This is a genomic window from Nocardia sp. NPDC004340 (assembly GCF_053602575.1).
The window spans coordinates 1-55,071 of sequence record NZ_JBSGDW010000017.1; the positions used below are offsets into that span (position 1 = coordinate 1).

Consider the following 55,071-nt stretch of genomic DNA (forward strand, 5'->3'; position numbering starts at 1 on the left):
GTGAACATGCGGACCCTGGGCATGCACCGTGGCCTGCCCGTCGAGGTCGTGCTCACCATGAGCCTCACCGACCTGGAGAACGGCACCGGCGTCGCGACCACCGCCTCCGGGACTCAGATCTCCATCAACGAAGCCTTGAAGATGGCCGAAGGGACCCGACCGGTGATCGCGGTCCTCGACGGGGACGGGATGCCGTTGTTCCTGCGTCGCTCCCGCCGCACCGCCAACCGCGCCCAACGATTGGCTCTTCTCGCCCGCGACAGGGGATGTACTCGACCGGGTTGTGAACAACCCGCCAACATGTGCGCCGCCCACCACGTCACCGACTGGGCCAAGGGCGGGCCGACCGACATCAACAACCTGACATTGGTGTGCGACCACTGCCACGCGCTGGTCAACGACAGCCCCGATGGCTGGAAAACCGTTGTGATGGGTAAAGACTCGCCCCACCCCGGCCGGACAGGGTGGATTGCACCGAAGAGTGTTGATCCCACCGGCACCCCACGCGTCAACGACCGCCATCACGTGGGGCAGGCGATCGCCGCCGCCATCGATTCCAGCTGCCGAACGTGGCGCTCACGGGCAGCATGACACCCGGCTGCTCGTCTCCTGCCGGCGTGCGCAGAACAACGGGGAGTGTGGTCACCTCACCTGCCCTGCCGGACCTGGGCTGACGCCGGGCCGGGATCCGCTTCCCGCCGATCCCAGCCCACAGACTGCACGCATCACCTACCAGAGACCAACCGCTCCGGCGTCTTGTGCTCTCGGCTCTTCTTCTTTTGTCTTTTCTTCTCTTCTCCAGGCGTCTTTTATCTTTGGTCTTTGGTCTTTGGTCTCGTCTTGATCCCGACTACAGCAGGGCGCGCGCTCGATACGTCTCGACGGCCTGACGGGTTTCCTCGTTCACCAGGTCGGCGTTGATGTGAGCTCCAGCCAAGGCGCCAGCGGCGGCGGATGCGCCGACCTGGGCGGAGAGGTCGGAGACGTTGCCGGCGGCCCAGACGCCGGGGACATCGGTGCGACCGGTGGGGTCGGCGGGGATGTATTCGCCTGCGCCGGAAGGGTGTACGGCGGGAGTCAGCCCGAGGTCGGAGAGGAAGGCGGCTCGGGCCAGCATGCGGGTGGGGGCGACCAGGACCTCGCGGGGGACGATGGCGCCGTCCGAGAGACGGACACCCGTGATGCGGTCGTCGGTGATTTCAACGGCGGCCAGTTCGCCGGGGACGACGCGGATCCCCCTGGCGGCTAGTTGTTCCAACTCCTCCTCGGTGGGCGGTGTATTGGTGTGGGCGAAGTAGACGATGTCGTCGCTCCACTGGCGGAACAGCAGCGCGAGGTGAATCGCCATGGGGCCCAAGCCCAGGACGCCGATCGGGCGGTCGCGGACCTCCCAGCCGTGGCAGTAGGGGCAGTGGATGACGTCGCGGCCCCAGCGCTCGCGCAGACCGGGGATCAGCGGGAGATCGTCGACCAGGCCCGAGGTCACCAGGACGCGACGGGCGCGGGTGGTGCGGGCACCTGCCAGAGTGACGACGAAATCGTCACCGTCCCTGGTGATTCCGGACACCTCGCCGTCGATCACCTGACCGCCGTAGTCGCGGACCTCGGTGCGGCCGCGGGTCAGTAGTTCGGCGGGCGGGACGCCCTCGCGGGCGAACAGGCCGTGCGCCCGGTCGGCGGGGGCGTTGCGCGGGGCGCCCGCATCGATCACCGCCACCGTGCGGCGGGCCCGGGCGAGCATGAGGGCTCCGTTCAGGCCCGCGGGTCCCCCGCCTACCACCACCACGTCGTAGCTGTCGTTCAGCTGATCGGTCATTGATGACCACCTCCTGCCTACGACCATGCGGACCGCGCGGGCATATCGGCAACCTTCTTTGCCGATGTGGCAAACTGGAGGCATGACCGAGGATATCGACGCAGCCCTGGAAGGGGTGGGCCTACGACTCCGTGAGCTGCGTAAACAACGGGAAACCACACTGGCCGAGCTGTCCACCGAGACGGGGATCTCGGTCAGCACACTGTCACGGCTGGAATCCGGGGCGCGGCGCCCCACCCTGGAGCAGCTGCTGCCCTTGGCGCGCGCCCACGGCGTCACCCTCGACGAGCTGGTGAACGCGCCCGACACCGGGGATCCGCGGGTCCACATGCGGCCGATCACGCGCGGCGGGATGCAGATGCTGCCGTTGACCCGGCGGGCGGGCGGGATTCAAGCATTCAAGATCATCATGGATCCGAGATCCGGTCGCGCCGAACCGAATCCGCAGACCCACGAGGGCTACGAGTGGCTCTACGTCCTCAACGGCCGGTTGCGGATGATCCTCGGCGCGCACGACCTCGTGTTGGAGCCGGGCGAGGCCGCCGAATTCGACACCCGCGAACCCCACTGGTTCGGCGCGGCCGACGATCGGCCGGTCGAATTCCTCAGCCTGTTCGGCAAACAGGGCGAACGCGCCCACTTCCGCGCCCGCCCCCGCAAGGACTGATCAGGCCCCGCAGGAACCGATCAGGCCGGGTAGCGCGGACCGATCAGCGCCAGCGCGGTTTCCACCGCCACCGGAATGATCTCGGTGATGTCGCGCCCGTCCTCCACCGTGGAGGCGATGAGCTCGCGGAACCCGCCGTAGAGGATGGTCGCCATCCGATGCGTCGGCGGATGCAGGCCGGCGCCCTGGAATTCCGTTGTGCCGGTCAGGGTTTGGATCAGCGTGATGAACGCGTTCGCGGCGTCGCGCTGCAGGTCCCGGGCTCGCTCCCCCAGCGCCGGGATGTCGCGGATCCAGGCCAGCGTGATGGGGGTGTCCTCGCGCGAGGCCCCGATCCACGCCTCGATCGCCTGATGGATCTGGGTGTCCCACGGCGCGGACACGTCCACGGCGGCGTAGATCTGCGCGATGGTGTCATTGTTGCGTTCGGTCAGCAGCGCCACGAAGCAGTCCTGCTTGTCGTCGAAATGCTCGTAGAAGGTGCGTCGCGAGGTCTTGGCCAGGCGCACGATGTCGGCGACCGTGGTGTCGCGGTAGCCGCGCTCGCGGATCGCGTCGGCCATGGCATCGAGCAGCCGACGCCGGAAGCCGGACTCGGCGGCGGTGTCGGCGCTGGTGGCGGAGTCGGCGCGGGTCACGAGCATCAGCGTAGTTTGCCCGGATCTCGGTGGGCGCCGCGACGGCCGGTGTGTTCGCCGCGGCGCTGGTCACCGAGGTCAGGCGGTCACCGGTTCCGGCCCGCGATCGACGCTCGCGGCGCGCACCGAACGGCGGCCGAAGCGGATGGTGCCGTCCTCGATTCGCCCGTGCCGCAAGGTGATCACGTCCTGCGCGTAGTTCATGCCCAGCCGCCACGGCGGGCGCGATCCGGCCTTGGGGAAGCGGTCCATCGACCGCAGCACGTAGCCGGCCTGGAAGTCGAGCAGCGGCGTGGTGGTCACCGCAGGGTCCGGCCAGGGCGTGGCTTGGCTGTAGCCGTGCTCGTCGAGGTGCCGCAGCAGCCGGCAGACGAATTCGGCGACCAGGTCGGCCTTGAGCGTCCAGGAGGCGTTGGTGTAGCCGATGGTGAAGGCGAAATTCGGGACGCCGCTGAGCATCATGCCCTTGTAGGCCATGGTGTCGGAGGCGGCGATCTCACGGCCGTCGACGGTGAGCGCGATGCCGCCCAATGCCAGCAGATCCAGTCCGGTCGCGGTCACCACGATGTCGGCGGGCAGTTCGGTCCCGGATTCGAGCCGAATGCCGTCCGCGGTGAACCGTTCGATGCGGTCGGTGGCCACCGAGGCTCGTCCGGCGCTGATCGCCCGGAACAGATCCCCGTCCGGAACCAGGCACAGCCGCTGATCCCACGGGTTGTAGCTGGGATTGAAATGGGTGTCGACGTCGTAGCCGTCGGGCAGCTGTTTGATGGTGAGGTTGCGGAAGAACTTGCGCATCATGGCGGGTCGCCGCTGGCTGAGCTGGTAGATGACGGTGCCTATGGCCACGTTCTTCCAGCGGGTGACGGCGTAGGCGCGCCGCTCCCCCAGCCATTGCCGCAGCTTGGTGGCGACGGCGTCGACGCTCGGCGCGGACATGATGTAGGTGGGTGAGCGCTGCAGCATCGTGACGTGCGCGGCGGTCTCGGCCATGGCGGGCACCAGCGTCACCGCGGTCGCGCCGCTGCCGATCACCACGACCCGCTTTCCGGCGTAGTCGAGTTCGGCGGGCCAGTGCTGCGGATGCACGACCTGTCCTCCGAACTCGTCCAGACCGGCGAACTCCGGGACATAGCCCTCGTCGTAGCGGTAGTACCCGCTGCACAGGTAGAGGAAGTCGCAGGTGATGGTCGAGGCCCTGCCGCCGTGCTCGTATCCGACGGTCCAGCGCGCTTCCTCCGAGTCCCACGAGGCCCCGGTCACGCTGTGCCCGTACCGGATTCGCCGGTCGATGCCCGCGTCGGCGGCGGTATCCCGAATGTAGGACAGGATAGCGGGCCCGTCCGCGATGGCCTCGGCGGCCACCCACGGCCGGAACCGGTACCCGAGGGTGTGCATGTCGGAGTCCGACCGCACCCCCGGATACCGGAACAGATCCCAGGTCCCGCCCATGGCCTCGCGGGCCTCGAGAATGGCGTAGCCGCGGTCCGGGAACGCGTCCTGCAGATGATGCGCCGCCCCGATACCCGACAGTCCGGCGCCGACGATCAGCACGTCCACGTGTTCGGTCATCGTCCTGCTCCCTTCGCGGCCCGGGTCCGCACCAGGCCCATCACGACCGACAGCACGTCGAAGTAGTGCGTCGGGGTCACCCGGGTGAGGGTGTCGAACAGATACGCGTCGGGTCCGACGAGGATGCGCGCCTTGCCGCGTTCGACTCCGCGGCAGATGATCTCGGCCGCTTTCTCCGGGCTGGTCATGGTCATGGCCTCGAATTCGGCGGCCATCTGCTCGTGGCTGCGGCCCCTGCCCTCGGGGTCCTGCCGGACGCGTCCGTTGCGGGCGATATTGGTGCGGATGCCGCCGGGGTGCACGGTCACCGCCGAGACGCCGGTCCCCCGCAGTTCCTGCCGCAGCGCGTCGGTGAATCCGCGCACCGCGAATTTCGCCGCGCAGTAGGCGCTCTGGTACGGCATGCCCGCCAGCCCGAACACGCTGGAGGTGTTGACGATCGCGCCGCTGCCCTGTTCGACCAGGATCGGCAGGAAGGCTCGCGTCCCGTTCACGACGCCGTCGAAGTTGATCTGCCGCAGCCATTCGTCGTCCGCGGGCACGGTGTCGAGCACCGAGGAGGACACGGCCACACCGGCATTGTTGAAGACCGCGGCCAGGGGTGCGGTCAGCCACGCCCGCACTTCCTCGGCGAACGCGAGCTGGTCGGCGGCGTCGCGCACGTCCAGTACCCGGGTCAGCACCGGCCCGTTCAGTCCGGCCGCGGTCTGCTTCAATCCGTCGGCGTCGATATCGGCGATGGCCACCGGCGACCCACGGCGGGACAGCAGTTGAGCCAGCCCCCGCCCGATTCCCGAGGCCGCGCCGGTGATCATGACCGGGTGGCCGGACAGCGGCCTAGAGGTTCGGGGCATCGGAACTCCTGGATTCGGCGGTGCGGATGTGGGTGTCGATGAGGTCGGCGAAGGTGGGCCAGAGCGCGACCGGCAGATCGTGGCCCATGCCCGGCACCGTGTGCAGGCGCGCGCCCGCGATCGCGGCGGCGGTCACCGCGCCGCCGGTGGGGTTCACCATCTGGTCGCGGTCGCCGTGCACCACCAGCGTCGGCGCGGTGATGGTCCGCACCTCGCGAGTCCGGTCCCCGGACTTGAGGATTCCGGCGAGCTGCCGCCCCACGCCCGCCGCCGGGCGCGGATCGCGATCCCAGGTGAGGCCCGCCGTGGCCCGGATCCGCGGCTCGTCGAGGGGATATCCGGCCGACCCGATGTGCCGATACATGCGCACCGCGCCCTCGACGTGCTCCTCCCGGGTGCGAGCGGGCTTGGCGAACATGCGAATCCAGGTGGACGGCGCGGGCCGCCCGACCCGCGGCGCGCCCGTGGTGGAGAAGATCGACGTCAGCGAGGACACCCGCTCGGGATAGCGGGCGGCCACGGTCTGGGCGATCATCCCGCCCATGGACATGCCGACCAGATGCGCCGACCGCCAGCCGAGGATGTCGAGCAGTCCGGCGGTGTCGGCGGCCATGTCCCCGAGATCGTATTGCTGTGCGTCCCAGCGCTTGCGGGCCATGGCGAGACCGCCCGGCGGCCGGAACCCGGCGTGGGTGGAGGCGCCGACATCGCGATTGTCGAACCGCACCACGTCGTAGCCACGGACCACCAGCTGCGCGACCAGACCGTCGTGCCATTCGTGCTTCTGCTGTCCGAGCCCGGCGATGAGCAGCAGCGGCACACCCGCGCCCTGCCGCTCGTAGGTCAGGGTGATGCCGCGCCCGACCTCGGCGACCCGCTCGCTCACGCGGTCACCTGCTCGCCGCGCGCGTCCCGGGAGTCGGCGGATTCGTTTGCGACAGTCCTGGATTCGACCGATACCGCGCCGGATTCCACGTCCGTGGTCGACCGCGGCGTCCTGCGGTACACGACCGCGCGCCCCTTCTTCGCGGGAGCCAGCGCGACCCCGCGGAAGTGGGTGCGCTCGTCGGGCGCGTCGGTGGGCGCGAGGGTGAAGTCGCGCAACAGCACCCGCAGCACCACGTTCATCTCCATGGTCGCGAACGCCGCCCCGATGCACCGGCGCGCGCCGCCGCCGAACGGGATCCAGTTGAACGTCCCCGGCCGCGCGTCGAGGAACCGGTCCGGGTCGAAATCGCGTGGGTTGGCGAACAATTCCGGGTTGTCGTGCATGAGCCGGATGCTGACCAGGACGTGCTGGCCACGCGGCAGCGTCCAGCGGCCCAGCTTGAAATCGTCCACCCGCACCTTGCGGGCGGTGGCGTCGATGACCGGGCGCACCCGCTGGACCTCGAGCAGCGCCGCCTCGCGCAGCGCGGAGCCGCCCGCGTCGGTCTCCTCGACCAGGCGCGCCAGGATGTGCGGGTGCCGGCGCAGGCGTTCGACGGTCCAGGCCAGCGAGGTGGCGGTGGTCTCGTGGCCCGCGGTGAGCAGGGTGAGCAGCTCGTCGGCGATCTCGCTCTGCGTCATGGCCGAGCCGTCGTCGTAGCGGGCCTGCAGCAGCATGGCCAGCACGTCGTCGCGGTCGGCCAGGTGCGGGTCGGCGGCGGCGCGGCGGATGAGCCGTCCCACGATCTCGTCGTAGCTCGCGCGGTGGGTCTGGAACCGCGCCCACGGCCCGAAGCGCCCGAACAAGCCCTGCGGCACCGGCAGTGCCGCCAGCGCGGAGGCGACCAGCACCAGTTTCGGGATCACCTCGCGCAGTTGCTCGAATTCGGCTCCCTCCGCACCGAATACGGCGCGCAGGATCACATTGAGCGTGATGCGCATCATCGAATCCATGGTCGCGAATTCGCGCCCCGAGGGCCAGGTGGCCATCTCGCGGACGGCCTCCTCCTCGATCAGCGATTCGTAGACCGCCAGTCGCCGCCCGTGGAAGGGCGGGGTGAGCAGTTTGCGCTCCTTGCGATGCTCCTCACCGCGCCGCGCGAACAGCGAACCGGGGCCCAGGAATTGGCCGAGGTTGATATCGAGATTGTCGACCAGATCGGTGTGAGTGGTGAACAGCGCCTTCACCTCGGCGGGGTCGGACAGCACGACGGTGGGCCCGAAGCGCGGCATCGACACCACGAACGCCGACCCGTAGCGCTGATGCAGCCGCCGCCAGGCCCGGGTGCGCCCGGCCAGGATCTCGATGCCCTGCACGAAGCCCGGCGTCGTCGGTCCGTCGGGCAGTGTCACTGTGGTCATGCGCCATCTCCCAGCGTGGTACCTCTGCGTACCAGCGCGACGGTACGCCCGTGTACCACGGTGTGGCAAGGGTCACTTTCGCGACGTCAGGGGCGATGGGGTGGCGTTTCCGCTTACTGGCCGGTGCCGACGAGCAGCGCGACGATGGCCTGGACGAATCCCTCGATGCGTTCACGGGGGTATACATCCGGTTCGCTGACCGCCATCCGGCCCAGCATCTCGGCGATGGTCAGCAGCGAATCGGTGAGCAGGCCGGAATCGATTCCGGCCCAGCGGGAATCGGTGATCAGGCCCATGCGGACCAGGGCCTCGGCCTGGTCGAAGATGCCCGCGCGGGAGCTGCGGATGGCCTCGCGGTATTCGTCGGGGGCATTGCCGGGGCCCGAGAGCAGCAGTCGCCAGCGGGTCGGATTGTCCAGGGCCACATCGACGAACGCGCGGACCGAGGCGGAGGCCGCGACCACCGGATCCGCGCCGAGCAGGTCGGTGGGCAGGGTGTCGGCGACCTGTTCGAGGGCACGTTCGCGTTCGCGTTCCAGCAGGGCGGCGACGAGCTCGGCGCGAGTCTTGAAGACGGTGTACAGCACGGGTTTTCCCACGCCGGCCTCGGCGGCGACGGCCTCCATGCTGAGCTCGTGGAGTTCGGCCTTCTCCAGGACCGCGAAGGCGGCGTCGAGCAATTGCGCGCGGCGTTCCCCGGGTGGCAGCCGGGGCGCGTAGCGCCGCCGCGGGCGGTCCGCCGTCATGCCCTCATCCCCTGCCTCCACCTTCATCGGCCCCATTCTGTCATCCCGGATCGCGAGGTCACGCGCCCGTCCAGGGTAAAGCTACGCAACCGTTGTATTCATTCCCGGCAATTGCTACGGTGGCGTTGTATTCCATGGGATCGAACCTGTAGAGGAGCCCCCAGTGACCTTCGATCCGACCACCCTCCGCCGCGACGACTACGGCTTCTTCGGCCCGGATTCCCCGAGCTGGAAGGTGTGGACCTCCCCCACCGCCGTCATCGGATTCCAGCGCGCGGTCACCCTCGAGCACTTCGATCCGTTCCTGACCGCGGCCGTCGCCGACACCGGCAAGATCTACTCCGAGCCGCGCGACCGCCTCGACGCCACTTTCGCGTACTTCCTGATCGTGGCCATCGGCGATTCCCGCACCGCCATCCAGGCCTCGGAGCATCTGATGACGGTGCACGCCAAGAACACCGGCATCGAGCCGATCAGCGGTCAGCGCTACAGCGCCAACTCCCCCGAGACCCAGCTGTGGATCCACATCACCGGCTGGCAGTCGGTGCTCAAGGCCTACGAGATGTTCGGGCCCGGACTGACTCCCGAGGAGGAGGCCCAGTACTGGCGGGAGTGCCGCGTCGCCGCCGAGCTGCAGACCTGCAAGCCCGAGGACGTGCCGATCACCCGCGAGGGCGTGCGCCAGTACTACGCCGATGTCCGTGCGCGCCTGTGCACTTCGGAGGCCGCACAGGACGGGATGCGGCAGCTGCTGTTCACCTCGCCCAAGAACGGCGCGGGCTGGACCTATGCGCTCGGCGCGCGGCTGCTGTCGTTCGCTTCGATCGCGACCCTGCCGAAGTGGCAGCGCAAGCTGGGCCAGTTCGACCGGCCCGGGTTCGTGGATCTGATGGTGCGCCCGGCGGGCCGGATCCTGGTGTGGCTGTTCAGCCTTTTCAACAAGAAGGGCCTGATCATGGCCGCGCCGATCATCGCGCCGATGGCCGGGCAGATCCTCGAACAGCACATCAAGGGTGACCTGCCCGCGCGGCTGGAGACGGTGACCCCGGCCGATGCCCGCCGCCTCTACGGGACGCGCGGGCATCGGACCGTCACCGCCGCAAGCTGATCCGAGTCAGATCAGCGGTGTGAAGTCGCGGCTGGCCAGGTACTCCGGCCGCGGACCCGGCGCGGAGTACGGATCGCGCAGGGTGTTCTCGACGCTGTTGAACACCAGGAACAGATTCGAGCGCGGGAACGGCGTGATGTTGCCCGAGGACCCGTGCATCAGGTTCGAGTCGAACAGCAGCGCCGAGCCCGCCGGACCGGTGAACTGGGTGACGCCGTGCTTGCCCGCCAGATCGGTGAGCGCCTCCTGGGAGGGCACGCCGATCTGCTGCTCCCGCAACGACACCCGGTGATGGTCGGTGGGCGTCTCGCCCTGACACGGCACGAACGTGCGGTGCGAGCCGGGCATGACCATCAGGCTGCCGTTGAACGGGTAGTTGTCGGTCAGGGCGATCGACAGGCTCACCGCGCGCGGGGCGGGCATGCCGTCCTCGGCGTGCCAGGTCTCGAAGTCGGAGTGCCAGTAGAACCCGGCGCCGGTGAACCCGGGCATGTAGTTCACCCGGGCCTGGTGCAGGTAGACATCCGAGCCGAGGATCTGGCGGGCCAGACCCGCGATCCGGTCCTGGCGCACCAGTTCCCCGATCATCGGGCTGAACCGGTGCACGTCGAAGACCGAGCGCACCCGATGCGAGGCCCGCTCGATGATCACACGCTCGTCGAGCAGCAATTCGGGATCGCTGGTCAGGTGCTGCATCTCGGTCGCCACCGCTCGCACCTCGTCCGGGTCGAGCAGCATGTCCAGCACGGCGTAGCCGTTGTCGTCGAACTCGGCCAGGCCGTGGGAGTCGATCGGGCCCCAGACCGTCGGGTCGTCACGCTCGATGGGCGGCGTCCCGGCGACCGTGCGGGTGCGGTAGCGGTCGATCAATCCGTAGTCGGACAGGGTCATGCGAATCTCCTAGTCGACGGCGACCAGCGGGTAGACACCGTTCTCGTCGTGGACCTCCTGCCCGGTCACCGGCGGATTGAACACGCACAGCATGCGCATCCGGCTGCGGGCGAACAGGCGGTGGCGTTCGTGGCCGTCGAGCAGATACATGGAGCCGGGGCCCAGCTCGTAGGTGACGCCGTGGTCGAGATCGACCAGGGTGCCGTCGCCCTCGACCAGCCAGACGGCCTCGACATGATTCTGGTAGTGGAACTCGTGGACGGACTCGGCGTCGATGGTGGTCTCGTGGAACGAGAAACCGACCCGGTCGCCGCCCAGCACGATCCGCTTGCTGCGCCAGCCCGGACCCGCGACATCGCGGTCGGTGCCGGTGATCTCGGCGGTGGTGCGCACGATCATGTCAGCGACCCCGTCCGCTGCCGAGGGCGTCCAGCGAGGAGGCCAGCAGTTCCAGGCCGTGATCGAGCTCGTACTCGGAAATGGTCAGCGGCGGAAGCAGTTTCACCACCTCGTCCTCGGGACCGGAGGTCTCGACCAGCAGTCCGCGCTGGAAGGCGGCGGCGCATACCTTCTCCGCCTGCGAGGCGTCGTCGAAGACCAGGCCGTGCACCAGGCCGCGCCCGCGGGCGCTCACGCCGTCGAAGGCGGCGGCCATGCCGGTCAGGGCGCGCTCGATGCGGGCGCCCTTGGCCCGGGTGGCCGACTCCAGGCCGTCGTCGGACCAGTAGTGCTCGATGGCGGTGCGGGCGGTCACGAAGGCCGGGTTGTTGCCGCGGAAGGTGCCGTTGTGCTCGCCCGGCTTCCACTGGTCCAGTTCGGGTTTGAACAACACCAGCGCCATCGGCAGGCCGTAGCCGCCGATCGACTTGGACAGGGTGACGATATCCGGTGTGATGCCGGCGTTCTCGAAGGAGAAGAACGGGCCGGTGCGGCCGCAACCCATCTGCACGTCGTCCACGATCAGCAGAATCTCTCGCGCGGAGCACAATCCGGCCAGCTTGCGCAGCCATTCCACGCTGGCGATATTGACCCCGCCCTCACCCTGCACGGTCTCGACGATGACCGCGGCCGGGCTGTCCAGGCCGGAGGAGGCGTCGTCGAGGACGCGCTCCATCCATTCGAAGGAGTCGCCCTCGGTGCCGGACAGGTAGCCGTCGAAGGGCATCGAGGTGGCGTGCTGCAACGGCACGCCCGCGCCCGCCCGCTTGGCGGCATTGCCGGTGACCGACAGCGCGCCCAGCGTCATGCCGTGGAAAGCGTTGGTGAAGTTGAGGATCTCGGTGCGGCCGGTCACCTTGCGGGCCAGTTTGAGCGCCGCCTCCACCGCGTTCGCGCCGGTGGGTCCGGGGAACTGCACCTTGTAGTCGAGGCCGCGCGGCCGCAGGATGCGTTCGCGCAGCGATTCCAGCAGTTCGCGTTTGGCGACGGTGGACATGTCCAGGCCGTGGGTCAGGCCGTCGCCCGCGATGTAGTCCAGCAGCGACTGCTTGAGCACCGGGTTGTTGTGGCCGTAGTTGAGCGCGCCCGCGCCGGCGAAGAAGTCCAGGTATTCGCGGCCGGTCTCGTCGCGCAGCCAGGCTCCCGAGGCGGTGTCGAACACCGTCGGCCAGGAGCGGCAGTAGCCGCGCACATTCGATTCCAGATCCGCGAACACGGACAGGTCGGGGGTGGTGGTGATCATCGCGGTTCCTCCTGAGTGGTCACCGGTGCGATGCGGTAGAGATCCTCCGGCTGATGCCCGCCGGGGAATTGATCCGCCGAGAACAAGGTCGTGCGGGTCAGAGCCGCGCCCCGGCGGCGGGCCAGGGCGGCGAACATGGCCACCGACGCCGGATTGTCCGGCGAGATGGTGGTTTCGAGCTGGGTGATGCCGTGCGCGGTGGTGCGTTCCAGCAGTGCGTCGAGCATGTCCACGCCCAGTCCGTGCCCGCGGTGTGGCTGGTCCACGGCCACCTGCCAGACGAACAGGACATTGGGCCACGACGGCCGGGTGTAACCGATGACGAAACCGGCTACCTCACCGTCGATCTCGGCGACCATCGACGTGGCCGGGAAATCGCGGCACCACAGCAGATAGGCGTAGCTGGAGTTGGTGTCGAGTACCCGGGAGTTCTCGGCGATCTGCCACATGTGCGCGCCGTCGGCGAGCTCGGGTTCCCGGATCTGGATGGTTTGCTGGGATATCGCGTCAAATTTGCTGATTGGGATCTGCATGACCATCCCAGCCTGACCAAGCAACGTTGAGGTCTTCCATGCGAACTCATTGCGATCTCATGACGATCCGATGACTCCGCCCGGGACTCGGGCCTCAGCGGGGCATGTCGAGGCGGTAACCGAGCCCGCGCACCGTCACCACGATGCGGGGATCGGAGGGGTCGGCCTCGATCTTCGTGCGCAAGCGGCGCACATGGACGTCGACGAGTCGTTCGTCGCCGAAGAAGCCTTCGTCCCAGGCTCTTTCGAGCAGCAGGGTGCGGGTGAGCACACGCCCCGGATTCGCGGCCAGCTCGCACAGCAGCCGGAATTCGGTGATGGTCAACGGAATCTGCTCCTCGCCCCGGCGCACCGCGCCACCCTCGGGCGAAAGCACCAGCGGCGCAGCGTCGTCGGGGTCGAGCACGATCTCGGTGAGCGCTTCGGTGACCGATTCGTCGGGCAGCCCGCCCAGGTGCGGGCGCCGCCGCAGCGCCCGCATGCGCGCGCTGATCTCCTTGATCTCGAACGGCTTGGTGACGAAGTCGTCGGCCCCCGCTTCCAGGGCGGCGACTACGTCGTGGGTGTCGTTGCTGGCGCTGACCACCATGATCGGCACCTCGTGCGCGCGGCGGACCTCACGAATACAGGTGAAGGCGTCCATTTCACCGGACAAGAGGTCCACGACCATCACGTCCGGCGCGCCGTTCACACGCAGCTGTTCCAGCGCGGCCTCACCCGCGCCCGCCTCGGCGACCTCGTATCCTTCCTCTTCCATCGCCGCCCGCAAGGAGCCGCGGACCCCGTAGTCGTCCCCCACGATCATCAGGCTCGCACCCATGTTTCAATTCCTTTTCGCGTTCGACAAAGTCGAATACCCGAACCTTAGTTGCCCGAAACATGCTGGCTTTTGCGGTGTGCACGCGATAACTGGCGCGCATTGATGGAATTGCCACACGTCAAACGTGCTTTTCGCACGACTCCGGAGGGCGCCGCGGCTATTCACCCGGTCCGGTAACCCGCAGGTCGCATGTGCGACATTGTGAGAACAGGCACAAGGTGTTTCGAATGCGAAATCGCGGTTTTCGGGTGTTATTCCCGGACGGCGATATCGATGACCGGCCCGCGTGCCGGATCCAGCCAGCGCATGAGCCGGTCCAGGTCGGCGGCGGGAACCGCGACGCAGCCCGCGGTCGGGTGGCCGTCGCCGACGTGCAGGAAATAGGCCGATCCGGCCCCCGCGACCACGGGAGCGCGGTTGTAGTCGATGACGACGGCGTGATCGTAGGCCGGGCCCGCGCTGCCGAGATCCTCACCGGCGGATTCGTCGAACGGGCAACTGCCCGGCGCGCAACTGTAATGCGTGTTGTAGTACCGCGACGCGGTGTCCGACACCCACCAGTCCGAGGTCGTCACCCGCCGGTACGGCAGCCGGGTGCCATTGTCGGCTGCGATGCCGAAAGCCTCTGTCAGTGACCAGATTCCGGCGGGTGAACGGGTCGCCGATTCGCTGGCGGGGCCGATGCCCTGTGCGCCGACATCGGCGCGCAACGGTCCGACCGCCCGAACCCACTGCGCCCCAACCCGATCCCACGCACTGAGGGTGGCGGTGGTCGCGTCGGCCGACTCGGAGGTCACGGTGATGACCTGCCCGGCCGGGCCGCTGTAATCGGGTCGATCATCGGTCTCGGCGTGCCGTTGGCCGCAGCCGACCGTCACGGTCAGCAGGGCCGCGGTGACCGCGGCCGTGCTGAGCAGGCGTCGACGGGAGGCGGCCATCAGGACAGGCGGTGCTCTTCGATATCGGTCGACAGCGTGTTGCCGTTCAGCTCCAGATACAGGTGCCGGTCGGTGATCGAGAGCGTGAGCGCGTTGCGGCGCTGCAGGAACGGGGTCGCGTCCTCGATGAAGGTGGGGTCGAACGAGTAGACGCGGATCTCCGAAGCGTGGTGAATCCGCTTGGCCGGGAGCTGGGCGAGCACCTTGACCGGATCCCGGTGGGTGTAGATGACCACGCGATCGGCCAGTTTGCTGCCCCGGTGGATCCGGGCGGCCTCGGGCGCGCCCACATCGATCCAGGCGGTCATGCGGGTGGTGAGATCACGGATCATCACCGGCGGCTCATCGGTCGAGGAGACCCCGCCGACACTGAACGCGATGCCCTCCTCGTATTCGAGGCAGTAGGCCAGTACCCGGGTCAGCATATATTCGGCCGTCTCCGAAGGATGCTGGGCGACCCGCAGGTCCAACTCCTCGTACACCCCCCGATCGATATCGGACAGTTGCACGGCGAAGGTGTGGAGAGTCGCGTTCAGGGCCATAGTGCTTGCAGCTTAGAACACCCCTGGTTCAGGGCTCGTCGGCGAACCGGCCCGTCGCCAGCGCGGCGTCGCGCAGCCGCGCCGGGAAGCCCGGGCCCAGCCGGGCGGAGATGTCCTCGTGGCGCAGCGGTTCCCGGCAATGCGCGCACACCACCTCGGCGTGGGTGTCGTGGTCGCAGGCGGTGTGGTGGAGCAGGACCGGCTCCCCGGATTCGGGGGCCAGATAGCGGTCGCCCCAGGCCATCATGGCCGCGATCACCGGGAAGAAGTCGCGGCCCTGGGTGGTGAGCCGGTATTCGTGGCGCACCGGGCGGTCCTGGTAGGGGACCTTGTCGAGCAGGCCCGCCTCCACCAGCCGGGTCAGCCGCTGGGTGAGGACATTGCGGCTGAGCCCGAGGGTGGACTCGAAATCGTCGAAACGCTTGGCGCCGTAGAAAGCTTCGCGCAGGATCAGCGGCGTCCACCAGTCGCCCAGCAGGTCGACGGTGCGGGCGACGGTGCACGGCCAGTTCGCGAAACTCGTACGTTTCATGTGGTCACGGTATCCAGGCGGGCGGGAACGTACTTGTGCCAGGGGGTGCCGACCCATTCGTCGCGATCCTCGACCGAGGTCAGTTCGTTGGGCGCGGTCCCGGTGGTGACCGGGGTGCCGTCGGCGTCGGCGACCGAGAGGCCGAAACCGTTGGGCAGCGACAGGTGGCCCGAGCGCATCCGGTCGGTGGGTTCGACGGGCACGCGCGCAGTGCCGCGGCGGGTGGTGACCTGCACCAGGTCCCCGGCGGCGAGCCCGAGCCGTTCGGCGTCGCCGGTGCTGAGGCGCAGGGTTCCGGCCGCATCGCGCTTGCGCCAAGCCGGGTCCCGGAAGATGGTGTTGGCGGTGAAGGCCCGCCGCTCGCCGGCGGAGAGGACGAACGGCCAGGCCGCGGCGTCGTCGGCGTCGGGCTCGGGCAGGGTGGCGACCACGTCCAGCAGTTCGGGCACCTCCAGGCGGATCACCTTGTCGCGCACCCGGTTCCAGGTCTCCTCGTAGTCGTCCTCGGAGATCACGATGCCGTGCTTGCCCGTCAGGATCGCCTCGAACAGCCGCTCCCCGGCTTCCAGTCCGGTGCCGTACCCGGCGCGTTCGACGCTGGCCGGGAACTTGCGGACCATGTTGTAGGCGGCCGCCCAGAGCAGCGCCGCCGACGCCGCGCCGTCGGGCAGGGTCTCCCCCAGCGTCCGGTACAGCAGCACGGGAGCCAGTTTCGAGCGCGCCGGATCGCCCAGAATGCCCAGGAAGGCCATGGCGAACGCCTCGCGGCCCTGGGCCAGTGCGGCCCGCAGCGGCGCGTAGTCGGCCTCGCCCAGCACGCCCGCGGCCTCGACCAGGCGGGCGTGGATCTCGGGTTCGGGCAGAACGCCCTCGGGGGCGGGCAGCACCGGGTGGCGCAGGTGGAAGATATTGCGCGGGAAGTCGAAGTTGAAGAAGGTGGCCTCGAACTTCTCGAACTGGGTGGGCGCGGGCAGCACGTAGTCGGCCTCGCGGGCGGTCTCGGTCATGGCGACGTCGATGACGACCACCAGTTCCAGCGCCCGCAGCGCCTCGCGCATCCGGGCCGAATCGGCCAGGGAGTGCGCGGGATTGGCGCTCTCGATGAACATGGCCCGGTAGCGCGCGGGGTGGTCGGTGAGGATCTCCTCGCTGATCACATTGCACGGCACCAGCCCGCTCACGATCGGCGCGCCCGCCACCGGGCTCTTCGGGCCCTCGCCGGCCGGGTGGCCGCGGTCGTGGCCGAGATTGCTCAGGCCGGTGAAAGCGTATTGGGTGCCGGGCTTTCCGACATTGCCGGTGAGCAGCCACACCAGCTTCTCGACATAGCTGACCACGGTCGAGTATCGGTTCATCTGCACGCCGAGGTCTTCGAGCGCCGCCACCGACTCGGCCGCGGCCAGCCGGTGCGTCGCGGCGGTCACCAGGTCCGGATCGACATCGGCGATGGCGCAGTACTTCTCGATCGGCACCGCCCGCAGCACCTCGAGGACGGCGTCGAGGCCGGTGGTGTGGGCGGCCAGCCACTCCTCGTCGAGGAGATCGTCGCGCACCAGGATCGCGGCCATGGCCGTGAGCAGGTAGACGTCGGTGCCGGGCTTGAGCTGCAGGTGGAAGTCGGCCAGTTCCGCGGTCTCGGTGCGGACCGGGTCCAGCACGATCATGGACCGGGCGGAATCCTTGGCGATCTCCTTGAGCACCGTGCGCGCCCGGGGGAAGCCGTGCGACTGATAGGGATTCTTGCCGATGAAGAACGCCACCTCGGCGTGCTCGACATCGGCGCGCATCGGGTAGCCCGTCATGCGCGCGCCCACCCAGAAGTCGCCGGTCTTCTCCTGCGCCAGCGCGCTGGAGCGGTACTTCATGCCGTAGGCGGCCATGGTCGCCGGGGCGTACGCGCCGCCCAGGTGATTGCCCTGACCGCCGCCGCCGTAGTAGAAGATCGACTCCCCGCCGAAGTGGTGGCCGATCTCGAGCAGCCGGGCGGAGATCTCGGAAATCACTGTGTCCCAATCGATTTCCTCGAAGCTGCCGTCGGCGCGACGGCGCAGCGGCGAGGTCAGACGGCCGGTGCGCCCGTTCTGGTAGCGGTCCAGCTGCAGGGCCTTGTTGCAGGTGTAGCCCTCCGAGGCGGGATGCAGCTTGTCACCGCGGATCTTCTCGAAGGACCGGCCGTCCGGGCCGAGCAGCACCTGGATGCCGCAGTTGCACTCGCACAGGATGCAGGCCGTGGGCCGCCACTCCGTCATGTGAGCAGCGTAACTCGAGTCAGTTCACTAGCGCTACTAACTCAGAGATCCTTGACCACGATCCCGAACGCGTGCGCGAACACCGGGGCCAGCTCGAGCAGCTGATGGTTGGTGACCAGCGCCCCGGACAGCGATTCGACACCGCTGGAGACGCCGATCGACCGGGCCTGGCGCAGATCCACCTGCTTCAGCTTCGCGTTGCGCAGCGACAGCCCGGAGATCTCCGAGCCCGGGAAGCTCACCGAGGTCGCCTTGGCCTCGCTGATGTCCACATCGCGCAGCACGCAGTCCACGAACGAGACGTCAGTGAGCGTCGCGCCGCGCAGATTCACCGAATCGAACTTGCAGTTGTGGAAGCTCACCCGGCGCAGCACCGAACCGAACGCCTCCACCCCCGACAGCGCGGCCATCACGAATTCCGCGTCCATCCAATTGGTTTCGGACAGATCGGTGCGGATCCAGCGGGTGCTGTTGAGCCAGACGTCGTTGAAGCGCGAATACCGGAAGAAGCCGCCGTTCACCGTGGTGGCCGAGATGGCGCACTCGGTGAAGGTGACCCCGCGCAGCTGCGGGTCGTCCAGGGACAGGCCGTCGAAATGCGCGCAGTCGTACGCGCCTTCGTCGCGCAGCGCGTCCTGCGGCTCCAGGAAACGGGCGAAGGGCAGGTCGGCCAGCTCACGCGGCATTATCGGGCTCCTTGCTGATGACGATGACGAGCTCGGATCGGCGAACACGCCCGACTGTATGCCCGTCAGCGCGGCGCGGATTCGCCGGAGGTCAGTGCGGCGAGCAGATCGCGCAGGGTATAGCGCTGCTCCGGGGTAAGGGCGGCGAACATCTCCTCGGCGGCGTCGCGCCGGGCCGCGAACATGCGGTCGAGCGCGTCGCGACCGGCCGCGGTCAAGGTCACCAGGGTGGCGCGGCGATTGGCCGGATCCGCTTCGCGGGCAACCAGACCCGCGGCGACCAGCGCGTCGACCACGGTGGTGGCCGAGCGCGGCACGATGCCCAGGTGCTCGGCGAGCGCGGACATGCGCAGCGGTTCGTCCGCGTGCTCGGCGGCGCGGCCGATGATGCGCAGCGCGCGGGCCTGGGCGGGGGTCAGGCCGAGCGGGGACAGCCGCGCGGACTGGGTGCGGTGCAGGCGTTTGGTCGCGCGCAGGAACAGTTCGGCGAGGTCGTCCTCGCGGGGTTCCCCGGCGGCGCGCGGCTGGTCCGCGGGCGTGCTCGACATGATTCAGAGCATAACTCATTGTCCTCGGAACAATAATGAGTCAGACTCAGTTACAGCGTGTGACTCCCTGCGAAAGGAGGCGCTATGGCTTCGAAAGACACACAGACTCCGGAAACGGAACTTCGCCGGATCGTCCGGCTCTTCCAGCCCTATCGGGGACGTCTGGCCCTGGTCGCGGCCCTGGTCGGCCTGGCCTCGCTGGCCGGTCTGGCCTCCCCGTTCCTGCTGCGCGGCATCATCGACGACGCCCTGCCCGGCGGCCGCACCGGCCTGCTCACCCTGCTGGCCGCGGGCATGATCGCCGTGGCCGCGCTGAACAGCGTGTTCGGCGTGCTGCAGACCTACATCTCCACCGGCGTCGGCCAGGACGTCATGCACGATCTGCGCTCGGCGGTCTACGCGCGGCTGCAATCCATGCCGCTGTCGTTCTTCACCGCCACCCGCACCGGCGAGGTGCAGTCGCGCATCGCCAACGACATCGGCGGCATGCAGTCCACCGTCACCTCGACACTCACCTCCCTGGTCTCCAACTTCACCTCCGTCGTCGCCGCGGTCATCGCCATGTTCGCGCTCGACTGGCGGCTCACCCTCGTCTCGCTGGCCATGCTGCCGCTGTTCGTGTGGATCAGCCGCCGGGTCGGCTCCGAGCGCCGGCGCATCACCGGGGAGAAGCAGCGCAAGCTGGCGGGCATGTCGGCGATCGTGGAGGAATCGCTGTCGGTGAGCGGAATCCTGTTGGCGCGCACCATGGGCCGCTCCCCCGCCCTGGTCGAGGACTTCACCCGGGAATCGCGGGGACTGGTGGATCTCGAGATCCGCGCGAGCATGGCCGGGCGGTGGCGGCAGTCCACCATCTCCATCGTGATGGCGGCCATGCCCGCGGTGGTCTATTGGGCGGCGGGCATGACCGTGGCCTCGGGGCATCCGCTGGTGTCGATCGGCACCCTGGTCGCGTTCACGACGCTGCAGAGCGGTTTGCTGCGGCCGTCGGTGATGCTGCTGTCGACCGGCGTGGACATCCAGAGCTCGCTGGCGCTGTTCGGGCGGATCTTCGAATACCTGGATCTGCGACCCGAGATCGAGGAGCCCGAGCGCCCCACCCCGCTGCCCGAGCGGGTGACCGGTGCGGTGCGGTTCGACCGGGTCGGCTTCGGCTACGACGCGGACCGGGACGTGCTCAGCGACATCGACATCGACGTGCCCGCCGGGACCAGCCTGGCCATCGTCGGCGAAACCGGTTCGGGCAAGACGACTCTCGGCTATCTGGTGGCGCGGCTCTACGACGTGACCGCCGGACGGGTCATCGTCGACGGGGTCGACGTGCGGGATCTGTCGTTCGCCGACCTGTCCGCGGCGGTGGGCGTGGTGTCGCAGGAGACCTATCTGTTCCACTCCTCGGTCGCCGACAACCTGCGCTTCGCCAAACCCGATGCCAGCGAGGAGGAACTGCACGCCGCGGCGCGCGCGGCGCAGATCCACGACCACATCATGAGCCTGCCCGACGGCTACGACACCCTGGTCGGCGAGCGCGGCTACCGGTTCTCCGGCGGCGAGAAGCAGCGGCTGGCGGTGGCGCGGGCGATCCTGCGCAATCCGCCGATCATGGTGCTCGACGAGGCGACCAGCGCACTGGACACCCGCACCGAGCGGGAGGTGCAGGCGGCCATCGACACGCTGTCGGCGAATCGGACCACCATCACGATCGCGCACCGATTGTCGACCATCCGCGACGCCGATCAGATCGTGGTCCTCGACCGCGGCCGAGTGGTGGAGCGCGGGACGCACCGGGAACTGGTCGAGCGCAATGGGTTCTACGCGGAGCTGCTGGCCCGCGACACCTTCGACGACGTGGTCGGGGCGTTGGACGTCTGACCTGGACGGATCGCACCGATCACGGCGACCAATCGGTATTCTGGGTCCGGCCGACCGCAGCGGCCGGCCCACACCGACCGTTATCGGGAGGATCCGGATGCCCACGACAGACAAGGTTTGGCCGCAAGGAACTCCGTGTTGGGTCGACTGCTCGGTCGACGATCCCGCCGCCGCGCGGGACTTCTACTCCCAGCTGCTCGGCTGGGAAGTCCTCGACAGCCCGCCCGAGGCCGGCGGCTATCTGATGGCCATGCTCGACGGCAAACCCGCCGCGGGCATCGGACCCAAGATGGGTCCCGACCCCATGCCCTCGGTGTGGACCACCTATTTCGCCGCCGACAGCGCCGACGCGATCGCGGGCGCGGTGACCAAGGCCGGCGGCGCGGTCTTCATGCCGCCCTTCGACGTCATGGACGTCGGGCGCATGTTCATCGCCGGCGACACCGCGGGCGCGGTGTTCGGCGTCTGGGAAGCCAAGGCGCACACCGGCGCCGGAATCTTCAACGAGCCGGGCGCGTACTGCTGGAACGACCTGCACACCAACGGCTACAAGCCGTCCCAGGACTTCTACAACGCGGTGTTCGGCTGGTCGTACGACGAGATCGGCAACGACCAGATGCCCTACGCAACCTTCGCCGGTCCGGACGGACGGCCGATGGGCGGCATGGCCGACAGCACCGGGCAGCCCGGCGGCGGCCCCAACTACTGGCTGACCTGGTTCCAGGTCGCAGGCGCGGACGCCGCGCTGGACAAGGCGACCTCACTCGGCGCGACCGTGCTCATGGGCGCCTCGGACAGCCCCTTCGGACGCATGGGCATCGTGGCGGGCCCGCAGGGTGAGGTGTTCGGCCTCATCGACACCACCGTCACCAGCGGCTGATATCCGGAGCCGACGAAGGCCGAGTGGCGCTGCGCCACTCGGCCTTTCGCTTTCTCGGGGGTCGTCAGGCGAACAGTCGGGCCACGAAGGGCACGCTGTCGGCCAGCGAGGCCAGCATCGCGCCGCTGTGGTCCTTGCCCGGGTAGACGTGCACCTCGGGGAAGGTGCCCGCCAGCGCCATGTCGGCGACCAGCTTGGCGGTCAGCGGCGCGGGGACGTCGGTGTCATTGGTGCCCTGACCGATGAACAGCGGCCGGTCGTAGCCGGTCAGCGGCACATCCATGACCGAGCGCGCGGTGGGCACGAAATCGCCCTGGGCCAGCGGGCGCGACAGCAGCTGCCCCAGCGTCAGCCCGTCGGCGCGTTCGGCCAGCGGCGTGAAGCACAGCGTCTTGGCGTCCTCGACCAGGTCCTTGCCCTCCGGGCTGAGGTAGCTGTCCAGGTCGAAGTCCGGGCGGGCCGCCTTCAGGCCGTCGAGGACGTAGGTGGCGTAGGCGGTGATGTGCGGGGACCCGACGGCGGTGCCCGGGCCGATCAGCGTGGCGGCGTCGACGATATTGGAGGCCGGGCCGGTGGCGACCGCGCCGCGGTAATCCAGTTCGGGCGCATAGCGAGTCGCGAGCGAGGCGGTGAACACCGCGGCCCCGCCGCCCTGCGACTGACCGATCGCGACCCACTTCGAGGCCAGCGACCGGTCCACCGCGCGGGCGGCGCGCACCATGTCGATGGCGGCGTGCGCCTCGGCGCGGCCGTCTAGGTAGGCGTGCACGCCGGGGGTGCCGAGCCCGATGTAGTCGGTGGCGACGACGGCGTAGCCCTGGCGCAGCCAGGTGGCCAGGAAGCCGTTGTCGCGCTCGGAGCGACCGGTCACCGACGGCGCGCAGTCGTCGCCGATGCCGACCGTGCCGTGCTCCCACGACAGCACCGGCCAGCCGCCGGGCGGCGGGGTGCCGGCCGGAGTGAACACGACGCCGGTGGACAGCGCGGGCTGATCGGCCGAATCGCGGGTCCAGTAGGTGAGTTTGCGGGCCGATCCGGTGCCGTCGAGCCACAGGTGTTGCGGCAGCGCGTCATCGCCGACGACCGCGCCCGGGGTCGCGCCCTCGGCCCGCGCGGGCGGGTCGGCCAGGGCGGCGGCGGTGAGCGGGCCGGTGGCCAGCATCGCCGCCGAGACCAGGGTCATCACGGTGCGTCGCGTCATCGAGGAGTCCTCTCGTACTCATCTCGCTCGGGTGTCGCAGAGCGACATTCCGGTCAGACTATGTGATCGGCCCCGCGCCGCGGCCGTTCACGTGCCGCGGGTCAGCGCAGCGCCGCGCCCAGCGCGCGCATCAGCTCGCCGACGCGACCCGGGCCCGAGGGCGGCGGCGTCAGGACGGCGGGAGCAGGCCGCGCAGGCGCAGGTCGGCGGCGTACTTGTCGATGAGCCCTCTGGTCAGGTGCGGGATGTCTCCGGTCGGGCCGAGTTTCGCGTGCTGGACCGCGGCCTGGAAGCGCTTGGCCGGGAGGGCCGCGCCGGGGATCGGGGGCGCGGGGCGGCGGTAGGCGTGCAGCAGCGGGAGCACCGAGTAGGAGCGTTGTTTCTCCGGTAGCGCGCGCAGGGCGGTCTCGAAGCGGGTGAACCAGTCGCGGTACGAGTCGATGCGGTCGATGGGATGGCCGGATTCGATGAGCCAGTCCACGAATTCGTCGAGGGAGATCCCGTCGTCGTGCGGGTTGAGCACGTCGAAGCTGTCGAAACCCTCGGTGACGCGGGCGCCGAGGGCGGTGATGGCGGCGGCGGTGAAATCGGCGGGCAGACCGTCGTAGTGGGCGCGCTGCCGTTCGCCGCGAGCGTCCAAGGCGTAGAACGACTTCGGAGCCAGGCCGGTGGCGAGCACGCTGAGCAGCAGGCGGGTGAACATGTCGGGCAGGTTCAGCTGACCGGCGAAGGTGGTGTGCGCCAGGATCATGTCGGAGCGGAACACCGCCACCGGCAGCCCGCACAGATCGTGGGCCTCGCGCAGCAGGACCTCACCGGCCCACTTGCTGTTGCCGTAGCCGTTGGCGTAGCCGTCGTCGAGGGAACGCACGGGGCTGATATCGCGGATGTCGCCGTCCTCGGTGAAGACCGCGGGATCGATCTGGGCGGCCACGGCGACCGTGGACAGATAGGTCACCGGCTTGCGGACCGTGGTCAGGGCCAGCCGGATCACCTCGGCGGTGCCGACCACGTTCGGCGCGAAGAGCTGGTCGTAGGGCAGCACGTGATTGACCAGGGCGGCGGGGTGCACGATCAGGTCGACGGTGGCGGCCAGGTCCTGCCATTCCTGGTGGTCCAGGCCGAAATACGGGTCGGCGATATCACCGGCGAGCACACGCAGGCGGCGCGCGGCGAGCTCGCGGTAGCGCGCGAGCAGCGCCGGATCGCCGCTGTCGAAGACCTCGTCGAGCCGCGCTCGCGCGGACTCGGCGTCGCGGCCGCGGATCACGCAGATCAGGGTGCCGTCCGAATCGTCCAGGCGCTCCAGCCATTCCAGACACAGGAACCGGCCCAGGTAGCCGTTGGCGCCGGTGAGCAGCACCGTGCGCGGCGGCTGCGGGGCGAGCGGCAGATCGGGGGCGGCGGCGAGGGTCGGCGCGTCGAGGAACTTGTCGAGGGTGAGGTCGGCGGCCCGGATCTCGTTGCCGCCGTGCACCGTCGCCGCGGTCGGGCGGATGTCACCGGCGCGCGCGGCCTCGATGTACGCGGCCAGCCCGGTGAAGTCGTTGGCGGGACTCACGATGACGCCGACCGGCACCTCGATGCCGAAGATCTCCCGCAGCAGCGTCGAATACGACAGCGCCGAGAGCGAATCCCCGCCCAGATCGGTGAAGTGCTCGTCCGCCGCGGGCTCAGCGCCGCCGAGAATCGCGCACACCGCCTTGCGCACCGTCTCGACCACCGGCCGGTCCACGGCCGCGACGCGCAGCGCGGCCAGCTCGACCTCCTGCCGCCGGGTCTGGGCCCGATAGAGCTCCTCGAGCCGGTCGCCGTAGCGTTCCCGCAGCTTGGGCCGCAGCAGTTTCCCGATCCCCGACAGCAGCCCGTTGTCCTGGGTGAAGGGCTCGGATTCGAGCAGGAACTCGCGCGGGATCTCGTAGGACTCCAGCTCGGCGTCCTTGGCCAGCTGCCGCAGCGACTCGGCGATGGCGGCGGTGCGCTCGGCGGGCTCGAGCGCGCGGGCCGCGTCGGTGGGCACGATGACCGCCAGCAGATGCGAGCGCTCGCTGGAGCCGTGCACGAAGATCTGGGAGATGAGCGGGCTGGTGGCGTAGACCGCCTCCAGCTTGGCCACCGTCACGAACTCGCCCTGCGACAGCTTGAGCACATTGTTGCGGCGGTCGACGTAGACCAGGTGGTCGGGGCGGACCTCGGCGACGATGTCGCCGGTGCGGTAGAAGCCGTCCTCGTCGAACATCTCCGCGGTCAGCTCGGGCCGCTTGAAATAGCCGGGGACCTGCAGGATCGACTTCACCAGGAACTCGCCGCGCGGATATGGCTTGTCGGTGGCGAAATAGCCGAGCTCGGGCACGTCGACGAGCTTGTAGTCGAGCACCGGGGGCCGGCGGATCTCGTTGTCGATGAGCAGGCCGCCGCCCGCCTCGGTGGAGCCGTAGCCGTCGATGAGCGGCTGATCCAGCACCGAGTTCATGAACTCCTTCATCTCCGCGGAGATGGGCGCGCTGCCGACCATGACGCGGGCCAGGCGCTCACCCAGGAAGTCCTGTCGCAGCGCGGTTTTCGCGGCCGCTGCGGCCTCCTCGGCGGACGCGCCCGCGGCCAGGCGGCGCTGCGATTCACTCTGGTAGCGCTGGAACACCATCTCGCATACGCGCGGCACGAAGAACGCCTCGGTGGGCCGGGCCAGCCGGAAATCCTCGAACAGGGTCGACATATCGCCCGACGCGGTGCAGTAGGCGGTGCCGCCGCGGGAGAATGTGCCGTTCACCACCATGCGCCCGGCGACGTGGCTCATCGGCATGTAGCAGAAGTTCAGCACCGGGACCGGAATCTGGGCCGGGCCCTGCCACATTCCGGCCACCAGGCGATGGGTGTAGATCGCGCCCTTGGGGGTGCCGGTGCTGCCGGAGGTGTAGATGAGCAGCGCGGGCTCGTCGGGGTCGGCGGGCACGTGCGGCGGGACCGGCGGCAGGTCGCGGCCCCGATCGATCACGGCGGCCAGGGTTTCCAGCGTCAGCGCGGCGCCCGACTCCGCGATGCGGCGTTGCGCGGCGGCGTAGGTCTCGGCCTGGTCGTCGTCGCCGGGATCGAAGTCGAAGACCACCAGCGATTCCACCGGGGTGCCGTCGAGGACGCAGTCGAGGGCGGGAGTGAGCAGTTCCAGGCTCACCGCCAGCGTCCGCGCGCCGGTCTCGGCGATGATCGAATGCCATTGCGCGGCAGGGGCACTCGCCTGCAATGGCACGCTCACCAGGCCGAGCCGGACGGTCGCCAACTCGACCGCGGTGAGGTCGCCGCTGACCAGGCCCAGCGAGCACAGGAAATCACCGGGGCGCAAGGGATTCCGCGCATCCGCCTGCCAGGCGGCCGCGAGTGCGCCCGCGCGCGACCACAATTCGCGATACGTGATGGCGCGATACTCGGGCAGCAGCCGCCGGGTGCGCCGGCCGTCCGGCCCGGTGACGATCTCGGCGGCTCGCTCGGCGATGGCCGGACGGTCCGCGTACCCGTCCATGAGGATCGCCACGACCTCGGCCATCGCCAGTCCGGGCCGCTGGGCCGCGGCCGCGATCTCGGGCGAGGGCACCAGCGCGCGGACCTGATCGTCGACCAGCAGCGCCTGGAAGCGCCGGGCGGCCTCGGCGCGGGCGAGCCGATCCGCCACTCGCTGGGTCAGCTCCGCACGCGCGGCGTCCTCGACCATCACTGCCTCCCTGGCTCTCCGGTGACCGCACGCCCCGAATCCGGTTCGGGCGCCGGGATTTCTCCCAATCGCTTAGCTTCGCTAAGTATCCTTACGATGCGGGCGCGGAGCAGGAAAGTCAAGACTCCGCGGTGCATCCCCCAACAACAGAATGCACCGCGCGTCAGTTGGGGGCTAGCGGTAGCCCAGATCCGCCACTGCGACATCGATCAGATCCGCGATCGCGCCCGGCTGCGAGGCCAGCGAGGCGTGGCTCGCGGGCAGCTCCACGATGCGACGCGGGCCCATGCGCTCGGCCATCCGCCGCTCGTTGTCCGGGTTGATCATGCGGTCCTCGGTGGACACCTGATACCAGGTCGGCTTGGCCTTCCAGGCCGGGGCGGTGACCGCGTCACCGAAGGCCGAACCCACCGGGGCCTTCTGGGTGACGGCCATGACCAGGGCCTCGTCCTCGGTCAGGTCCTGACAGAAGCTGTCGTGGAACTTGTCCTGCGCGATCCACAGGTAGCCGTCCGAATCCGGCGCGATGGCCGCGACCGCCGCCGGGGGCAGCTCCTCGGTGATCTGACCGGGACTCTCCCCCGCGTCCGGCGCGAAGGCCGCGACATAGACCAGACCCTCGACATTGGGCAGGTCACCGGCCTCGGTGATGACCGCGCCGCCGTACGAATGCCCCACCAGCAGGACCGGCCCGGCGATCTGGCGCACCATCTTCTGGGTCCGGGCGGCATCGTCGGCCAGCCCGGTGAGCGGGTTCTCCACCGCGTACAGCGACTCGTAGCCGCGCCGCCGCAACTCCACGATGACCTTGGCCCAGTGCGCCGCACCACCCCAGAATCCGTGTACCAGAACGATCGCAGGTTTGTCCGCCATGGCGTATCTCCTCTCGAAGTACTGATCTCGTGTGCTTCCCGGGTTGCGAGATCTACGCTATTCGGATGATGGAGCAAAGACCATGACGGAAACACCGCAAAACTTTGCCGAATCACCGGACGCCGCCGTGCCGGCCCCGGCGGAGCTCGCGGGACTGGACGCCCTGTCGGAGATTCTGGAGACGGTGCGGCTGCGCGGCGAGACCGTCGCCCGGCACACCGCCGAATCCGAGGCTCCGGTGCGGGTTCCGGCCGGCAAGCGGGTGCTCCACATCGTCGAGCAGGGCGCCGTCGAGATCCGGGTGGACGGCGAATCCGGCCCCACCACAGCGCATTCCGGCGACATGGTGGTGCTCGCCCGCGGCGACGACCACACCGTGACGCCGCTGACCGCCGACACCCGCTGGGTCACCGGCTCGTTCCTGGTCGACGAACCCCAGGCCGCCCCACTGCTTTCCGTGCTCGCCCCCGCGATCCACATCGACGCCGCCGGTCGCGCCCGCGATTGGCTGCCGTTGAGCCTGAACCTGCTGATGGTCGAGGTCACCGATCCGCGGCCGGGCGCGGCCGCCATGATCTCGCGCATCCTGGACCTGCTGTTCATCCACGCGCTGCGCGCCTGGTCCACCGACACCGCCGCCCCCGGCTGGCTGACCGCCGCCCTCGACCCGGCACTCGCCCCCGTCCTCACCGCCGTGCACCGCGCGCCCGCCGCCCCGTGGACGGTGTCGGATCTGGCGGCGCTGGCGTCCATGTCGCGCACCACCTTCACCGACCGCTTCACCCGCAGGCTGGGCCGCGCGCCCGCCGCCTATCTGGCCGACCGCCGCCTGGCGCGCGCGGCAACCCTGTTGCGCACCACGGCGATTCCCATCGCCGCGGTCGCCCACCAGGTCGGCTACGACTCCGAGGCCGCCTTCAGCCGCGCGTTCCGCCGCCGCTACGACACCCCACCGCTGCGCTACCGCAAGGGCGACACCCCGCCCCACATACCTGACCCGCACCGCGCCCCGCTTGTGTGACGACAGGTCATAGTTGACACCATCGCTTGATGCCGACCTGCGTCATCACCGATATGTGCAGACCATGGTTGTCACCGATTGCAGGTTGCAGTTGTCACCGGAAGCGCGCTACGGGGAGTGGCTGCGCCGCCGCCGTCGAGATGCCCGCGACCAATTGCACAGCTCACGTAGCCTTTTCACATACCCGGGCACGATCGCCTATGCCGCCTGCACGGACGCCGAACTGGCCGGAACCGGTGCACGAGCCCGGCAGCTTCAGTCATGCGAGCTTGCGGCGGCCGACGTCCGATGGTGAGCCCGGGACGGGGCTGTAGGTGAAAAGTACCTGGTCGGGATCGTTGATGATGTCGAGACGTTCGCTGTGGAGCACGATTTCGCCGGCCAGCGGATGGCGGTAGCGGCGGATCCTGCCGTTGGAGACATCGACTACCTGGGTGGCCCAGATCTGACGGAATTCGAAGTTCGCTTCCGCGAGTTCATCGATCAGCATCGGTGGTGCTCTGTTGTTCCCATGCGTCCAGCAGGGCGTCGCGGTCGGCGAAGTACCCGTAGAACCCGCCCTTGGTCACGCCGAGCGTCTTGGCCAGGACCTCGACCCGCACGGCGTCCAGGCCTCCGTTTGCCAGCGCCGCCAGTCCTGCGTCGATCCATTTGCTCTTCGGTGTATGGGCTGTGCCCATGATGTTGCCCCTCATCACGCTCCAAGCATCTATACGGAACCGTATATCAGGGTCTAAGCTCGGCGTTATACGCTACCGTATAACATCTGGAGGGACCGCAATGGAGCAGACCAGTGCACATCGGATGATCGAATGGGCGGGCCGCGTTCTCGCGGTCGTGGGTGGCGGGCATCTCACCGTCGGGCTATTGATCAGTTCGGCCCATTTCGGGGACTGGTTTACGTTGCGGCTTTGGGGCCACTGGTGGGAGGACACCGGGCCGGCAAACGCCTTCTGGGCGAACCCAGCCGGTTTCGGCCTGCCGTTGTTGCTCGTCGGCTTACTCGTGGTGTGGATGGCCCGGCGCGGCATAGTGCCGCCGATATTCCTGGCCTGGACGGTGCTGACCTGGGGCGCCCTGTGCGCTGTCATCGTCGAGCCAACCCCGGGTCCGGTGGTGGTGATCACCGCCGTCCTGCTCCTGCGCGGCATCCGCCGCGCCACCGAGCGTGTCGAACCACACCGGATAGTGCCGGTGTGAGGGGTGCCGGATTCGTCAGCGCACATGACACCAGCGACCGTCCGTCGCCACCGCCACCGTTCGTTGATCGACCGGCTGGGACGCTTCGTCGGTGAGGGCCGATTGCCGCTGGCGGCGCGCCGGCGGTGCTACACGTTGCCGCCGCCCGTGTTGGCGGTGCAACCGGTAGGCGAGAACAAGCACAGCAGGAGGGCGAGGACGGGGTTGAGGAGACCGACCGACCCGCTGGAGGAACCGGTCTCCGCGACCAGCGCCGGCGCGTCGGCGAAGGCCGGCGGCGCGGCCACCGCCTGCCCGGCTCCGACGGTCAGCGCGGTGGCAATGCCGACTGCCGCAAGGAAAGTGCGCATGCAGGAGAACCCTTCGGTCGAGCGCGGGCCCGAACCGCTCGGCCCCTCGGCGAAGAGTTAATCATTTCCATTTCAAAACATCCGGCGGATTCAGTGCGCCGCGAGCCCCGAATTCCATGGGGTTGGGCGGCGATTTGTGGAGGTACCCGCGCCCCTTCCGATGGCGGTCGGGCTGTTCGGAAAACGATGGTCAGCCGACCATCCTCGCGTATTCGGCCGTTCTCATTCTTCGCGCTGCAGTAGTGAGGCAAGGATCCTCCGAGCTTCATCGCGGACACCGGGGTCGTCGTCTGATGTCAGCTTTCGCAGCTGCTTGATCAGTCGGTCGGCACCCTCAGCCGTCATCCAGTCCGGGTAGCAGTCAAGAGCAGCCTGGATCTCTTCCGCGGTCGAGGTCTCGGCGGCGTAGCTCCTGGCCAGCAGTACACAGCGCAGGCCAACGATGTCTTTGCGTGCAAGCAGGGCCACGGCAGTCTCTTGCGTGACTGCGGTGTCCTGGTCCAGGAGAAGACGATGGAGGACGTCCGCCACCTCGTCCACCCTGGCTGATATCGCGAGCCGCCGTCCAGCTGCGGCGCGAACCGACCAGGCCGGGGAATCGGCGTCCCTGACCGCGATGCTCTGCTCTTGCCCACCGGAAGACTTCATTACGCCCAGCTTGCCAGCGTGCACCTACTGGCCGAGAGCGGTTTGTACGGCCACAGCGGTTTCTGCGGCCCCGGCCCGGAAGTAGCAGCCTGCGGGTCCAGCAGCCCATGCCCCACAACAGGACCTGGACCTGGGTCACGTCCGCACCGCCTTGGCGCAGCAACGCACCGAAACGCCCGTCGATCATGCAACGTCCCAGGATGCCCTCCATGAGGGAGTCGTCCCTCGCCGGCGTCGAGCCAGGGAAATAGCTTGATCCACTCGCTGAGCTTTGCGGGATCCCGCAGTTCCTCGACCGGGGCGTGCTGGTGCGGGCCCGCGTCGGCAGTCAGAACTCCTCCGGCGGGCTCCATTTCGACAGGAGCTGCGCGCAGCGTCAGCCTCGGCAACTTCGTCATTCCGCCCCTTGTCACTGGCCCAGTGTCACGCCCTCCTGTCACATCGACGGGGCTTCTCGGACCGGTCCCTCATTTTCGTGTGCAATACCGGACCCTGTACGCGCCCGGCGGCTGCCGGCCTGGGGTACAGCCCAGTATCGGCGTTGTCTGTGAGGCAGTCATGGCTGCTCCTGTATTTGGCTGTCGGTGCGTTGTTGCTGATGTTCTTCGAGTTGGAGGCCTGCTTCCGGGTCGGGCCCGGGGAGCTGCCGCCGGTTTCCCTGCCCAGCTTCAGAGCCATCGGGAAAACTGGCCGCGAGTAAACGAGCACAGCTGGTCGCCGGACCGGGCAAGACCGGTATGCCGTCGATCGGTGGGGCACCTTCGTCAGGCCATACTGCCGGCCGCAGTCGCCGGGGAAGGACCGCGACCAGCGGCGACACGACTGACCTAGCTGAGGTGCTCGCTGGCGGATTCCACGGTCTGCTTGAGGAGGCTCAGACCGTGGTCCATGACGGCGCCCATCGGAATGGTGAGCTCGTCCGGTTGCACGTCGTGGATCCAGACGAACCGGGTGCGGCCGTCCTCATGCGGGAAGACTTGCATCGACGCGTTGTCGTGTGTCGGCTGCATGGTGTCGCCGATGATCGAGAAGACGAGACGACGCCGCTCATCGTCGAACGCGATGAGCCGCTCCCGCGCCACGGTCCCGTCGGCGAACGTGACGACCCTGACGTCGGGTTCCTCGAGCCGGCTGCCGGTGACCAAGCCGGGCGCCATCCGGACAGGCCCGTCGGTGAAGTCACCGATGATCGCCCACACGGCCGCGGGGTCGGCATCGATGATGATCTCTTTGTGCACGGAGGCCATGTCTGTCTCTTCTCTGGTGGTCGGGTTCCGGGATCGTGAGGTTGGCGGGTGCGTCTATGCGGCGACGACGCAGAACTGGTTTCCCTCGGTGTCGGCCAGCACGACCCACCCGTCGAAGCGCCCCACTTCGGTCGCGCCGAGGGCCCGAATCCGGTCGACCTCTCCGGCCAGGTCATCGGTGAACAGGTCCAGATGCAGCCGATTCTTGCCCTCCCGACCTTCGGGCACGACCTGCAGGGACAGGCCGGCACCGACCTTGTTCGAGTCCTCCAGATAGGTGGTGCCTTCGTCCGAGGACGCAACCTGGTACCCCGTGACCGCCTGCCAGAAGGCCGTGCTGCCTGCCAGGTCGTTCGTGTCGATACAGATGTTGCCAATGCTGACGCTCACCAGCGAGCCCTCTCATCTAACTGACGTATCGGTTACGTCAGTTAGGTAACCTACCATGGCCATTAGCCGGGTAGGCTGCGAGAGGTGAAGAACGAGCGGACTGCCGATCTTGTGCCAGACCTCGCAGCCGGGACGGCGCCGATGCCGCTGCGCGTGATCGAGAAGTTCATCAACACCCGCCGCCGCGACAGCGACGAGATCGCAACCCCGCCACAGCTGGCGAAGTGGTTGCACGCCAACGGCCTGACACCAGTCGAGATGATGGTGAACGCCGAGCAGCGCGACCGTGCCGAACGGATCCGCGAGGGACTACGTGCGCTGATCGCGGAGAACAACACCGAGCCGGTCTCGAGCCCACGCCCGGACGGCCTCAACCCGGCCGCTCGTGCCGAATTCGCCGAACTCACCCGAGACTTCCCGTTGATGCTCGACGTGACCGTTTCCCCGCCCCGGCTGGTCGCCTGCGCCCGGACACCGGTCGATGCGGCGCTGGCCGGGCTTCTCGCCATCGTGGCCGAAGCTGTGGCGGAAGGCACGTGGACGCGGCTGAAGGCGTGCCGGGAGCCGAGCTGCCGATGGGCCTACTACGACCACTCACGCAATCGCCGCCGAACCTGGTGCTCCATGGACCTTTGCGGCAACCGCGCCAAAGCCCGCGCCTCACACCACCGCAAGTCCACCACGCCCTCGACCGCGGGCCGGTCCACCAATCGATAGGTCCGCGCCGTCGACCTGGCGATCTCACGCTGCCATCCGAGGCAGGCGTGGAGCGGCGTCGCGCAGCTCTGGTCAGCCCGCCGCCGAGCACATCGTCGTGTCGTGCGAGTCCTGCACCAGCGCATGGATATCGACCGCTGCCGCAGTATGGTCGGGGCGTGATCGATGAGCGCAGACCGCTCCTGTTCCTGACTTCGGTTGCGCTGTCCTCGATCCCGTTCTTCATGGTGGGTGCAGTCACCGGCGAAATACAGCTGGGCGCAATGCGGCTACCCGCGAGCGCAGCCATGTTCATGATTCCCGTTGTCGTCGCCGCCGCACTGACCTGGCGAGATTCCGGTGCTGCGGCGGTGCGTGCTGATCGTGTGGCTGCACGATCGCACAGGGCATGGAGTGAGCGCGGCGATCCTGATGCACGTCTCGTTCAATGTCACCGCCGCCTACACCCCGGGGCTGGACCGGCCGATCAGCGTGATCACCACCGGCGTCCTCACGGCGGCGCTCACCGCCGGTCTGATGTGGGGCAGCACATCTCGGACTCCGCGGGCAATCGACGCGTTGACGCACTGAACCACTCCCACGGGCGTGACCGGCGCATATCGCGTGGCTGCATCAACCCGTCACGGGGTGGCCGATGCCCGCGAAAGCGAGGGTTGCGAGCATCGGAATCGTAACGGCCACACCGAGTATGGCCGTCAGGCTCACGATCGCGAGGCTTACGGCGGAGCGGGAGGGGACTGACATACGCCCTCTCACCGGATCGACGAGACCTCGGTTTCGATGACGCCGCCGCCGGCGGCCGTCCCGTCGAAGACATCACGATGTCCACGTGCGGTGTCCATATATTCACGCACTCTGTGGATGAGACCGCCCCTCAACTCGAAGACGAAGCAGTAGTCATTGCGGTACGCGTTCCCGTTCGCCAGCGTGGCGCTCATTGTTTCCTCCACGATCACCCGATCCCCATCGGCGTAGAAGCCGCGGAAATCCACGGCGACGTCACTGACGAACAACCGCGAGAACTCCTGTGCGAGAAAGTGTGTGATGGCCTGCCTGCCGATCATGTGACTCGGAGCGTCGAGCGCGACCGCGGTCGCGTTACCCACCGGAGCAAGCCATTCGGCATCCGCGGTGAAGAACGCCGCGATCCGCTCGCTCTCGTGGCTGGCAAACGCACGCCAGGCCGCCTGGACGATGGCTTTGTTGTCGGTAGTCATGGCTCGACGGTACAGACGCCCACACCTGCCACTCTGGCGGAAAACGGACGAGATCATCCACGCTCGGACCGGCCGCCCCGCGCATAGGACCGCGAAACGTATGTTCTTGCCACTGGTCACGCTGGACGGAGCGACCGGAGCGAGGTCACCTGAGACGCACCATCATTCGATGGCACGTGGGCTTCGACGGATCACACTGCTGCCGGTTCGGGCGGCCCGAGCAGATCCCACCGGTTTCCCGCGATGTCGAGGAAGACAGCAACCCGCCCGTACGGTTCTGCGCGCGGCTCGGTGACGAACTCCACGCCCGCATCGACCAATCTGCCGTACTCCCGTAAGAAATCTTCAACTCGGAGAAAGAACCCGACCCGTCCAGCGACTTGCTCTCCGATTGCGCGATGTTGCCTATCTCCATCCGCCTGTGCGAGGAGAATGCCGGTGTTCGCGACGGGGGGGCGAACAACGACCCACCGTTTCGGTCGTCCGTCGTTGGTCAGGGATGGCGAGTCTTCGATCAGATCGAAACCGAGTGTCTCGACGAAGAACTCGATGGCCGAGTCGTACTCCTCGACAATGATCGTAATCAACTCCAGGTGCACTCAGCGAGCCTAGAACGTGCCAACTATGCCGTCCACCGCGCTGGACGCCGACCGGGCGGCCTCTGTGCTGGAACAATTCACCCGCAGGCTGGGCCGCGCGCCCGCCGCCTATCTGTTGCGCACCACCGCGATTCCCATCGCCGCAGTCGCCCGCCAAGTCGGCTACGACTCCGAGGCCGCCTTCAGCCGCGCGTTCCGCCGCCGCTACGACACCCCACCGCTGCGCTACCGCAAGGCGACACCCCGCCCCACATACCTGACCCGCGCCGCACCCCCGCTTGTTATGGTGGACAGGTGATTCACATCCGGCAGGCATGGCGCTGGTCGCAGTAGCGGCCCGCTGAACCATGTCCACGGGCTGTACGCGGCCCGTGCTTCCCGACCGGAACACCCTGCTCGTGCAGCCCTCCATGAACTTTCAGGAGTTGTACGGTGACCACCCTCTCGGATTCCTTCGCCGCCACCCGCGACCGCAGCGACGACCTGGCCGCCGAGGTGGCCGCCCACCCCGGCCGCTTCCGCGTCCTCACCGGTGAACGGCCCACGGGCAGACTGCATCTGGGCCACTACTTCGGCACCATCCGGGAACGGGTGCGCTTGCAGGGGCTGGGCGTGGACCTGTGGGTGATCCTGGCCGACTACCAGGTCATCACCGACCGCGACACCCTCGGCCAGGTCCGCGACAACGTGGTGAACGCGGTGCTGGACTACGCGGCCGCCGGGATCGACACGAGCCGGGCCACGGTCTTCACCCATTCCGCGGTGCCGGCTCTCAATCAGCTGATGCTGCCGTTCCTGAGTCTGGTCAGCGAGGCCGAGTTGCACCGCAATCCGACGGTGAAGACCGAACTCGCCGCGTCGGGACGGGCGCTGAGCGGGCTGATGCTCACCTACCCGGTGCATCAGGCCGCCGACATCCTTTTCTGCAAGGGCAATCTGGTGCCGGTCGGCAAGGATCAGCTGCCCCACCTGGAGCTCACCCGGGTCATCGCGCGGCGCTTCAACGAGCGCTTCGGGCCTGTGTTCCCCGAACCGCAGGCGCTGCTCACCTCCACCCCGGAGATCCCCGGCCTGGACGGGCGCAAGATGAGCAAGAGCTACGGCAACGCCATCTCGCTGTCCATGACCGCCGACGAGACCGCGGCCCTGATCCGCCGCACCCCCACCGACGCCGACCGGCGCATCACCTTCGATCCCGACGCCCGCCCCGGCGTGTCCGCGCTGCTCACCACCGCGGCGCTGTGCCTGGGCAGCGACGAGGTGACCCTGGCCGACAAGCTCGGCGACGGCGGCGGCGCGGCGCTCAAGAAGCTCGCCACCGACGCGGTCAACGACTGCTTCGCCGCCCACCGCGCCCGGCGCGCGGAACTGGCCGCGGACCCGGACTTCGCGATCGGCCTTGTCCGTGAAGGCAATCGGCGCGCGACCGAGATCGCCGAACGCACCCTCGACGAGGTGCGCGCGGCGATGGGGACGGTGTACTAGGAGCCGATGTACGCGGCCAGGTGCTCGCCGGTCAGGGTGGATCGCGCGGCCACCAGGTCCGCGGGCGTGCCCTCGAAGACGATCCGGCCGCCGTCGTGGCCCGCGCCCGGACCCAGGTCGATGATCCAGTCCGCGTGCGCCATGACGGCCTGGTGATGCTCGATCACGATGACCGTCTTGCCGGAATCGACCAAGCGGTCCAGCAATCCGAGCAGGTTCTCCACATCGGCCAGGTGCAGACCGGTGGTCGGCTCGTCCAGGACGTAGACGCCGCCCTTCTCGCCCATGTGGGTGGCCAGCTTCAGGCGCTGCCGCTCACCGCCGGACAGCGTGGTCAGCGGCTGGCCCAGGCTCACATAGCCCAGCCCGACCTCGTGGAGGTGTTCCAGGATCTTGTGGGCGGCGGGGATTTTCGCCTCACCCTCGGCGAAGAAGCCCAGGGCCTCGGCGACCGGCATGGCCAGCACCTCGCTGATGTCACGCCCGCCCAGCTTGTATTCGAGCACCGCGGCCTGGAAGCGCTTGCCCTCGCACTCCTCGCACACGGTCGCGACCCCGGCCATGATGGCCAGGTCGCTGTAGATCACGCCCGCGCCGTTGCAGGTCGGGCACGCGCCCTCCGAATTCGCGCTGAACAGTGCGGGTTTCACGCCATTGGCCTTCGCGAAGGCCTTGCGGATGGGTTCGAGCAGGCCGGTGTAGGTGGCCGGGTTGCTGCGCCGCGACCCCTTGATCGCGCCCTGATCGACCGAGATCACACCCTCACCGGCGGGAATCGAGCCGTGCACCAGCGAGCTCTTGCCCGAGCCCGCCACACCGGTGATGACCACCAGCACGCCCAGCGGAATGTCGACATCGACCTTCTGCAGGTTGTTGGCGGTCGCGCCGCGAATCTTCAACGCCCCCTTCGACTCGCGCACCGCGTCCTTGAGCGCGGCGCGGTCGTCGAAGTGGCGGCCGGTGATGGTGCCGCTGGCGCGCAGTCCGTCGACGGTGCCCTCGAAGCAGACGGTGCCGCCGCCGGAACCCGCGGCCGGGCCGATGTCGACGATGTGGTCGGCGATGGCGATGGTCTCCGGCTTGTGCTCGACCACCAGCACGGTATTGCCCTTGTCGCGCAGGCGCAGCAGCAGATCGTTCATGCGCTGGATGTCGTGCGGGTGCAGGCCCACGGTCGGCTCGTCGAACACGTAGGTGACGTCGGTGAGCGCGGACCCGAGATGGCGGATCATCTTGACGCGCTGGGCCTCTCCGCCCGACAGCGTGCCCGAGGCGCGGTCCAGGCTCAGGTAGCCCAGCCCGATCTCCACCAGCGAGTCCAGCACCTGCCGCAACGCCTCCAGCAGCGGCGCGACACCCGGATCGCGCAGCCCGCGCACCCAGTCGGCCAGATCGCTGACCTGCATGGCGCACGCGTCGGCGATGCTGATCTTGTCGATCTTCGAGGAGCGGGCCAGCTCGCTGAGCCGGGTGCCGTGGCAGTCGGGGCAGATCTGGAAGGTGACCGCGCGCTCGACGAAGGCGCGGATGTGCGGCTGCACCGAGTCGATGTCCTTGGACAGCATCGACTTCCGGATCTTGGGGATCAGACCCTCGTAGGTCAGGTTGATGCCCTCGACCTTGATCTTCGTCGGTTCCTTGTACAGCAGATCGGCGATCTCGCGCTTGTTGTACTTCTTGATCGGCTTGTCCGGATCGAAGAATCCGCTGCCCATGAAGATGCGCCCGAACCAGCCGTCCATGCTGTAGCCCGGAATCGTGAACGGCCCCTCCCGCAACGACTTCGAGTCGTCGTAGAGCTGGGTCAGGTCGATGTCGTTGACCGAGCCGCGGCCCTCGCACCGCGGGCACATGCCGCCGGTCACCGAGAAGGTGCGCCGCTCCTTGACCTGCTTGCCGCCCTTCTCCACGGTCACCGCGCCCGCGCCGCTGATCGAGGCCACATTGAACGAGAACGCCTGCGGCGAACCGATATGCGGCTGACCGAGGCGGCTGAACAGGATGCGCAGCATGGCCATGGCGTCGGTCGCGGTGCCGACGGTAGAGCGCGGATCGCCGCCCATGCGCTGCTGGTCCACGCTGATCGCGGTGGTCAGGCCGTCCAGCACGTCCACGTCCGGGCGGGCCAGGCTCGGCATGAAGCCCTGCACGAACGCGCTGTAGGTCTCGTTGATCAGCCGCTGCGACTCCGCGGCGATGGTGTCGAAGACCAGCGAGCTCTTGCCCGAACCGGACACGCCCGTGAACACGGTGAGCCGCCGCTTGGGCAGGTCGACGGAGACGTCCTTGAGGTTGTTCACCCGGGCGCCGACCACCCGGATCAGATCGTGGGCGTCGGCGGCGGGCAGGGCGTTCTTCGTGGACTTGCTCGGGGCCATGCGTGTCTCCATCTGAGGGCGGACCGGTCGGGCGGGAAAGCGGTTAGGGCACCTGCTGGATACGGACCATATTGCCCGCGGGGTCGCGCACCGCGAAGTCGCGCACGCCGTAGGGCTGGTCGGTCGGCTCCTGGACGATCTCGACCGCGTCGTTCGCCTGCAACCGCTCGAAGGCCGCGTCCACGTCCTCGGCCGCCAGCAGGACGCTGCCGTAGGTGCCCTTGGCCATCATCTCGACGATGAGCTTGCGCTCGTCCTCGGTGATGCCCGGATCGACGGCGGGCGGGTGCAGCACGATGGAGGTTCCGGGCTGATCGGGCGGGCCCACGGTGAGCCAGCGCAGGCCGTTGTAGCCGACATCCTTGCGCAGCTCGAAGCCGAGCGCGTCGCGGTAGAACGCGAGCGCAGCGTCCGCGTCATTGTGCGGGAGGAAGCTCGAGAGAATGGTGATGTCCATGTCGATCAGGCTAGTTGCGAGCCGCTTGCCTGGGCTTCTCGATTCCTGATCGGTCGAGTCACCTGCTTCTCCACACACGACGGCATCCCTTCGGGCGCGTCGGCCATCTGCTGCTTGTACACACTCGGCGGCACACCGACCAGTTCGGTGAACCGGGTGCTGAACGTGCCCAGCGACGAACAACCCACCGCGAAACAGATTTCGGTGACGCTCAGATCCCCGCGCCGCAACAACGCCATGGCCCGTTCGATGCGCCGCGTCATCAGATACGCGTACACCGACTCGCCGTAGGCCGCCCGGAACTGCCGGCTCAGATGCCCGGCCGAGATGTGCGCGTCGCGCGCGAGCGCCTCCACATCCAACGGCTGCGCGTACTCGCGATCGATCCGGTCCCGCACCCGCCGCAGGCGCGCCAGGTCCCGTAGGCGCTGCTCCTCGTCGGGTTTGCTCGTCACCCCTCGATGGTCGCACGCTGGGCCGACAGCCCCGGGACGACGTGCCCGGCGGATTGGGGACTACCGCCCGGACGATTTGTCAGGTAACAGTTTTGCCTTGACACAAGACATAGCGTGCGGGGAACCCGGGACATCCGGGACCCGGCACCGATCTACATGCGGCCGTGCACGGCCCGAGAACTGGGACCAGCTCTTCGATGAAGCTCTCTGCACTACGTAACCGGACCGCCCTGCGCACCGCCGCGGTCGCCCTCTCCGCAGTCCTGTCCGTGGCCCTCGCGGCCGGCACCGGATCGGCCGACCAGGACAAGGCCTCCTCGGTCTCCTCGGTGACCAAGGAGGGCCGCACCTGGCATCTGAAGGTCTACTCGGCGGCCATGGGCAGGGACATCACCGTCGACGTGCAGCGTCCGGTCGACGAATCGCAGCCCGCCCCCAACCTGTACCTGCTCAACGGCCTCGACGCCGGCGAGGGCACCGCCAGCTGGTCCGCGCAGACCAACGCGCTGGGCTTCCTGTCCGACAAGCAGGTCAATGTCATCCAGCCGATCGGCGGCCGCGGCAGCTACTACGCCGACTGGATCCAGACCGACCCGCAGCTGGGCGTCAACAAGTGGACGACGTTCTTCACCCAGGAACTGCCGCCGCTGCTGGACGCCGCCCTCGGCTCCACCGGCCTGAACTCGCTGGCGGGCCTGTCCACCTCCGGCACCTCGGTGCTGCAGCTGGCCGAGGCCAAGCCTGGCCTGTTCAAGTCCGTGGCCGCCTACAGCGGGTGCGCGCAGATCGCCGACCCGATGGGCCGCCAGTTCGTGAAGCTGGCCGTCGAGACCTGGGCGGGCGGCAACACCGCCAATATGTACGGCCCGGCCGACAGCCCGCTGTGGGCCGCCAACGACCCGGTCATCAATGCCGAGAAGCTGCGCGGCACCCAGCTCTACGTCTCCAGCGGCAGCGGCATCCCGCTCATGCGCGACGTCGAGTTCTACACCAAGTCCGCCCCGGGCGTGCAGGGTGACGTGAACCTGGCGCTGGGCATGATCATCGAGGGCGCGGTCAACGCCTGCACCCACAACCTGCAGAGCAAGCTCGACTCGCTGCAGATCCCGGGCACCTTCCGCTACGACCCGGTCGGCACCCACTACTGGCCGTACTGGGAAGAGGCCCTGCACGACTCGTGGCCGATGCTGGCCTCGGGCATGGGCATCTGACCCACGCTTCCACGCGGAACGCCGCATACCGACGATCGGTATGCGGCGTTCGGCGTTTCGGGGTGACTACATGGCCGCGGCGCCCGGAACGCTCATCGGCGTGCGGACGATGCGGCCGCCCAGCCGCTCGTTGACCGAGAACCCTTGGTGGCGGCACCATTTCGCCAGCACCGGGACGGCGGAGTCGTCGTCGCGGAAGGTCGGGACCAGCTGGCCGACGATGTACAGGTGATGGGCGTCCGCGGCCCGGCACAGGTGCTGCAGGATCGCGGTGCCCAGGCCGGTGCCGCGCAGTTCCGGATTGACGGTGATGTTGTCGAGCTTGATGGTGTCGGCGTAGACGTCGAAGACCACCTCGGCGAGGTTGTCGTCGCGGCGCAGCGACTCGATGTCGGACGGCACCGGCCGCAGGACGCCGGGCAGGTGATCGGAAAGCCGTTGCCGCGCGGCGTCATCGGGGGCGGAGCGGGTGATGGCGAGCAGCTCCTCGGTGAGGTCGGCGACCACGGCCCGATCCCCCACCGCGGCCATCGGGCGGGCCTCCCCGGTCGCGCGCGCCAGCGCCTCCAGGCGGCGTGTCCAGTGCGGGTGCTCGGCGCTGTGGCGCTCCGTCAGCTCGGCGAGGGTGTCCTCCAGGCACAGCGGCGCGCCGAGACTGCGCACGAATCCGCCCGACAGCACACCCCAGCGATGATCGTCCGCGCCGACACCGTGCACGGCCAGATCCCGCATCAGAGCGTCGCGGCGAGCCGTGGCGCGAGCGGTCGGCGAGCCGGGCAGCTTGCTCAGCCACTTGTGCCACCCGTTCAGGTTCGCGCGGATCCGGGTGCCGGCGATGTCGGCGCTCGCGTCGAGGTAGTTGCACAGCGCTTGCTGACGACGCTCCAGCAACTCGTCCACCGGCCGACGCGCGGGGTCGGCGGGCGGCGTCTGACCCTCACTCATACTGACCCACGCTAGCGTCCAGTTATCTCGACGCAGGTCACCGGCACGCGTTAAAACGCTTACCAGTGGTAACGGACCACCCTGCCCTGCGGGAACCCGCCCGATCCGGGACCGACATCACCTGTCAACCGGGGTTGCCCGGAGGTATCCATATCGGTGATGCGATCCACCAGATCACGCTCGTACGCCAGGGCCTGCTTGCGCGTCCAGCCGGTCGAATGCCGCAGCGCCGCACGGGCTTCGCGGCGGCGGTGGTAGGTGAGCAGCGGGGCCAGCGCCGCCTCCGACCCGATGGTGCGCGCGGCCGGGCGGGCGATGAGCCCGCGGAACCAGCGCCGCTCGCTCGCCAGCACCCATGCGTACGCCAGGGCGAAGATGACCAGGTCGATGAGGATCGGCAGGTAGGTCGAGACCAAGGGCGGGCCTGGCGGGCGCGGGGCGTCGAAGAGCACGTGCATGGTGAACGCCAGACCGTAGAACACGGCGAACACCCCGAACCGCCACAGCCACGACCGGTCCGAACGGACCAGCGCCACCACGATCCCGACCCCCGCCAGCGCCGACATGGCCCAGTGCGAGGTGAGCGCGGTGACCAGCCGCAACACCGCCACCAGCAGCACGTCCGCGACCGGCGTCTGCGGCGACGACAACGCGGTCTGCGTGCTGTAGAGGCAGTCCTCCGCGATCTGCGCGCCCAGCCCGACCGCCGCGCCCAGCAGCAGTCCGTGCATGGGCCGGGTCAGCCGCGACCGGAACAGCAATGCCACCACCGCGATACCGATCGCCTTGATGTACTCCTCGTCGATCGGCGCGGTGATCGCGGCACTCCAGCTGATCGCGAACCGGTCCCCGAACAGATTCGTGACCGCCCGGCTCAGATGGTCATTGGCCCACATGGCCAGCCCGGTCCACACCGTCGCACCCCAGATCGCGCCCATCACCAGGGGAGCCATCAGGTGGCGCCGCGCCCGGAAAGGGTCCAGCGCGAACAGGATCCGCCCGATCACCAGCAGGGTGAGCGCCGTGATCGGCAGCGCCGCCAGCGCCGCCGCCCCCGCGAACCACACCTGCCCCGCCGCCTGCAGCAGGAACAGCAGCGGACCCATCACCACCGCCACGCAGTAGACCCAGAACAATGCCGAACGCGGCTGGAACCAGCTCATGCCTCCACCGCCTTGCCGGAGCTCAGCACCTCGGTGATCAACTGGAGGCCCGCCTCGCGGGTGGGGCCGGTGGCCAGGAGGGTGACGCCCACGTCGCCGCTCGCGACCACCGCGCACACGCCACCCGGCTTGTCGGGCAATTCGCAGGTGAGACCGTGGAATTCGCCTTCGTCGACGACTCCCCCGTCGAAGCGCGCGGCCACGCCCGCCGCGCGCAGGGGTAGGAGCATGCGGGGTGCGGCCGTGGGGAAATCGGTGATGCCGTCGGTCACCGACACCGACAGCCGCCGCTCGCCGTCCTCGGATTTCAGGATCACGACCGATTCGTCACCGGTCGCCTGCCGCCGCATCGGCTCGGGCACCCGGAAGAAGACGGCGTTGGCGGGATCGTCGCCGCCGTGCACCGCGCCGATGCCGGAGGCGGTCAGCGTGATGCCGGTCCCCTCGGCCAGGTCGGTCACACGGGTCGGCACGGCGTCCGACAGCAGGGGCGGCACCACCAGCGCCACCGCGAGCGCCCCCACCGCCGCCAGCGCGGGGCCTACCGAATGCACAAGGCGCGCCATGTCTTCCACCCTCTCGGCTCCCTGAGGCAACGTCCGGGGACGGTGGATGCGTTCCGGACGCCCGGCTCGAGGCCCGGGCAGTCGCCGCCCGGGCGCTTGCCGCGAGTTAACCACATCAGGCGGCCGGAGCGTGTCCGCAGCGCCGGAGCGAAGCCGGGGCCGAATACGAGACGAGGATGCCGCCCGCGGCTCCGGCCCGCGTACGGCATCCTCGATGGCTCATCCGGCGAAATCCGCTGTCCCCCTACAGCGAATCGGCGCGCTCACAGCAGGTCGGCGAGACCCTTCAGCGGTCCGGGCAGGCCCGCCGCGTGCTTCTTGAGGCCCGCGACCACCGGGTTCGGGGTCTCGGCGCGCAGCCGGTCCAGCTCGGTCTGCATGGTCGAGACCGTGCGGGTGTAGTAGTCGTCGACCGTAGCGGTGTCATCCGGGTCGCCGGGCTCGGTGGACCAGTCCAGGGCGGGCAGGAAGCTGACCGTCACCGAGGCCGGCAGCGGCAGCTGCGGCAGGATCGGGGCGATGCCGAAGGGCAGGCCCAGCGTGTACGGAAACACCTTGGCGCGCACCAGCTTGTCGAGCTGCAGCAGCTTGGCGGTGCGCTCGCCGCGGCTGAGCACGAAGATCGAGTCGTGGCCGCCGTTGGCTACCGCGGGAATCACCGGAACCCCCAATTCCAGTGCGAGCCGGATGAAGCCCTTGCGATCGGCGAAGTCGATCTTGCCGCGATCGGTCCACGGGCGGCACGCCTCCCAGTCGCCGCCGGGGTAGACCATGACCGCGCCGCCGTCCTTGAGCCCCTTGGCGGCGGATTCCTTCGATGCCGCGATGACGCCGAACTGGCGCAGGCTGTCACCGAGAACCGGTGCGCGCAGCAGGATGTCGTGGGCGACGCCGTAGCTGGGCTCGTCGGGGCGGTGCTCCAGCATGGCCATGAAGGTGATCCACACCTCCGGGGCCCAGTAGATGGACGAGTGATTGCCGATCACCAGCGCCGGCCCGGAAGTCGGCAGATTCTCCACGCCGACCACGGTGGGCGTGAAGTAGTCGGTGTAGGCCCGCGCGAGCGGAAGCAGCGGGTGGTTCGGGTCGGGGATTACCTTGTTCTCGGTCATGAGCCATTCCTGTCGATTGCTTTGCCGGGGACGGGCAGCACGCAACGACATCGCACGACGCTTTCGAAACAACGTCGAGCCGAATTGAATTGCCCCCGGGTCAGATCCCCATTGATTAGCTCCGACGGCCGCGCATGCGCGGTCCGGTTCAGCGTACGGACGTCGCTGCGTTGCGACAGATGCCCGTCACCGTCCTCCTGCACCATCGACGTTATCAACCCAAGCGTTTGCTTGTTAGGAAGTGTGCGAAACCCAACATTCATCTCACTGCCCCGGTTCCGCACACCGCATTCGCCTTAAGATGGCTCACCCGAGATGCCATGCGTAGATGCGCATATCGGCGTAGACATATCTCAGGAGGTGGTTCGGCGACGGGACAGCGCGCCCGCCGCGAGGTACCCGGCCAGGGCCAGACCCGCGCACCACGCCAGCGCGGTCGGCGCGGAATCCCCCACCGGCGTACCCATCAGCAGACCACGCACCGTCTCGGTGACGGAGGTGACCGGTTGGTGCGCCGCGAAACCGCGCAGCCAGCTCGGCAGAGTCTGGGTCGGCACGAACGCGCTGCTCACGTAGGGCAGGAACATGAAGAAGAACATGAAACCATTGGCCGCCTCGGGATTCGAGGCCAGCAGCCCGAGCGCGGCCGCGATCCAGGACAGCGCCACCACGAAGCAGGCCAGCACACCCGCCACCGCCAGCCAGCGCAGCGGGTCCGCGGTGGGCCGGAAGCCGAGCGCCACGGCCACCAGCACCACCAGCGAACTGGTGAGCAGATTGCGCAGCACGCTCTCCAGCACGTGCCCGGTCAGCACCGAGTTGCGGGAGACGGCCATGGCGCGGAACCGGTCCACGATGCCGCTGTGGGTATCGGTGGCCACCGCCACCGCGGTCGCGCCCGAGCCGAATCCCGCGCACAGCAGAATGATTCCGGGCACCACGTAGTCGATATAGGACCCGCCGACATTCATCGCGCCGCCGAATACGTACACGAACATCAGCAGAATGCTGACCGGCACGGCGATGGTCATGATCATGGTGTCCGGACTGCGCAGGGTGTGGCGCAGATTGCGGCCGACCATGGTGGCGGAGTCCTGGGCGGAGTGCACGAGAGTACGCATTACGCAGCGCCTTTCACTGTATTGCCGGTGAGGGCGAAGAAGACGTCGTCGAGATCGGGTGTGTGAATGGACAAGTGGTCGATGGCCACGGCGTGATCGTCGAAATGGTCGAGCAGCTTGCGGATATCGCCGACACTGCCGTCCGAGGGCACCCGCAAGGCCAGCTCCTCGCCGTCGATCTCGGCCACCGGCAGCGCTCGCGCGGCCGCCGCCAGCCCGTGCTCGTCGGCGAAGCCCAGCCGCAGATGCCCGCCCGGCACCAGGCGCTTCAGCTCCTCGGCGCGCCCGTCGGCCACGATGCGGCCGCCGTCGAGCACCGCGATGCGGTCGGCCAACTGGTCGGCCTCCTCCAGATACTGGGTGGTGAGGAAGATGGTGACGCCGTCGGCCACCAGGCCGCGGATCACCCGCCACAGTTCGCGGCGGCTGCGCGGGTCCAGTCCGGTGGTGGGCTCGTCGAGGAAGACGATGCGGGGCTGCCCCATCAGGCTCATGGCGATGTCGAGGCGTCGCCGCATGCCGCCGGAATAGGAGCCCGCGCGCTTGCCGGCGGCCTCGGTGAGCTCGAACTGCTCCAGCAGTCGCGCTGTGCGCCGGGCGGTCTCGCGGGATCCGAGGTGCAGCAGCCGCCCCATGAGCCGCAGGTTCTCCGCACCGGTGAGGATCTCGTCGACCGCCGCGAACTGCCCGGTGACGCCGATGGCCGCGCGCACGGTGTCGGCCTCGCGCACGGTGTCGTGGCCACCGACCCGCAGCACTCCCCCATCGGCGCGTTCGAGGGTGGTGAGGATGCGGACCATGGTGGTCTTGCCCGCGCCGTTGGGGCCGAGCAGGGAGAACACCGTCCCGGCGGGCACGGTGACGTCGATGCCCCGCAGTACGGGCTGGTCGCCGAAGGCTTTGACGAGGCCGCTCACCTCGATGGCGGGCCCCGATCCGGATGTGGTCATGGAGAGCTCCGTTCATAAACTGTGTATGCCATACACTCTGTTTATAGGCTACACAGTTTCTTCGATGCCGCAAGATGGAAAGCGAACCCACGACAGGAGGTCCGATGACGCCCGAGCCGCAAGCCCTGCCCAAATCGGTGAAACTGCTCTGGGATCTGGACGAGGCGGGCAGCCGGGGACCCCGGCGCGGCATGAGCCTCGAGCAGATCCTCGCCACGGCCATGACCATCGCCGACACCGAGGGCTACGCGGCGCTGTCCATGGCGCGGGTCGCCAAGGAGCTCGGCTTCACCACCATGTCGCTGTACCGCTACGTCGACAGCAAGGAGACCCTCGTGGTGCTGCTGTACGACCGCATCTTCGACCACACCCCGGAACTGCCCGCGGGCTGGCGCGCCGGACTGGAAGCCTGGGCCTGGGCCGAGTTCCACGCCATCCGCGCCCACGACTGGTGGCTCGACATCCCGATGACCACTCCCCCGCTCGGCCCGAACAATATGGCCTGGCTGGAGACCGGCATGAACGCCCTCGCCGAGGTCGACATCCCCGAGGCACTCAAACTCCAACTGCTGGTGAACCTCTCGATCTACGTGATCGGCCGCACCCGGTTCCTGCGCGACGCCATCCGCCAGAGCGAGGATCAGGACTACACCGGCATCCTCACCTCCGTCCTCGACCCGCGGCGCTTCCCCGCGGTCACCAGCGCGCTCACCAATCGCGCCTTCGAGAGCGACGACATGCACTGGGAGGAAGCCGATTTCGGGTTCGCGCTGGACCGGCTGCTGGACGGTTACCAGGTCTTCATCGACGCGAACACCGGCGCACGGTAGGCCATCGGCCCGTGCCGGCGCGCTAGCAGATTCCAGCTATATCAGCTCGAGAGCCTGAACGAAAAGATCTCTTGTCGCTACAGTCCCACGAAACTGCTTGACAGACAGGTGATTACAGTGAGGCTCAGATTCAGAGCGCTGGCGATGGCCGCGGTCGGAGCACTGTTCGCACTCTCGATGACCGGTGTCGCGGCCGCCCCCGCGAACGCGGTCGGCCTGCCCCCGTGCGGTCTGACCTGCGACGACCCCTTGCCGCCTTCACCCGCCGGATGCTCGAGCGCGGCCACCGGCGGCACCCTCGCGCTGACCCTGCCCGACAAGAACGGGGTCGACCGTCCCTTCCGGCTCTTCGTGCCGTCCGGGCTGAGCGGAGCCGCGCCGCTGGTGGTCGCGCTGCACGGCGGTCAGGACAATCCGACGCACTTCGAAACCGCCACCGGCTGGACCGCGGTCGCGCAGAGCAAGAAGTTCATCGTCGCCTACCCCCAGGGCGGCAAGAACGACGGCGCGGCGGACAAGTGGGCCTGGGAGTTCAGCGCCTCCAACCCCGCCAACGACGTTCCGTTCCTGCGCAGCCTGGTCCACGCCATCGGCAACGACTACTGCGTGAACCCCAAGCGCGTGCACTTCATCGGGCATTCCAACGGCGGGCAGATGACCTCCCGGATGGCGTGCTCCGCCTCGGATCTGGTGGCCTCGGCCGCGGTGTGGGCCGGGCCCAGCGGCGCGTGGGACGCCAACGACTGCCCGACCACCCGCAAGCTGTCGTTCGGCGTGATGCTCAACGACAACGACCCCATCGTGTGGCAGATCGTCGCCGAGCAGCATCGAGACCTGTGGCGTACCAAGGACGGTTGCGGAGCCACCCCGGCCTCGGAGACCGGCACCGCGGTGGTGAAGGGCGAGCGCTACTCGTGCGCGTCGGGCACCCAGGTGCTGTACCGGCTGTACCACACCACCGATGACGCGACGAAGGCTCACCTGTGGCCCACCCCGGGCTCGGCGGCCGCGACCGACGTCAACAACCGCATGTGGTCACTGCTGAACGCCAACCCGCTGCCCTGACAGTCGCGGCTCCGGGGTCCCGGCACGCTCGGGGCCCCGGGGCGACAGCGCGGCGGTGAGCAGCGCGGCGACCGCGAAAAGCACTGCCACGCAAGCCACCAGGCCGATCCAGCCGCCCGCCGCGTAGGCGATCCCGGCCGCGCTGCCGACCACCGCGCTGCCCAGGTAGTACGCGAACATGTAGAGAGACGATGCGGCGCCGCGGTTCTCGGCCAGCGCGCCGACCCAGGCGCTGGCCGCGGTGTGCGCGCCGAAGAACCCGGTGGTGAGCAGCAGGATGCCGATCAGCACCGTGCTCAGGTGGTCCGGGATGGTCACGGCCAGGCCGACGACCATCAGGGCCAGGGAGACGACCAGGATCCGGTGGTGGCCACGGCGATCGGCGAGCCGGCCCGCGTAGGCCGACGCCGCCGTGCCCGCGAGGTACAGCACGAACACCAGACCGACCACCGCCTCGGACAGGCCGAAGGGGCGGTGGGTCAGCCGGTAGCCGAGGTAGTTGTAGATCGACACGAAACTGCCCATGAGCAGGAAGGCCAGCCCGAACAGCGCGGCCGGGCGCGGAGCGCGCACCTGCCGGGCGAGATCGCCGAGCGGCGTCCCGAAACCGGCCGGGCGAGCGGCGAATCCGCGTGAGGCGGGCAGCGTCCGCGCGAACCACACCGCGCCCGCCGCCACCGCCAGCGACACCGTCAACTCCGCCCACCGCCACGACGTCAGCCCGAGCGCGAGCGACGGGATCAACCGGCCCGACAGTCCACCGATACTCGTCCCCGCGATGTACACCCCCATCGCCGAACCCAGCCCGCCGGCGCCGACCTCCTCGGCCAGATACGCCATCGCCACCGCGGGCACTCCGGCCAGCGCGACACCCTGCACCGCGCGCACCGCCAGCAGCGCGTCCATCGTCGGGCACAACGGCAGCAGCAGCCCGAGCGCCGCGGCCGCCACCGCCGACCCGATCAGCACCCGGGTCCGGCCGATCCGCGCCGACAGCACACCCACCGGAATGATCGCCAGCGCAAGGAATCCCGTGGTCAGCGACACCGCCAGCGCCGCGTGCGCGGGCGGCACCGCGAACGCCGCCGACAGGCTCGGCAGCAGCGACTGGGTGGAGTACATGGCCGCGAAGGTGGTCAGCCCGGCCGCGAAAAGCGCCACGGTGACCCGCTTCTCGTGGGCTCCGGCGAACTCGGCGGACCCGTCCGGCTCCGGGCGTTCGCTGGAGGCGACGTGTTGGTCCGACGGGATGAGCTCGCGCTGGGCGATGGACCCCGGATCGGGCGCGGGCGCGATGGTCACGGCGGCCGTGGGGGCGCCGATCGGACGCGGTGTGCTCAATGGCTGATCGGCGCTGGTCATCGGGTCCTCCCACGGTGGATCGGGTACGGATCCAGGGTGGGTGACCGGCGCTTAGATCGGAAATGCATGATGGTCGGTAGGCTCATGCCACTGCGGTATATAGCGAGGAGGCGGTGTGCTCGGCGCGGATCTGGAGTGGTTCACGACACTCGCCGAAACCGAGAATGTGAGCGCGGCGGCCGACCGATTGCATCTGGCCCAGCCGACGCTGTCGCGGATGCTCGCCCGGTTGGAGCGGCGGCTGGGCGCTCCCCTGTTCGATCGGCACGGGAAGCGCATCCGGCTCAACGAGTACGGCCGCCTGTACTACGAGCACGCCCGCCGCGCCCGCGCGGAACTGCGGGCCGGGGAGCAGGCCGTCGCCGACCGGGTCAATCCGGCCAAGGGGGTGGTGCGGCTGTCGTTCCTGCACTCCTTCGGCAGTCGGCTGGCGCCGGAGTTGATCGCCGAATTCCGGCGCGGGGCCGGACGGGTCGACTTCGGGCTGTTCCAGGGCGCGGCCGAGACGATCACCCGCCAGGTCCTCGACGGGGAAGCCGATCTGGCGCTGGTGTCGCCGCGGCCGAGCGAGCCCGGCATCGGGTGGCACACGCTGCTGAATCAGCCGCTGGTGCTGGCGGTTCCCGCCGATCACCGGCTGGCCGGGCAGCGCCGGACCCGGCTGAGCGAGCTCGCCGACGCCGAATTCATCACCATGCATCCGGGATTCGGGATGCGGCGCATCTTCGACGACCTGTGCGCGGCGGCCGGGATCCGGCCGCGCATCGCCTTCGAGACCAGTGACCTGGTGACGGTGCGGGGACTGGTGGCGGCCGGGCTCGGGGTGGCGCTGGTGCCCGCCGAGGAACCGTCGCCGCCGGACCTGGCCGTGGTCCCGCTCGCCGACGCCGGGGCTTCGCGCGATGTGGGGCTGATCTGGTCGGCGACCGCGACACCGTCGGAGGCGGTACGCCGGTTCCGCGATTTCGCGGTGGACCGGGCGGCCCGCCGCCCCGCCCGCTGAGCCCGCGCACTGTCCCGGCGAGCCCACGCACTGTTACGGTTGCCGCACGGTAACTGTTCTGTCACTTCGACTCCAGGGAGCCGCCCGTGCAGCGCTATCGCGCGGCCCTCGACACACTGGGCGGAGGCATCGCCGCCGCGGTCGCGGGCATGGCCTTGATCGTGCCCTACGACGCCGGGTGCGGCACCGACTCGTCCGCCATGCAGATGACGGTGCTGACCATCACCGTGCCCCGGGCCACCGCCACGGGCGCGGTGTTCGCCGTGGTGGCCGCTGTCCTCGTGCGCATGCTCGGCGACCGGACCGCATGGGCCACCGGCGCGTTCGCGGCGCTGGTCCTGGCCACCGACCACCTGCTGGTCAGTTCCACCTCCGCCACCCTGGCCACCGCCAACTTCCTCGACTCGCTCGCCGGCGGCGTGCTGCTGGGCGCGGCCGGGGCGGCGGCCCTGCGGTACCGGCCGCCCGCGGTCGGCTACCTGCTCGGCGGGCTCACCGGTGTCCTGCTCGGACGGCACATCGAGACCATCGCCGCCGAGAACGGGAACCTGTCGGTGCTCGAACGCGCCTTCGTGGATCTGCCGCCGGACTGGCTGGCGGTGCTGGCGGCGGCGTTGCTCGCGGTGTGCGCGGTGGTCTGCGGACGGACCAGCGCCACGCATCCGACGTCCGTGCAGCTGCCGTTCGCGCCGATCGTGGCGGCGGCGGTGGTGATCACGACCATCGCGGTGGTCTCCGAACGCCTCACCCCGGGCACCAAGAGCTGGATCGCCATTACCGCCTGGCTCGTCGCCGTGGTCGCGGCCGCGCTGATCGCGGCCCTGTTGCTGCCGGGCCGCGACGGCACCCTCACGCTGCTCGCGGTATCGCTCACCGCGACCGGCGGCGCCCTCGCGACCGTCCACGCCCATTGGAAACTCGCGCCGGTGCTCGTGATCATGGCGCTCGGACTGTTCGCCGGCGTCCTGCTGCCCCGGCCGCAGCCGGTGGCCGCCGTCGCGGCGAGCATCGGGCTGTCGGTCTTCGCGCTGCTGGCTTCCGGCGCGCAGCACCATGATTCGTGGGCCGCGCTGCTCGGCGCGTGCCTCTACGCGGGACTGGCGGGATACAGCTTCGGCGCGGTCACCACCCGCCTGGCCGCGAGCACCGTCCTGGGACTGGGCGTCGTGCTGGTCCCGACCGCGGCGCTCACCCTGGAATACCGGGGCTGCGACGTGCTGCCGTCCTTGCCCGACCGCGTCAGCACGGCCGGTGACCGCGCCGCGTGGACGGCCATCGGCCTCGGCGCCGGCTGCCTGGCGGCCATGCTGCTCCTGCGCCGCCTGCGGCCGGAACGCGACGAGCAGTCGCCGCCGAAACCCCTTGCCCCCGAATCCGAGCGAACGGACTAGGCGAGCCGGTACAGCCAGATCCGCGGCTCGGCCGGTTCGCCGCCGGTGGACCAGGCATACGTGTGGGCCAGGCCGTCGCCGTGATAGCCGTGCAGGTAGTCACGCAATTCGGTGCGGCCGCCGTGCCCGGACACGATGCCCCGCAGCACGATCGCGGTGAGGTCGTAGGCCTCGACGGCGTACGGATTCGCGGCGGTCCCGGTGGCGTCGCGATACTCGTCGAGGAAGCGCTGCGTGGTGGGCCCGCACTGACACGCCACCACGGTGCCGGAGGCCGCCGACCCGGCGGCGGACTTGAACGCGGGGTCGTAACTGCCGTCGCCGAGGACGAAAGTCGCTGTGACATCGGCTTTCCGAAGCTTCGCCAGCAGGGTCGCGGCGGCGGCTGGATAGCCCGCGTAGAACACCGCGTCCGGGTTCACGGCGGCGATGGCGGACACGGCCTGCTGGGTATCGCCACCGAGATCGACGCTGACCTCGCACGCCGGCACCGAGGCCGGGCCGAGGCCCTCCACCACCGCGCCCGCCAGCGACACCCCGAAACCGCCGCCGCTGTCCCGGACCACGCAAACCCGGGAGAACCGGGCGGTATTGGTGAGGTATCGCCCCAGCGCCGGGCCCTCGGCATTGTCATTGGCCAAGCCGCGGAAGAAGCCGCTCCACCCCGACTGCGCCAGCAGCGGATTCGTCGCGACCGGGGTGAGGAACGGCAGCCCGGCCGCGTCGAAGGTCTTCCCGGCGGCCATGACCTCCTTCGACAGCGCCGGACCGATCACCGCCACCACCGAGTCGTCGGCGGCGATCTGCTCGGCGACCCGCGCCGCCCTCGCCTGATCCCCGGCGGTGTCGAACTCGCGCACCGTGATCGGGCAGACCTTGTTGCCGCCCTGCGGGTTTCCGCCCTTCACGAACTGATCGACGGCCAGCTTCACCGCGCCCAGCACAGTACGGCCGAGCGCGGCGTCCGAGCCGGTCAACGGGAGCGCCGCCGCGATGGTCGCCGCGTCGCACGGCAGGCGGCCGTCATTGGCGGGGTCGGCCACCGACACCGGCGCGGCCACCTTGGCGCCGAGCCCGTCGATCTGGGTCAGCGGCACGAAACCCGGGTAGGTGGCTGTGAAGGGACCGGCCACGCTCACCGGATCGGCGCGGCCGGACGGCCCGGAACCCTGTGCCGCCCAGATGATTCCCGCCGCCGCCGCGACGGCGACCACCAGCGCGCCGACTCCCGCCGCCAGCCATCGACCGGACCGCACCCGGGCGGCGGTCACCGGCTCTGGTCGCAATCGCGGATCGTCGAGTATGGTGGGGTCGCCGCCGCGTGACAGCGTGACCGTCGCGGCCGTGGCATCCGTCGAACCGATCGTCGCCGCTCCCGGCCGCGGCGTCCCGGCCACCGTCCGCGGCGGGACGGTCGACTCCGAGACACCCGAAAGCGCTTGCGCCGCAGCGTCGGCGAAGTCCCGGCAGCTGTCGAACCGATCCTCCGGCCGCTTGGCCAGCCCCCGCGCGAACACCGCGTCCAGCGCGGCGGGCAGCTCGGGCCGCCGATCGGTCACCTTCGGCACCGGATGCTGCAGGTGCCCCGCGACCACTGCGGCCGCCGTCTCCGCCTGATACGGCGTGGACCCCGTGAACAGCCGAAACAGGGTGCAGGCCAGCGAATACTGGTCCGACCGCTGATCCAGCGCGGCCCCGGACAGTTGCTCCGGCGACGCATAGGTGATGGTCGCGGCCAGCATCCCGGTGCGGGTGATCTGCGCGGAATCGTCGCGCAACCGCCCGATTCCGAAATCGGTCAGCAGAATTCGGCGTTCCTGCCCGGCGGCGTCGCGGCTGAGCAGGATATTGGCGGGCTTCACGTCCCGGTGGATCACGCCCATCGAATGCGCGTAGTCCAGCGCCTTGGCCGTCTCCCCGATGATCCGCACGGCCTCGGCGGCGGGCAGGGTGAACGGGTCCAGCGCGGAGGCGTCGCCGCCGTCGACATACTGCATGGCGATCCACAACCGCCCGCCCGACACGCCCCGATCCAGCACGCCCACGATATTCGGATGATCCAGCCGTGCAACGAGTTCGGCTTCCCGCTCGAACCGGGCCCGCGTCTCGAGCTGCGTCACCAACTCCCGCGCCAGCACCTTGATCGCCACCAGCCGGGGCAGCCGCGGATGCCGGGCGAGAAAGACCTCCCCCATCCCGCCCCCGCCGAGCTTCCGCTCGATCAGATACCCCGCGAATTCCGTACCCGCACGCACAATTCGGCCCTTCACACCCCGCACATTCCCCCGAACCTTACCCGCTCGAACCCGCCGGCTCAGCTCCCCGGCGCGGGTTCGCGCGACGCCCGGGAGGGGTTCGGCCGACGCCGCGGACCACGGCGATGCCGCCGTCCGGCGCTCGCCCGGCGCACCCGGCGACAGGCCGCGCACCCCGTCCGTTTGCTCCAGGTATGCCCCGGTATTGCCACGGCGAACGGGCTGGAGCAGGCTGGGAGGCGTCGGTGGCGTCACCCCGGGCGCTGCCCCCGTAACCGAGGAGGTGGATCG

The 55,071-nt window shown here is 69.0% G+C and carries 56 protein-coding genes; 16 read left to right on the forward strand and 40 right to left on the reverse strand.

Annotated elements, in window-relative coordinates:
- The coding region (locus tag ACWEOI_RS34000) for a DUF222 domain-containing protein (protein ID WP_452362242.1) at positions 1 to 591 on the forward strand (591 nt) is incomplete at its 5' end.
- Positions 592 to 850: 259 nt separating this feature from the next.
- Here ACWEOI_RS34000 and ACWEOI_RS34005 read toward each other — a convergent pair.
- A complete protein-coding gene (locus ACWEOI_RS34005) occupies positions 851 to 1,816 on the reverse strand; it encodes an NAD(P)/FAD-dependent oxidoreductase (RefSeq protein ID WP_452362243.1) in 966 nt (321 codons plus the stop codon).
- 82 nt (positions 1,817 to 1,898) lie between these two features.
- Between ACWEOI_RS34005 and ACWEOI_RS34010 the strand changes: the two genes are divergently transcribed.
- Positions 1,899 to 2,483, forward strand: coding sequence for a helix-turn-helix domain-containing protein (locus tag ACWEOI_RS34010; RefSeq protein WP_452362244.1), 585 nt, complete (start codon positions 1,899 to 1,901; stop codon positions 2,481 to 2,483).
- A gap of 20 nt (positions 2,484 to 2,503) precedes the next feature.
- Here the strand turns inward: ACWEOI_RS34010 and ACWEOI_RS34015 are convergent, their stop codons facing one another.
- The 6 genes from ACWEOI_RS34015 to ACWEOI_RS34040 form a co-directional block, all read right to left on the reverse strand.
- Positions 2,504 to 3,127, reverse strand: a complete 624-nt coding sequence (locus ACWEOI_RS34015; RefSeq protein WP_452362245.1) for a TetR/AcrR family transcriptional regulator — start codon at positions 3,125 to 3,127, stop codon at positions 2,504 to 2,506.
- Between the two features lie 72 nt (positions 3,128 to 3,199).
- Positions 3,200 to 4,693, reverse strand: a complete 1,494-nt coding sequence (locus ACWEOI_RS34020) for a flavin-containing monooxygenase (RefSeq protein WP_452362246.1) — start codon at positions 4,691 to 4,693, stop codon at positions 3,200 to 3,202.
- Positions 4,690 to 5,547, reverse strand: a complete 858-nt coding sequence (locus ACWEOI_RS34025) for an SDR family NAD(P)-dependent oxidoreductase (RefSeq protein ID WP_433666510.1) — start codon at positions 5,545 to 5,547, stop codon at positions 4,690 to 4,692. Before ACWEOI_RS34025 ends, ACWEOI_RS34020 begins: the two co-directional genes overlap by 4 nt.
- The gene (locus ACWEOI_RS34030; protein ID WP_452362247.1) at positions 5,531 to 6,433 is read right to left on the reverse strand and encodes an alpha/beta fold hydrolase; all 903 of its coding nucleotides are present in this window, start codon (positions 6,431 to 6,433) and stop codon (positions 5,531 to 5,533) included. Before ACWEOI_RS34030 ends, ACWEOI_RS34025 begins: the two co-directional genes overlap by 17 nt.
- On the reverse strand, positions 6,430 to 7,836 hold the full coding sequence (locus ACWEOI_RS34035; RefSeq protein ID WP_452362248.1) for a cytochrome P450: 1,407 nt from the start codon (positions 7,834 to 7,836) through the stop codon (positions 6,430 to 6,432). Before ACWEOI_RS34035 ends, ACWEOI_RS34030 begins: the two co-directional genes overlap by 4 nt.
- 113 nt (positions 7,837 to 7,949) lie before the next feature.
- Positions 7,950 to 8,609 carry a TetR family transcriptional regulator gene (locus tag ACWEOI_RS34040; protein WP_433666513.1) on the reverse strand — a complete coding sequence of 220 codons (660 nt, stop codon included), beginning with the start codon at positions 8,607 to 8,609 and terminating at the stop codon, positions 7,950 to 7,952.
- 136 nt (positions 8,610 to 8,745) lie between these two features.
- On the opposite strand from ACWEOI_RS34040, the gene ACWEOI_RS34045 reads away from it, so the two are divergent.
- Positions 8,746 to 9,690 carry an oxygenase MpaB family protein gene (locus ACWEOI_RS34045; protein WP_433666514.1) on the forward strand — a complete coding sequence of 315 codons (945 nt, stop codon included), beginning with the start codon at positions 8,746 to 8,748 and terminating at the stop codon, positions 9,688 to 9,690.
- Between the two features lie 6 nt (positions 9,691 to 9,696).
- Here the strand turns inward: ACWEOI_RS34045 and thpD are convergent, their stop codons facing one another.
- The 11 genes from thpD to ACWEOI_RS34100 all read right to left on the reverse strand — a co-directional run bounded on the left by thpD (position 9,697) and on the right by ACWEOI_RS34100 (position 19,110).
- Complete coding sequence (thpD, locus tag ACWEOI_RS34050) at positions 9,697 to 10,581, reverse strand: ectoine hydroxylase (RefSeq protein ID WP_433666515.1); 885 nt, start codon at positions 10,579 to 10,581, stop codon at positions 9,697 to 9,699.
- A 9-nt stretch (positions 10,582 to 10,590) separates the two neighbouring features.
- On the reverse strand, positions 10,591 to 10,980 hold the full coding sequence (locus ACWEOI_RS34055) for an ectoine synthase (protein WP_433666517.1): 390 nt from the start codon (positions 10,978 to 10,980) through the stop codon (positions 10,591 to 10,593).
- Position 10,981: 1 nt separating this feature from the next.
- Positions 10,982 to 12,262 (reverse strand): diaminobutyrate--2-oxoglutarate transaminase, encoded by a 1,281-nt coding sequence (gene ectB / locus ACWEOI_RS34060; protein WP_433666518.1) that lies wholly within the window; start codon positions 12,260 to 12,262, stop codon positions 10,982 to 10,984.
- Positions 12,259 to 12,795, reverse strand: coding sequence for a diaminobutyrate acetyltransferase (gene ectA / locus ACWEOI_RS34065; RefSeq protein WP_433666519.1), 537 nt, complete (start codon positions 12,793 to 12,795; stop codon positions 12,259 to 12,261). Before ectA ends, ectB begins: the two co-directional genes overlap by 4 nt.
- 94 nt (positions 12,796 to 12,889) lie before the next feature.
- Positions 12,890 to 13,615, reverse strand: coding sequence for a winged helix-turn-helix domain-containing protein (locus ACWEOI_RS34070; protein ID WP_433666520.1), 726 nt, complete (start codon positions 13,613 to 13,615; stop codon positions 12,890 to 12,892).
- 251 nt (positions 13,616 to 13,866) lie between these two features.
- Positions 13,867 to 14,553 carry a L,D-transpeptidase family protein gene (locus ACWEOI_RS34075; protein WP_452362249.1) on the reverse strand — a complete coding sequence of 229 codons (687 nt, stop codon included), beginning with the start codon at positions 14,551 to 14,553 and terminating at the stop codon, positions 13,867 to 13,869.
- Positions 14,553 to 15,095, reverse strand: coding sequence for a YaeQ family protein (locus tag ACWEOI_RS34080; RefSeq protein ID WP_357095638.1), 543 nt, complete (start codon positions 15,093 to 15,095; stop codon positions 14,553 to 14,555). Before ACWEOI_RS34080 ends, ACWEOI_RS34075 begins: the two co-directional genes overlap by 1 nt.
- A 28-nt stretch (positions 15,096 to 15,123) precedes the next feature.
- Positions 15,124 to 15,627, reverse strand: coding sequence for a winged helix-turn-helix transcriptional regulator (locus tag ACWEOI_RS34085; protein WP_357095641.1), 504 nt, complete (start codon positions 15,625 to 15,627; stop codon positions 15,124 to 15,126).
- Positions 15,624 to 17,876: a molybdopterin-dependent oxidoreductase gene (locus ACWEOI_RS34090; protein ID WP_452362250.1), complete on the reverse strand. Its 2,253-nt coding sequence runs from the start codon at positions 17,874 to 17,876 to the stop codon at positions 15,624 to 15,626. Before ACWEOI_RS34090 ends, ACWEOI_RS34085 begins: the two co-directional genes overlap by 4 nt.
- 41 nt (positions 17,877 to 17,917) lie before the next feature.
- Complete coding sequence (locus ACWEOI_RS34095; protein ID WP_433666524.1) at positions 17,918 to 18,562, reverse strand: pentapeptide repeat-containing protein; 645 nt, start codon at positions 18,560 to 18,562, stop codon at positions 17,918 to 17,920.
- Between the two features lie 65 nt (positions 18,563 to 18,627).
- Complete coding sequence (locus tag ACWEOI_RS34100; protein ID WP_387309372.1) at positions 18,628 to 19,110, reverse strand: MarR family winged helix-turn-helix transcriptional regulator; 483 nt, start codon at positions 19,108 to 19,110, stop codon at positions 18,628 to 18,630.
- Between the two features lie 84 nt (positions 19,111 to 19,194).
- On the opposite strand from ACWEOI_RS34100, the gene ACWEOI_RS34105 reads away from it, so the two are divergent.
- Both ACWEOI_RS34105 and ACWEOI_RS34110 read left to right on the forward strand, forming a co-directional pair.
- On the forward strand, positions 19,195 to 20,982 hold the full coding sequence (locus tag ACWEOI_RS34105; RefSeq protein WP_452362251.1) for an ABC transporter ATP-binding protein: 1,788 nt from the start codon (positions 19,195 to 19,197) through the stop codon (positions 20,980 to 20,982).
- A 97-nt stretch (positions 20,983 to 21,079) separates the two neighbouring features.
- Positions 21,080 to 21,862 (forward strand): VOC family protein, encoded by a 783-nt coding sequence (locus ACWEOI_RS34110; RefSeq protein WP_433666527.1) that lies wholly within the window; start codon positions 21,080 to 21,082, stop codon positions 21,860 to 21,862.
- Between the two features lie 64 nt (positions 21,863 to 21,926).
- On the opposite strand, the gene ACWEOI_RS34115 is transcribed toward ACWEOI_RS34110, so the two are convergent.
- From ACWEOI_RS34115 to ACWEOI_RS34125, 3 genes are all read right to left on the reverse strand, one after another.
- Positions 21,927 to 23,063, reverse strand: coding sequence for a lipase family protein (locus ACWEOI_RS34115; RefSeq protein WP_433666528.1), 1,137 nt, complete (start codon positions 23,061 to 23,063; stop codon positions 21,927 to 21,929).
- A gap of 169 nt (positions 23,064 to 23,232) precedes the next feature.
- A complete protein-coding gene (gene car / locus ACWEOI_RS34120) occupies positions 23,233 to 26,769 on the reverse strand; it encodes a carboxylic acid reductase (protein ID WP_452362252.1) in 3,537 nt (1,178 codons plus the stop codon).
- A gap of 174 nt (positions 26,770 to 26,943) precedes the next feature.
- On the reverse strand, positions 26,944 to 27,642 hold the full coding sequence (locus ACWEOI_RS34125; protein WP_433666530.1) for an alpha/beta fold hydrolase: 699 nt from the start codon (positions 27,640 to 27,642) through the stop codon (positions 26,944 to 26,946).
- A gap of 82 nt (positions 27,643 to 27,724) precedes the next feature.
- Here ACWEOI_RS34125 and ACWEOI_RS34130 point away from each other — a divergent pair, with 82 nt between their 5' ends.
- Positions 27,725 to 28,663, forward strand: a complete 939-nt coding sequence (locus ACWEOI_RS34130; RefSeq protein WP_452362253.1) for an AraC family transcriptional regulator — start codon at positions 27,725 to 27,727, stop codon at positions 28,661 to 28,663.
- 259 nt (positions 28,664 to 28,922) lie between these two features.
- Here the strand turns inward: ACWEOI_RS34130 and ACWEOI_RS34135 are convergent, their stop codons facing one another.
- The gene (locus tag ACWEOI_RS34135; RefSeq protein WP_452362254.1) at positions 28,923 to 29,153 is read right to left on the reverse strand and encodes an MmyB family transcriptional regulator; all 231 of its coding nucleotides are present in this window, start codon (positions 29,151 to 29,153) and stop codon (positions 28,923 to 28,925) included.
- Positions 29,140 to 29,343 (reverse strand): TetR family transcriptional regulator, encoded by a 204-nt coding sequence (locus tag ACWEOI_RS34140; protein ID WP_433666533.1) that lies wholly within the window; start codon positions 29,341 to 29,343, stop codon positions 29,140 to 29,142. The genes ACWEOI_RS34135 and ACWEOI_RS34140 overlap by 14 nt, the downstream gene beginning before the upstream one ends.
- Positions 29,344 to 29,443: 100 nt before the next feature.
- Between ACWEOI_RS34140 and ACWEOI_RS34145 the strand changes: the two genes are divergently transcribed.
- Positions 29,444 to 29,863: a DUF6463 family protein gene (locus ACWEOI_RS34145; RefSeq protein ID WP_433666534.1), complete on the forward strand. Its 420-nt coding sequence runs from the start codon at positions 29,444 to 29,446 to the stop codon at positions 29,861 to 29,863.
- A 128-nt stretch (positions 29,864 to 29,991) separates the two neighbouring features.
- Here ACWEOI_RS34145 and ACWEOI_RS34150 read toward each other — a convergent pair whose 3' ends face one another.
- From ACWEOI_RS34150 to ACWEOI_RS34165, 4 genes are all read right to left on the reverse strand, one after another.
- A complete protein-coding gene (locus ACWEOI_RS34150) occupies positions 29,992 to 30,213 on the reverse strand; it encodes a hypothetical protein (RefSeq protein ID WP_452362255.1) in 222 nt (73 codons plus the stop codon).
- A 222-nt stretch (positions 30,214 to 30,435) separates the two neighbouring features.
- On the reverse strand, positions 30,436 to 30,861 hold the full coding sequence (locus ACWEOI_RS34155; RefSeq protein ID WP_452362256.1) for a hypothetical protein: 426 nt from the start codon (positions 30,859 to 30,861) through the stop codon (positions 30,436 to 30,438).
- 827 nt (positions 30,862 to 31,688) lie between these two features.
- Positions 31,689 to 32,108, reverse strand: coding sequence for an SRPBCC family protein (locus ACWEOI_RS34160; protein WP_452362257.1), 420 nt, complete (start codon positions 32,106 to 32,108; stop codon positions 31,689 to 31,691).
- A 54-nt stretch (positions 32,109 to 32,162) separates the two neighbouring features.
- Positions 32,163 to 32,498, reverse strand: a complete 336-nt coding sequence (locus ACWEOI_RS34165) for a VOC family protein (RefSeq protein WP_452362258.1) — start codon at positions 32,496 to 32,498, stop codon at positions 32,163 to 32,165.
- A gap of 84 nt (positions 32,499 to 32,582) precedes the next feature.
- Here ACWEOI_RS34165 and ACWEOI_RS34170 point away from each other — a divergent pair, with 84 nt between their 5' ends.
- On the forward strand, positions 32,583 to 33,215 hold the full coding sequence (locus tag ACWEOI_RS34170; RefSeq protein ID WP_452362259.1) for a CGNR zinc finger domain-containing protein: 633 nt from the start codon (positions 32,583 to 32,585) through the stop codon (positions 33,213 to 33,215).
- A gap of 393 nt (positions 33,216 to 33,608) precedes the next feature.
- Positions 33,609 to 33,785 (forward strand): hypothetical protein, encoded by a 177-nt coding sequence (locus tag ACWEOI_RS34175; RefSeq protein WP_433666540.1) that lies wholly within the window; start codon positions 33,609 to 33,611, stop codon positions 33,783 to 33,785.
- 182 nt (positions 33,786 to 33,967) lie between these two features.
- Here ACWEOI_RS34175 and ACWEOI_RS34180 read toward each other — a convergent pair whose 3' ends face one another.
- On the reverse strand, positions 33,968 to 34,432 hold the full coding sequence (locus ACWEOI_RS34180) for a nuclear transport factor 2 family protein (protein WP_433666541.1): 465 nt from the start codon (positions 34,430 to 34,432) through the stop codon (positions 33,968 to 33,970).
- 191 nt (positions 34,433 to 34,623) lie between these two features.
- The gene (locus ACWEOI_RS34185; protein ID WP_452362260.1) at positions 34,624 to 35,031 is read right to left on the reverse strand and encodes a VOC family protein; all 408 of its coding nucleotides are present in this window, start codon (positions 35,029 to 35,031) and stop codon (positions 34,624 to 34,626) included.
- Positions 35,032 to 35,056: 25 nt separating this feature from the next.
- Between ACWEOI_RS34185 and ACWEOI_RS34190 the strand changes: the two genes are divergently transcribed.
- Together ACWEOI_RS34190 and trpS are read left to right on the forward strand one after the other, a co-directional pair.
- Positions 35,057 to 35,329, forward strand: coding sequence for a helix-turn-helix domain-containing protein (locus ACWEOI_RS34190; RefSeq protein WP_452362261.1), 273 nt, complete (start codon positions 35,057 to 35,059; stop codon positions 35,327 to 35,329).
- Between the two features lie 134 nt (positions 35,330 to 35,463).
- Positions 35,464 to 36,516, forward strand: coding sequence for a tryptophan--tRNA ligase (gene trpS / locus ACWEOI_RS34195; RefSeq protein WP_452362262.1), 1,053 nt, complete (start codon positions 35,464 to 35,466; stop codon positions 36,514 to 36,516).
- Here the strand turns inward: trpS and ACWEOI_RS34200 are convergent.
- From ACWEOI_RS34200 to ACWEOI_RS34210, 3 genes are read right to left on the reverse strand one after another with little or no spacing between them, the layout of a single operon-like run.
- Entirely contained in the window at positions 36,513 to 38,894 is a 2,382-nt protein-coding gene (locus ACWEOI_RS34200) for an ATP-binding cassette domain-containing protein (RefSeq protein WP_452362263.1), read from the reverse strand. The two genes, trpS and ACWEOI_RS34200, sit on opposite strands and share 4 nt — an antisense overlap.
- 43 nt (positions 38,895 to 38,937) lie before the next feature.
- Complete coding sequence (locus tag ACWEOI_RS34205) at positions 38,938 to 39,351, reverse strand: VOC family protein (protein WP_433666546.1); 414 nt, start codon at positions 39,349 to 39,351, stop codon at positions 38,938 to 38,940.
- A gap of 5 nt (positions 39,352 to 39,356) precedes the next feature.
- Positions 39,357 to 39,806: a helix-turn-helix domain-containing protein gene (locus tag ACWEOI_RS34210; protein ID WP_433666547.1), complete on the reverse strand. Its 450-nt coding sequence runs from the start codon at positions 39,804 to 39,806 to the stop codon at positions 39,357 to 39,359.
- Positions 39,807 to 40,003: 197 nt separating this feature from the next.
- Here ACWEOI_RS34210 and ACWEOI_RS34215 point away from each other — a divergent pair, with 197 nt between their 5' ends.
- Positions 40,004 to 41,017, forward strand: a complete 1,014-nt coding sequence (locus ACWEOI_RS34215; protein WP_433666548.1) for an alpha/beta hydrolase-fold protein — start codon at positions 40,004 to 40,006, stop codon at positions 41,015 to 41,017.
- 66 nt (positions 41,018 to 41,083) lie between these two features.
- Here ACWEOI_RS34215 and ACWEOI_RS34220 read toward each other — a convergent pair whose 3' ends face one another.
- From ACWEOI_RS34220 to ACWEOI_RS34245, 6 genes are all read right to left on the reverse strand, one after another.
- Positions 41,084 to 41,962: a GNAT family N-acetyltransferase gene (locus tag ACWEOI_RS34220; protein ID WP_433666549.1), complete on the reverse strand. Its 879-nt coding sequence runs from the start codon at positions 41,960 to 41,962 to the stop codon at positions 41,084 to 41,086.
- Between the two features lie 59 nt (positions 41,963 to 42,021).
- Positions 42,022 to 43,125: a PrsW family glutamic-type intramembrane protease gene (locus ACWEOI_RS34225; protein ID WP_452362264.1), complete on the reverse strand. Its 1,104-nt coding sequence runs from the start codon at positions 43,123 to 43,125 to the stop codon at positions 42,022 to 42,024.
- Positions 43,122 to 43,691 carry a hypothetical protein gene (locus tag ACWEOI_RS34230; protein ID WP_433666551.1) on the reverse strand — a complete coding sequence of 190 codons (570 nt, stop codon included), beginning with the start codon at positions 43,689 to 43,691 and terminating at the stop codon, positions 43,122 to 43,124. The genes ACWEOI_RS34225 and ACWEOI_RS34230 overlap by 4 nt, the downstream gene beginning before the upstream one ends.
- A gap of 263 nt (positions 43,692 to 43,954) precedes the next feature.
- Entirely contained in the window at positions 43,955 to 44,803 is an 849-nt protein-coding gene (locus ACWEOI_RS34235; protein WP_379271724.1) for a lysophospholipid acyltransferase family protein, read from the reverse strand.
- Between the two features lie 353 nt (positions 44,804 to 45,156).
- Positions 45,157 to 45,924, reverse strand: coding sequence for an ABC transporter permease (locus ACWEOI_RS34240; protein WP_433666553.1), 768 nt, complete (start codon positions 45,922 to 45,924; stop codon positions 45,157 to 45,159).
- Positions 45,924 to 46,874 carry an ATP-binding cassette domain-containing protein gene (locus ACWEOI_RS34245; protein ID WP_433666554.1) on the reverse strand — a complete coding sequence of 317 codons (951 nt, stop codon included), beginning with the start codon at positions 46,872 to 46,874 and terminating at the stop codon, positions 45,924 to 45,926. Before ACWEOI_RS34245 ends, ACWEOI_RS34240 begins: the two co-directional genes overlap by 1 nt.
- 104 nt (positions 46,875 to 46,978) lie before the next feature.
- Here ACWEOI_RS34245 and ACWEOI_RS34250 point away from each other — a divergent pair, with 104 nt between their 5' ends.
- Together ACWEOI_RS34250 and ACWEOI_RS34255 are read left to right on the forward strand one after the other, a co-directional pair.
- Entirely contained in the window at positions 46,979 to 47,704 is a 726-nt protein-coding gene (locus ACWEOI_RS34250) for a TetR/AcrR family transcriptional regulator C-terminal domain-containing protein (protein ID WP_433666555.1), read from the forward strand.
- Positions 47,705 to 47,821: 117 nt separating this feature from the next.
- The gene (locus ACWEOI_RS34255) at positions 47,822 to 48,769 is read left to right on the forward strand and encodes an alpha/beta hydrolase family esterase (RefSeq protein WP_452362265.1); all 948 of its coding nucleotides are present in this window, start codon (positions 47,822 to 47,824) and stop codon (positions 48,767 to 48,769) included.
- Here the strand turns inward: ACWEOI_RS34255 and ACWEOI_RS34260 are convergent.
- Positions 48,740 to 50,131 (reverse strand): MFS transporter, encoded by a 1,392-nt coding sequence (locus tag ACWEOI_RS34260; protein WP_452362266.1) that lies wholly within the window; start codon positions 50,129 to 50,131, stop codon positions 48,740 to 48,742. The two genes, ACWEOI_RS34255 and ACWEOI_RS34260, sit on opposite strands and share 30 nt — an antisense overlap.
- 115 nt (positions 50,132 to 50,246) lie before the next feature.
- Between ACWEOI_RS34260 and ACWEOI_RS34265 the strand changes: the two genes are divergently transcribed.
- Positions 50,247 to 51,134, forward strand: a complete 888-nt coding sequence (locus ACWEOI_RS34265; RefSeq protein WP_452362267.1) for a LysR family transcriptional regulator — start codon at positions 50,247 to 50,249, stop codon at positions 51,132 to 51,134.
- A gap of 86 nt (positions 51,135 to 51,220) precedes the next feature.
- On the forward strand, positions 51,221 to 52,525 hold the full coding sequence (locus tag ACWEOI_RS34270) for a hypothetical protein (RefSeq protein WP_452362268.1): 1,305 nt from the start codon (positions 51,221 to 51,223) through the stop codon (positions 52,523 to 52,525).
- On the opposite strand, the gene ACWEOI_RS34275 is transcribed toward ACWEOI_RS34270, so the two are convergent.
- Complete coding sequence (locus tag ACWEOI_RS34275) at positions 52,522 to 54,795, reverse strand: bifunctional serine/threonine-protein kinase/ABC transporter substrate-binding protein (RefSeq protein WP_452362269.1); 2,274 nt, start codon at positions 54,793 to 54,795, stop codon at positions 52,522 to 52,524. The two genes, ACWEOI_RS34270 and ACWEOI_RS34275, sit on opposite strands and share 4 nt — an antisense overlap.
- Positions 54,796 to 55,071 lie beyond the last annotated feature (276 nt).

Bases quoted from the DNA above. Each gene is read 5' to 3' on its own strand.
- ACWEOI_RS34005 (WP_452362243.1), bottom strand. From the start codon at position 1,816: ATGACCGATCAGCTGAACGACAGCTACGACGTGGTGGTGGTAGGCGGG.
- ACWEOI_RS34010 (WP_452362244.1), top strand. From the start codon at position 1,899: ATGACCGAGGATATCGACGCAGCCCTGGAAGGGGTGGGCCTACGACTC.
- ACWEOI_RS34015 (WP_452362245.1), bottom strand. From the start codon at position 3,127: ATGCTCGTGACCCGCGCCGACTCCGCCACCAGCGCCGACACCGCCGCC.
- ACWEOI_RS34020 (WP_452362246.1), bottom strand. From the start codon at position 4,693: ATGACCGAACACGTGGACGTGCTGATCGTCGGCGCCGGACTGTCGGGT.
- ACWEOI_RS34025 (WP_433666510.1), bottom strand. From the start codon at position 5,547: ATGCCCCGAACCTCTAGGCCGCTGTCCGGCCACCCGGTCATGATCACC.
- ACWEOI_RS34035 (WP_452362248.1), bottom strand. From the start codon at position 7,836: ATGACCACAGTGACACTGCCCGACGGACCGACGACGCCGGGCTTCGTG.
- ACWEOI_RS34040 (WP_433666513.1), bottom strand. From the start codon at position 8,609: ATGAAGGTGGAGGCAGGGGATGAGGGCATGACGGCGGACCGCCCGCGG.
- thpD (WP_433666515.1), bottom strand. From the start codon at position 10,581: ATGACCCTGTCCGACTACGGATTGATCGACCGCTACCGCACCCGCACG.
- ACWEOI_RS34055 (WP_433666517.1), bottom strand. From the start codon at position 10,980: ATGATCGTGCGCACCACCGCCGAGATCACCGGCACCGACCGCGATGTC.
- ectB (WP_433666518.1), bottom strand. From the start codon at position 12,262: ATGATCACCACCACCCCCGACCTGTCCGTGTTCGCGGATCTGGAATCG.
- ectA (WP_433666519.1), bottom strand. From the start codon at position 12,795: ATGCAGATCCCAATCAGCAAATTTGACGCGATATCCCAGCAAACCATC.
- ACWEOI_RS34070 (WP_433666520.1), bottom strand. From the start codon at position 13,615: ATGGGTGCGAGCCTGATGATCGTGGGGGACGACTACGGGGTCCGCGGC.
- ACWEOI_RS34075 (WP_452362249.1), bottom strand. From the start codon at position 14,553: ATGGCCGCCTCCCGTCGACGCCTGCTCAGCACGGCCGCGGTCACCGCG.
- ACWEOI_RS34080 (WP_357095638.1), bottom strand. From the start codon at position 15,095: ATGGCCCTGAACGCGACTCTCCACACCTTCGCCGTGCAACTGTCCGAT.
- ACWEOI_RS34085 (WP_357095641.1), bottom strand. From the start codon at position 15,627: ATGAAACGTACGAGTTTCGCGAACTGGCCGTGCACCGTCGCCCGCACC.
- ACWEOI_RS34090 (WP_452362250.1), bottom strand. From the start codon at position 17,876: ATGACGGAGTGGCGGCCCACGGCCTGCATCCTGTGCGAGTGCAACTGC.
- ACWEOI_RS34095 (WP_433666524.1), bottom strand. From the start codon at position 18,562: ATGCCGCGTGAGCTGGCCGACCTGCCCTTCGCCCGTTTCCTGGAGCCG.
- ACWEOI_RS34100 (WP_387309372.1), bottom strand. From the start codon at position 19,110: ATGTCGAGCACGCCCGCGGACCAGCCGCGCGCCGCCGGGGAACCCCGC.
- ACWEOI_RS34105 (WP_452362251.1), top strand. From the start codon at position 19,195: ATGGCTTCGAAAGACACACAGACTCCGGAAACGGAACTTCGCCGGATC.
- ACWEOI_RS34110 (WP_433666527.1), top strand. From the start codon at position 21,080: ATGCCCACGACAGACAAGGTTTGGCCGCAAGGAACTCCGTGTTGGGTC.
- ACWEOI_RS34115 (WP_433666528.1), bottom strand. From the start codon at position 23,063: ATGACGCGACGCACCGTGATGACCCTGGTCTCGGCGGCGATGCTGGCC.
- car (WP_452362252.1), bottom strand. From the start codon at position 26,769: ATGGTCGAGGACGCCGCGCGTGCGGAGCTGACCCAGCGAGTGGCGGAT.
- ACWEOI_RS34125 (WP_433666530.1), bottom strand. From the start codon at position 27,642: ATGGCGGACAAACCTGCGATCGTTCTGGTACACGGATTCTGGGGTGGT.
- ACWEOI_RS34130 (WP_452362253.1), top strand. From the start codon at position 27,725: ATGACGGAAACACCGCAAAACTTTGCCGAATCACCGGACGCCGCCGTG.
- ACWEOI_RS34135 (WP_452362254.1), bottom strand. From the start codon at position 29,153: ATGCTGATCGATGAACTCGCGGAAGCGAACTTCGAATTCCGTCAGATC.
- ACWEOI_RS34140 (WP_433666533.1), bottom strand. From the start codon at position 29,343: ATGGGCACAGCCCATACACCGAAGAGCAAATGGATCGACGCAGGACTG.
- ACWEOI_RS34145 (WP_433666534.1), top strand. From the start codon at position 29,444: ATGGAGCAGACCAGTGCACATCGGATGATCGAATGGGCGGGCCGCGTT.
- ACWEOI_RS34150 (WP_452362255.1), bottom strand. From the start codon at position 30,213: ATGCGCACTTTCCTTGCGGCAGTCGGCATTGCCACCGCGCTGACCGTC.
- ACWEOI_RS34155 (WP_452362256.1), bottom strand. From the start codon at position 30,861: ATGAAGTCTTCCGGTGGGCAAGAGCAGAGCATCGCGGTCAGGGACGCC.
- ACWEOI_RS34160 (WP_452362257.1), bottom strand. From the start codon at position 32,108: ATGGCCTCCGTGCACAAAGAGATCATCATCGATGCCGACCCCGCGGCC.
- ACWEOI_RS34180 (WP_433666541.1), bottom strand. From the start codon at position 34,432: ATGACTACCGACAACAAAGCCATCGTCCAGGCGGCCTGGCGTGCGTTT.
- ACWEOI_RS34190 (WP_452362261.1), top strand. From the start codon at position 35,057: ATGCCGTCCACCGCGCTGGACGCCGACCGGGCGGCCTCTGTGCTGGAA.
- ACWEOI_RS34200 (WP_452362263.1), bottom strand. From the start codon at position 38,894: ATGGCCCCGAGCAAGTCCACGAAGAACGCCCTGCCCGCCGCCGACGCC.
- ACWEOI_RS34205 (WP_433666546.1), bottom strand. From the start codon at position 39,351: ATGGACATCACCATTCTCTCGAGCTTCCTCCCGCACAATGACGCGGAC.
- ACWEOI_RS34215 (WP_433666548.1), top strand. From the start codon at position 40,004: ATGAAGCTCTCTGCACTACGTAACCGGACCGCCCTGCGCACCGCCGCG.
- ACWEOI_RS34220 (WP_433666549.1), bottom strand. From the start codon at position 41,962: ATGAGTGAGGGTCAGACGCCGCCCGCCGACCCCGCGCGTCGGCCGGTG.
- ACWEOI_RS34225 (WP_452362264.1), bottom strand. From the start codon at position 43,125: ATGAGCTGGTTCCAGCCGCGTTCGGCATTGTTCTGGGTCTACTGCGTG.
- ACWEOI_RS34230 (WP_433666551.1), bottom strand. From the start codon at position 43,691: ATGGCGCGCCTTGTGCATTCGGTAGGCCCCGCGCTGGCGGCGGTGGGG.
- ACWEOI_RS34235 (WP_379271724.1), bottom strand. From the start codon at position 44,803: ATGACCGAGAACAAGGTAATCCCCGACCCGAACCACCCGCTGCTTCCG.
- ACWEOI_RS34240 (WP_433666553.1), bottom strand. From the start codon at position 45,924: ATGCGTACTCTCGTGCACTCCGCCCAGGACTCCGCCACCATGGTCGGC.
- ACWEOI_RS34245 (WP_433666554.1), bottom strand. From the start codon at position 46,874: ATGACCACATCCGGATCGGGGCCCGCCATCGAGGTGAGCGGCCTCGTC.
- ACWEOI_RS34250 (WP_433666555.1), top strand. From the start codon at position 46,979: ATGACGCCCGAGCCGCAAGCCCTGCCCAAATCGGTGAAACTGCTCTGG.
- ACWEOI_RS34260 (WP_452362266.1), bottom strand. From the start codon at position 50,131: ATGACCAGCGCCGATCAGCCATTGAGCACACCGCGTCCGATCGGCGCC.